46 protein-coding genes (1 of these 46 cut by a window edge) are annotated in these 57,671 nt (G+C 55.0%); 37 read left to right on the top strand and 9 right to left on the bottom strand.

Going from position 1 to position 57,671, the window contains the following annotated elements:
* The 17 genes from F1381_RS09065 to F1381_RS09145 all read left to right on the top strand — a co-directional run.
* Positions 1-135: the 3' portion of a CCA tRNA nucleotidyltransferase gene (locus tag F1381_RS09065; RefSeq protein WP_187355261.1), read on the top strand. The gene continues 1,266 nt to the left of window position 1, outside the view; 135 of the gene's 1,401 nt are visible here — the last part of the coding sequence; the start codon falls outside the window, past its left edge; it ends in the stop codon at positions 133-135.
* The gene (locus F1381_RS09070) at positions 122-919 is read left to right on the top strand and encodes a biotin--[acetyl-CoA-carboxylase] ligase (RefSeq protein WP_246187962.1); all 798 of its coding nucleotides are present in this window, start codon (positions 122-124) and stop codon (positions 917-919) included. The genes F1381_RS09065 and F1381_RS09070 overlap by 14 nt, the downstream gene beginning before the upstream one ends.
* A 323-nt stretch (positions 920-1,242) precedes the next feature.
* Positions 1,243-2,109, top strand: a complete 867-nt coding sequence (panB, locus tag F1381_RS09075) for a 3-methyl-2-oxobutanoate hydroxymethyltransferase (RefSeq protein WP_151734503.1) — start codon at positions 1,243-1,245, stop codon at positions 2,107-2,109.
* Between the two features lies 1 nt (position 2,110).
* Positions 2,111-3,001: a pantoate--beta-alanine ligase gene (panC, locus tag F1381_RS09080; RefSeq protein ID WP_151734504.1), complete on the top strand. Its 891-nt coding sequence runs from the start codon at positions 2,111-2,113 to the stop codon at positions 2,999-3,001.
* Entirely contained in the window at positions 2,994-3,377 is a 384-nt protein-coding gene (gene panD / locus F1381_RS09085; protein WP_151734505.1) for an aspartate 1-decarboxylase, read from the top strand. Before panC ends, panD begins: the two co-directional genes overlap by 8 nt.
* 136 nt (positions 3,378-3,513) lie before the next feature.
* Entirely contained in the window at positions 3,514-4,140 is a 627-nt protein-coding gene (locus F1381_RS09090; RefSeq protein ID WP_187355262.1) for a hypothetical protein, read from the top strand.
* A 113-nt stretch (positions 4,141-4,253) separates the two neighbouring features.
* On the top strand, positions 4,254-7,115 hold the full coding sequence (dinG, locus tag F1381_RS09095; protein ID WP_151734507.1) for an ATP-dependent DNA helicase DinG: 2,862 nt from the start codon (positions 4,254-4,256) through the stop codon (positions 7,113-7,115).
* Between the two features lie 115 nt (positions 7,116-7,230).
* Positions 7,231-7,893 carry a redox-sensing transcriptional repressor Rex gene (locus F1381_RS09100; RefSeq protein ID WP_151734508.1) on the top strand — a complete coding sequence of 221 codons (663 nt, stop codon included), beginning with the start codon at positions 7,231-7,233 and terminating at the stop codon, positions 7,891-7,893.
* The gene (locus F1381_RS09105) at positions 7,871-9,169 is read left to right on the top strand and encodes an amidohydrolase (protein WP_151734509.1); all 1,299 of its coding nucleotides are present in this window, start codon (positions 7,871-7,873) and stop codon (positions 9,167-9,169) included. The genes F1381_RS09100 and F1381_RS09105 overlap by 23 nt, the downstream gene beginning before the upstream one ends.
* A 90-nt stretch (positions 9,170-9,259) precedes the next feature.
* Positions 9,260-9,778 carry a cell wall elongation regulator TseB-like domain-containing protein gene (locus tag F1381_RS09110; RefSeq protein ID WP_151734510.1) on the top strand — a complete coding sequence of 173 codons (519 nt, stop codon included), beginning with the start codon at positions 9,260-9,262 and terminating at the stop codon, positions 9,776-9,778.
* 213 nt (positions 9,779-9,991) lie between these two features.
* On the top strand, positions 9,992-10,771 hold the full coding sequence (locus F1381_RS09115) for an aminoglycoside adenylyltransferase domain-containing protein (protein WP_151734511.1): 780 nt from the start codon (positions 9,992-9,994) through the stop codon (positions 10,769-10,771).
* A 261-nt stretch (positions 10,772-11,032) separates the two neighbouring features.
* Complete coding sequence (locus F1381_RS09120; protein ID WP_151734512.1) at positions 11,033-11,575, top strand: hypothetical protein; 543 nt, start codon at positions 11,033-11,035, stop codon at positions 11,573-11,575.
* The gene (locus tag F1381_RS09125; protein ID WP_151734513.1) at positions 11,568-13,070 is read left to right on the top strand and encodes an AAA family ATPase; all 1,503 of its coding nucleotides are present in this window, start codon (positions 11,568-11,570) and stop codon (positions 13,068-13,070) included. Before F1381_RS09120 ends, F1381_RS09125 begins: the two co-directional genes overlap by 8 nt.
* A gap of 132 nt (positions 13,071-13,202) precedes the next feature.
* On the top strand, positions 13,203-14,075 hold the full coding sequence (locus F1381_RS09130) for a 3-hydroxyacyl-CoA dehydrogenase family protein (RefSeq protein ID WP_151734514.1): 873 nt from the start codon (positions 13,203-13,205) through the stop codon (positions 14,073-14,075).
* Positions 14,072-15,280 carry an acetate/propionate family kinase gene (locus tag F1381_RS09135; protein ID WP_151734515.1) on the top strand — a complete coding sequence of 403 codons (1,209 nt, stop codon included), beginning with the start codon at positions 14,072-14,074 and terminating at the stop codon, positions 15,278-15,280. Before F1381_RS09130 ends, F1381_RS09135 begins: the two co-directional genes overlap by 4 nt.
* Before the next feature lie 23 nt (positions 15,281-15,303).
* A complete protein-coding gene (asnS, locus tag F1381_RS09140) occupies positions 15,304-16,599 on the top strand; it encodes an asparagine--tRNA ligase (protein WP_151734516.1) in 1,296 nt (431 codons plus the stop codon).
* A 21-nt stretch (positions 16,600-16,620) separates the two neighbouring features.
* Positions 16,621-17,364 (top strand): DnaD domain-containing protein, encoded by a 744-nt coding sequence (locus F1381_RS09145; RefSeq protein ID WP_151734517.1) that lies wholly within the window; start codon positions 16,621-16,623, stop codon positions 17,362-17,364.
* Positions 17,365-17,522: 158 nt separating this feature from the next.
* Here F1381_RS09145 and proC read toward each other — a convergent pair whose 3' ends face one another.
* From proC to F1381_RS09175, 6 genes are all read right to left on the bottom strand, one after another.
* On the bottom strand, positions 17,523-18,374 hold the full coding sequence (proC, locus tag F1381_RS09150) for a pyrroline-5-carboxylate reductase (protein ID WP_151734647.1): 852 nt from the start codon (positions 18,372-18,374) through the stop codon (positions 17,523-17,525).
* Positions 18,375-18,400: 26 nt separating this feature from the next.
* Entirely contained in the window at positions 18,401-19,648 is a 1,248-nt protein-coding gene (locus F1381_RS09155) for a glutamate-5-semialdehyde dehydrogenase (protein WP_151734518.1), read from the bottom strand.
* A gap of 33 nt (positions 19,649-19,681) precedes the next feature.
* Positions 19,682-20,788 (bottom strand): glutamate 5-kinase, encoded by a 1,107-nt coding sequence (gene proB / locus F1381_RS09160; RefSeq protein ID WP_187355263.1) that lies wholly within the window; start codon positions 20,786-20,788, stop codon positions 19,682-19,684.
* Between the two features lie 414 nt (positions 20,789-21,202).
* Positions 21,203-22,189, bottom strand: coding sequence for a bile acid:sodium symporter family protein (locus F1381_RS09165; RefSeq protein ID WP_151734519.1), 987 nt, complete (start codon positions 22,187-22,189; stop codon positions 21,203-21,205).
* A 46-nt stretch (positions 22,190-22,235) separates the two neighbouring features.
* Positions 22,236-23,213, bottom strand: a complete 978-nt coding sequence (locus tag F1381_RS09170; protein WP_187355264.1) for a 2-hydroxyacid dehydrogenase — start codon at positions 23,211-23,213, stop codon at positions 22,236-22,238.
* A 288-nt stretch (positions 23,214-23,501) separates the two neighbouring features.
* On the bottom strand, positions 23,502-24,986 hold the full coding sequence (locus tag F1381_RS09175) for a sigma-54 interaction domain-containing protein (protein WP_246187963.1): 1,485 nt from the start codon (positions 24,984-24,986) through the stop codon (positions 23,502-23,504).
* A 674-nt stretch (positions 24,987-25,660) separates the two neighbouring features.
* Between F1381_RS09175 and F1381_RS09180 the strand changes: the two genes are divergently transcribed.
* The 4 genes from F1381_RS09180 (at position 25,661) to F1381_RS09195 (ending at position 30,152) form a co-directional block, all read left to right on the top strand.
* Entirely contained in the window at positions 25,661-26,977 is a 1,317-nt protein-coding gene (locus F1381_RS09180; protein ID WP_151734521.1) for an MFS transporter, read from the top strand.
* Between the two features lie 73 nt (positions 26,978-27,050).
* The gene (pruA, locus tag F1381_RS09185) at positions 27,051-28,622 is read left to right on the top strand and encodes an L-glutamate gamma-semialdehyde dehydrogenase (protein WP_151734522.1); all 1,572 of its coding nucleotides are present in this window, start codon (positions 27,051-27,053) and stop codon (positions 28,620-28,622) included.
* Between the two features lie 2 nt (positions 28,623-28,624).
* Positions 28,625-29,875 (top strand): Glu/Leu/Phe/Val family dehydrogenase, encoded by a 1,251-nt coding sequence (locus F1381_RS09190; RefSeq protein ID WP_151734523.1) that lies wholly within the window; start codon positions 28,625-28,627, stop codon positions 29,873-29,875.
* Between the two features lie 76 nt (positions 29,876-29,951).
* A complete protein-coding gene (locus F1381_RS09195) occupies positions 29,952-30,152 on the top strand; it encodes a hypothetical protein (RefSeq protein WP_151734524.1) in 201 nt (66 codons plus the stop codon).
* A gap of 129 nt (positions 30,153-30,281) precedes the next feature.
* Here F1381_RS09195 and F1381_RS09200 read toward each other — a convergent pair whose 3' ends face one another.
* The 3 genes from F1381_RS09200 to F1381_RS29260 all read right to left on the bottom strand — a co-directional run bounded on the left by F1381_RS09200 (position 30,282) and on the right by F1381_RS29260 (position 32,436).
* Complete coding sequence (locus F1381_RS09200; protein ID WP_151734525.1) at positions 30,282-31,187, bottom strand: LysR family transcriptional regulator; 906 nt, start codon at positions 31,185-31,187, stop codon at positions 30,282-30,284.
* Positions 31,188-31,876: 689 nt separating this feature from the next.
* Positions 31,877-32,068: a hypothetical protein gene (locus F1381_RS09205; RefSeq protein WP_151734526.1), complete on the bottom strand. Its 192-nt coding sequence runs from the start codon at positions 32,066-32,068 to the stop codon at positions 31,877-31,879.
* 71 nt (positions 32,069-32,139) lie between these two features.
* On the bottom strand, positions 32,140-32,436 hold the full coding sequence (locus F1381_RS29260; protein ID WP_187355265.1) for a DUF5316 family protein: 297 nt from the start codon (positions 32,434-32,436) through the stop codon (positions 32,140-32,142).
* A gap of 221 nt (positions 32,437-32,657) precedes the next feature.
* Here F1381_RS29260 and leuC point away from each other — a divergent pair, with 221 nt between their 5' ends.
* The 16 genes from leuC to F1381_RS09285 all read left to right on the top strand — a co-directional run bounded on the left by leuC (position 32,658) and on the right by F1381_RS09285 (position 57,286).
* A complete protein-coding gene (gene leuC, locus F1381_RS09210; RefSeq protein ID WP_151734527.1) occupies positions 32,658-34,082 on the top strand; it encodes a 3-isopropylmalate dehydratase large subunit in 1,425 nt (474 codons plus the stop codon).
* Between the two features lie 30 nt (positions 34,083-34,112).
* Positions 34,113-34,715, top strand: a complete 603-nt coding sequence (gene leuD, locus F1381_RS09215) for a 3-isopropylmalate dehydratase small subunit (protein WP_151734528.1) — start codon at positions 34,113-34,115, stop codon at positions 34,713-34,715.
* A 174-nt stretch (positions 34,716-34,889) separates the two neighbouring features.
* The gene (locus F1381_RS09220) at positions 34,890-36,431 is read left to right on the top strand and encodes an N-acetylmuramoyl-L-alanine amidase family protein (protein ID WP_151734529.1); all 1,542 of its coding nucleotides are present in this window, start codon (positions 34,890-34,892) and stop codon (positions 36,429-36,431) included.
* 159 nt (positions 36,432-36,590) lie between these two features.
* Positions 36,591-38,033, top strand: a complete 1,443-nt coding sequence (locus F1381_RS09225) for an N-acetylmuramoyl-L-alanine amidase family protein (protein WP_151734530.1) — start codon at positions 36,591-36,593, stop codon at positions 38,031-38,033.
* Between the two features lie 113 nt (positions 38,034-38,146).
* A complete protein-coding gene (locus F1381_RS09230; RefSeq protein ID WP_151734531.1) occupies positions 38,147-38,803 on the top strand; it encodes a GerMN domain-containing protein in 657 nt (218 codons plus the stop codon).
* A gap of 73 nt (positions 38,804-38,876) precedes the next feature.
* Entirely contained in the window at positions 38,877-41,621 is a 2,745-nt protein-coding gene (locus tag F1381_RS09235; protein WP_151734532.1) for an S-layer homology domain-containing protein, read from the top strand.
* A 132-nt stretch (positions 41,622-41,753) separates the two neighbouring features.
* A complete protein-coding gene (gene nth / locus F1381_RS09240) occupies positions 41,754-42,461 on the top strand; it encodes an endonuclease III (protein ID WP_151734533.1) in 708 nt (235 codons plus the stop codon).
* Positions 42,462-42,463: 2 nt separating this feature from the next.
* Positions 42,464-42,730, top strand: coding sequence for an NAD/NADP transhydrogenase alpha subunit (locus F1381_RS09245; RefSeq protein ID WP_151734534.1), 267 nt, complete (start codon positions 42,464-42,466; stop codon positions 42,728-42,730).
* Between the two features lie 772 nt (positions 42,731-43,502).
* Positions 43,503-47,165, top strand: coding sequence for a dynamin family protein (locus F1381_RS09250; RefSeq protein ID WP_151734535.1), 3,663 nt, complete (start codon positions 43,503-43,505; stop codon positions 47,163-47,165).
* A gap of 202 nt (positions 47,166-47,367) precedes the next feature.
* On the top strand, positions 47,368-48,552 hold the full coding sequence (gene purT, locus F1381_RS09255; protein ID WP_151734649.1) for a formate-dependent phosphoribosylglycinamide formyltransferase: 1,185 nt from the start codon (positions 47,368-47,370) through the stop codon (positions 48,550-48,552).
* Positions 48,549-49,013 carry a GNAT family N-acetyltransferase gene (locus F1381_RS09260; RefSeq protein ID WP_151734536.1) on the top strand — a complete coding sequence of 155 codons (465 nt, stop codon included), beginning with the start codon at positions 48,549-48,551 and terminating at the stop codon, positions 49,011-49,013. Before purT ends, F1381_RS09260 begins: the two co-directional genes overlap by 4 nt.
* A gap of 419 nt (positions 49,014-49,432) precedes the next feature.
* The gene (locus F1381_RS09265; protein WP_151734537.1) at positions 49,433-51,082 is read left to right on the top strand and encodes a response regulator; all 1,650 of its coding nucleotides are present in this window, start codon (positions 49,433-49,435) and stop codon (positions 51,080-51,082) included.
* Positions 51,083-51,085: 3 nt separating this feature from the next.
* The gene (locus tag F1381_RS09270; protein WP_151734538.1) at positions 51,086-52,906 is read left to right on the top strand and encodes a sensor histidine kinase; all 1,821 of its coding nucleotides are present in this window, start codon (positions 51,086-51,088) and stop codon (positions 52,904-52,906) included.
* Between the two features lie 2 nt (positions 52,907-52,908).
* The gene (locus tag F1381_RS09275; protein ID WP_151734539.1) at positions 52,909-53,940 is read left to right on the top strand and encodes a substrate-binding domain-containing protein; all 1,032 of its coding nucleotides are present in this window, start codon (positions 52,909-52,911) and stop codon (positions 53,938-53,940) included.
* Between the two features lie 165 nt (positions 53,941-54,105).
* Positions 54,106-55,167: a galactose ABC transporter substrate-binding protein gene (locus F1381_RS09280; protein WP_151734540.1), complete on the top strand. Its 1,062-nt coding sequence runs from the start codon at positions 54,106-54,108 to the stop codon at positions 55,165-55,167.
* A 157-nt stretch (positions 55,168-55,324) separates the two neighbouring features.
* Positions 55,325-57,286, top strand: a complete 1,962-nt coding sequence (locus F1381_RS09285; RefSeq protein ID WP_151734541.1) for a WG repeat-containing protein — start codon at positions 55,325-55,327, stop codon at positions 57,284-57,286.
* The last annotated feature ends 385 nt before the right edge of the window (positions 57,287-57,671 follow it).

Consider the following 57,671-nt stretch of genomic DNA (forward strand, 5'->3'; position numbering starts at 1 on the left):
GACAAGCGGCCGGGCCCGTGGCTGGGCACGCTGCTGCAGCGCCTGCTGCTGGAAGTGGCGGCGGGTGCGCTTGACAATGACCCGCAGGTATTGCTGCAGGAAGCACAAAGGATGGTTAAACATGATGAGCAATAAACTGACATCGAATCGGGAACCGCAGGGGGAAGGTAAAACGTCCCGGTGGTCTGTCCTTCTGCACCGGCTGGACACCGTGGTTTCTACGCAGGAGGAAGCCAAGAGACTCGCAGAGTCCGGTGCCTCCGAAGGCACCGCCGTGATGGCAGAGGAGCAGACCGGCGGCCGGGGCCGCATGGGCCGCAAATGGCACTCGCCTCCGGGCAAAGGCATCTGGATGAGCGTGGTGCTGCGGCCGGAGCTGCCGCTGGCGGCGACCCCCCAGCTGACCCTGCTGGCCGGTGTGGCGGTGTGCACCGCTATCCGCCGGGTGACCGGAGTAGAGGCCGGAATTAAATGGCCCAACGATCTGCTGGCCGGAGGCCGCAAAATTTGCGGAATTTTGGTTGAATCCTCCCTCCGGGAAGGCGGGCTGCATTACGCGATAGCTGGAATCGGGATATCGGCCAATCTGGCGGTGGAGGATTACCCGGAGGAGCTGCGCGGCGTAGCCACCTCGCTCCAGATTGAAAGCGGCGAGCCCGTGGACCGCATTGAACTGGCGGAAGCGGTGCTGGCTGAACTGGAGGCCTGGTACAGTGTTTATCTGCGGGAGGGGTTCGCCCCGGTGCGCGAAGCTTGGGAATCTCTCTCGGTGACGCTCGGACGGCGCATTATCTTCGGCACACCCGAGAACCGCGGGGAGGGGCAGGCTGTCGGTCTCGATGAGAATGGCGCCTTGCTGCTGCAAAATGAGCGGGGGGAAATCATCAGCGTACTGTCTGGAGAAATTGAGATTATATAATCCTTCATCCAATTATTACTCACTGAACAGGTGACAGGGCCTCCATGCCTTGTCACATTTTTGTGGTGTAATTAAGCGGTGAATTTGTTATACTAGGGCAGAAGACGGTATCGGGTTAACGAACTGTACTTCGCCAGCTTCACCATCATCACTGGATTGACGGTATGTTGGATTCTGCTCTGAGCCGTAAGGACCGAGACAGAAGGGACGATCGCGAGTGACTCTTTTTTGCCCTTCGGACCTTTTTAGCGGACATGCTAAAAGGTTTTTTTGTTTGCGCGTTTTTGCGCAAAATCTAACACGAAAAGGGGAACGGGAGCGAAATGGGAAACAAACAGCCACTCAACATTGTAAAAATGAAAAAAATGAAAGGTGACGGTGTACCGCTCAGCATGCTTACCGCATACGATTATCCTTCGGCCATGCTGGCCGAGGAAGCGGGCATCGATATGATTCTCGTCGGCGATTCGCTCGGCAATGTGGTACTGGGCTATGATACTACGCTGCCGGTGACCATCGACGATATGGTGTATCACACCCGCTCGGTGGTCCGCGGAGCGCCCAATACGTTCGTGGTGGCAGATATGCCGTTTATGACTTATCACGGAAGTGTAGATGAGACGCTGCGCGGTGTGCGCCGCCTGATGCAGGAAGGCCGGGCCCAAGCTGTCAAAATGGAAGGCGGACAGGAAATCTGTACGGCCGTCAAGGCAGTGGTTAATGCCGGGGTGCCGGTTCTCGGCCATATCGGCCTGACCCCCCAGTCGGTGAATATGATCGGCGGCTACCGGATCCAGGGAAAAGATGCCAAGGATGCCCAGCGCCTGCTGGAACAGGCCAAGGCGCTGGAAGAAGCCGGCGCTTTTGCGATCGTGCTGGAGCTGGTCACCGAGGAGGTGGCCGCCGAGATTTCCCGGGCGCTCTCCATCCCGACCATCGGAATCGGGGCCGGACGGCACTGCGACGGCCAGGTGCTGGTGTTCCACGATGTGCTGCGCTATGACGCGGACTACCGCGAGAAGCGGTTCGTCAAATCCTATGCAGATGTGGGCAGCCTGATCCGCGAGGGCATCGGCAGCTATGTCCGGGAAGTGAAGGAACGCAGCTTCCCTGCGGAGGAGCATGTGTTCAAGGCAGACGAGAGTGTACTCGGCGCGCTGTACGGCGGAGCCGGAAAAGGAGTGGAGTAAGATGAGAGTCGTCAGAACGATTGAACAATTGCGCGAAGCGCTGGAATATATGCGCGGAGGGGGTCACACCCCGATCGGCTTTGTCCCGACGATGGGCTATCTGCATGAGGGTCATGCGAGCCTGCTGCGCCGCGCTGTGGAGCAGTCCGGCACAGTGGTGATGAGTATTTTTGTCAATCCGCTGCAGTTCGGGCCCAGCGAGGATTTCGCGGCCTATCCGCGGGATGAGGCCCGTGACCTGGCTCTGGCGGAGCGCGAGGGCGCAGATATCGTGTTTATCCCTTCGGTGGAAGAAATGTATCCGCAGGCCATCCGCACCACCGTCTCCGTCTCGGCGCTGACCGACCGGCTGTGCGGGGCTTCCCGTCCCGGCCATTTCGACGGGGTGGCGACGGTTGTCAGCAAGCTGTTCCATATCGTACAGCCCGACTACGCCTTCTTCGGACTTAAGGATGCCCAGCAGGTGGCGGTGCTGCGCCAGATGGTATCCGATCTGAATATGAATGTGAAGATCGTCGCCTGTCCGATTGTCCGCGAGAAGGACGGACTTGCGCTCAGCTCGCGCAATGTGTATTTAAGCGAGGAAGAACGCCGTCAGGCACTGGTACTGTCCCGTTCCCTGCGTGAAGTGCGCACGGCGCTGGAGGAAGGCAGGGTGCGGACCGTAGATGAAGCCAAAGCGCTGCTGGCCTCGGTGATTGGCTCCTCTCAGCTTGCCGAAATCGATTACGCGGAAATTCTGACATTCCCGGCGCTGGAGCCGCTGGAAGGAAGCTCCCGCTTGCTGGATGCAGCCGGAGAGATTATAATCGCTCTTGCCGTGAAATTCGGCAGAACACGGTTGATTGATAATAATGTATTTACCGCCAAGGAGGTGCACGTCCTTGTTTAGACATATGATGAAGTCCAAAATCCACCGTGCCACGGTGACGGAAGCCAACCTGAACTATGTCGGCAGCATTACCATCGACGAGGACCTGATGGAAGCCGCGGATCTGCTGGAGAATGAGAAAGTCCAGATCGTTGACAACAACAACGGTTCCCGTCTGGAGACTTATGTGATTCCCGGACCGCGCGGAAGCGGAGTGATCTGCCTGAACGGTGCAGCAGCCCGTCTGGTACAGCCGGGTGACACCGTAATTATCATTTCTTATGCAATGCTCTCCAACGAAGAGCTCGCCGGCCATAAGCCGACCGTCGTATTTGTGGACGAAGCCAACAAGCCGGTCAAGCTGGCGGACCATGAAATCCATGCAACGATTGCCTGAACGTTGCCGCTCCAGGCAAGCAATCAATGGCAGGCATGAAGAGCCCCCCGCCTGCGAACAATGAAATCAGGCAAGCGATGCTGATTTCATTTTCAGTGGGGAGGGAGTTCCCGTGTTTCAACATTTATTTGCTGAAATGAACAAAATGCTGCACGAAATTGCCGCCGAATTTCCGGCCTCGCAGGGTACCCGCCGCACCGATCTGTTATGCAAGTACAATATGCTGCACAGACTAAGCGATGAGATTATGGACGAATGGCTTTCCTTCGCCGAACGCTTAAGCGAATTCCGTGAAAGTGCGGATTTTACGGCACTTCCGGGGCAGGAGCCGGAGCCGCTTGAGCCGAAGGAAGCACCGGAGCTGGCGATGGACAGTTTTGTCAGAGGCCAGGGGTATTACAAGCTGTTTATGTACTGCAAGTGCATCGAGCAGTTCACGGAAGTGGTCTCGCAGTATCCGGACAGCCTGGCAGGCCGACTGTATCTGGGGATGGCCTATCTGCAGGAAGGGGACCGGGAGGCCGCGTGGCTTCATTTGGAGCATATGCTCGGGCTTGCCCGTGAGCGCAAGCTCAAGGCGATGATTCTGAATGCGCTGGGCTGTATCCGGGCATCGCAACAGCGGTTCGGCGAAGCACAGGAGCTGTTCACTCTCTCGCTCATGCATGATCCAACCCTGAAGGAGGCGAATGCCAATCTTGAGGTTTGCGCCGGAGGCGGGAGCGAATTCCAGTTCAGTAATCAGCTTGTCTCGCTGCTGTAATCATAACTTGTCTTTCAAGCGATGCATGCTCCGCCCGGGGGTGTGCATCGCCTTTTTTCGTAACTTCTGTTATGCTGATAAAGAGTCTCAAGTGAAAGGGATTAGAATTCATAATGAAATTTGCCGTGCTTGATTTTGAAACGACAGGAACCCAATCTGTGGGTGAGATTATACAGGTCGGTCTTGCCATCATTGAGGAAGACCGGTCCATCTCCAGGGTGTATGGCTCCTTGGTCAAGCCCGGAGCGCCGATTCCGCCTTTTATCACAGGCCTTACCGGCATAACCGACGAGATGGTGCAGGATGCGCCTGATCTGGACGAGATGATGATGGAGCTTGTTCCGCTGCTGGACGATGTAGTTCTGGTCGGACACAATGTGGCCTTTGATTTCCATTTTTTGCAGAATGCTCTGGACCGTTGCGGTTATTTACCGTTTCAGGGCCGGATTCTGGATACCATTGATTTTCTGAAAATATGCTTCCCGTCGCTGAGTACCTACCAGCTTGGTGCGGTCAGCTCCCATTTCGGCCTGCAGCATGAACGCCCGCATCAGGCGGACAGCGATGCCCTGGCGACAGCGCTCGTTCTGCTGGAATGTCTGGAAGAGCTGTACAGCCTGCCGCTTATTACTGTTCAGCGCCTGGCCGAGCTGTTCTCCGGAGAGGACAGCGATCTGGCCTGGTTCTTCGACGGCCTGCAGCGCGAGCGGGAGCAGGAGCCGTTCCAGCCGGAAGGCGACCTTACATTTCACCGCCAGCTGGCGCTGGCCGTATCCGATTGGACCGAAGTTCTCCCTCCGCGGGAAGAAGGGGACAGCAATCCTTTGGAGAATATATCCTTTACGGATTATATAGCGGAAGTTACTGCAAGGCTCAAAGAAACATTGCCGCAATATGAAACCCGTGAAGCCCAGGAGATGATGATCGGTGAGGTGATGACGGCGCTTTCGGAGGACAAGCATCTGCTGATCGAGGCCGGCACCGGCACCGGCAAATCGCTGGGCTATCTGCTGCCTGCGATCTACCAGAGCGTAAAGACCGGGCAGAAGGTCATGGTCAGCACCCATACCATCAACCTTCAGGATCAGCTGCGGGAGCGCGACGTCCCTCTCTTGACCAGCGTCGTGCCGTTCCCGTTCAAGGCCGCGGTCTTTAAGGGAAGAGGACACTATTTGTGTCTGCGCAAGTTTGAACATAAAATAAATCATAAGGAATTTATTTCACCACGGGAAGAAGCGCTGACAGCCGCCCAGATGCTGGTCTGGCTGACGCAGACCACCTCGGGCGACGATGAAGAGCTCAATCTCGGCGGACGCGGCGGCGATTTCTGGGAAACCGTGGCCAGTGACACCGATTCCTGTCTGGGCCGCGCCTGCCCGTGGTTCCGCAAATGCTATTATCACCGGGCTAAGCATGAAGCCGGTATTGCCGATGTAGTCATTACGAACCATTCGAAGCTGTTCGCGGATGTGAAGGCCGGGCACCAGCTGCTGCCCGCCTACGAGCATCTGGTGATTGATGAAGCCCATCACCTGGAGGATGTGGCCGGCAAGCATCTCGGGATGCAGATGAAGTATTTCACCTTTGCCCATACGCTTACCCGCTTGTACAAGGACAGCAGGAACGGCCAGCTTCCGGCGCTGCGGCAGGTGCTGCAGAGCTCGGGGAGCGAGCAGGCGGCGGAATGGAGCGCGGTGATCGACCGGATCTATCCCGACCTGTTGACCGTTAAGGAATTGTGGGACGGCCTCAGCGACAAGCTGTACGGCTTGCTGCCCGAACGCAGCGACGCCGCCGCAGGAGAGGCCGGGCAGCTGGTGAGCCGGATTTCACCTTCGCGTAAGCCCAAGGAATGGGATGAACTGGCCGAACTGGAGCGCAAGCTGAACCTTACCATGAGCGAGATTATCCGCAGAGGCGATAAGATGCTCAGCGAGATGCGCGACACGGAGAGTGAATCGTCCTCCGATTCGCTTGTAACCGATATCGGCGGCCTGTTCAAGGACCTGGCTTCGATCCGCGAGCAGATCCATTTCTTTATGGGACTGGATGATGAGAATATTGTGTACTGGATGGAGGGGAGCGGCAATTTCCGCGGCAAATCGCTGCAGATGTATGCCGTTCCCGTCGATGTCAGCGCACAGCTGAAGGATCTGTTCTTTGACAAGAAGCGGAGTGTTGTCTTGACCTCAGCCACTTTGTCGGTCGACAAATCGTTTCAGTTCATGATCGACAACCTCGGGCTCGGCGAGGCGCAGGAGCAGGGAAGACTGATGACCGCGATGCTGCCCTCGCCGTTTAAATACCGTGAGCAGGCGCTGCTGGTCATCCCGCGCGACTTTCCGAGTGTGAAGGGAAGCATCGGCGATGCCCGCTTTGTCGAGAAGCTGGTTCACTCGCTGGCCGAAGCCGCCGCTGTCACCAAGGGGCGGATGCTGGTGCTGTTTACTTCCTACCGGATGCTGCGCCAGGTGTATGATCCGCTGAAGGAAGCGTTAAGCGCGCAGGATATCAATGTATTGGCCCAGGGTGTGGAGGGCGGCAGCCGCAATAAGCTGATCCGCCGTTTCCAGGAGAGCAGCGCTTCGGTGCTGCTCGGGACGAGCAGCTTCTGGGAGGGTGTCGACATCCCGGGCGATGCGCTGACCTGCCTGGCCATTGTGCGTCTGCCGTTTCAGCCGCCGAACCATCCGCTTGCGGAGGCTAAGGCGGAGCTGCTGCAGGCACAGAAGAAGAACCCGTTCATGAAGCTGTCGGTGCCGCAGGCGGTCATCCGCTTCAAGCAGGGCTTCGGCCGCCTGGTGCGCACAGCGCAGGACCGGGGGATCGTCATCGTTTATGATACTCGCGTGATTGAATCCTATTACGGTAAATATTTCTTGTACTCGCTGCCGGGCCCCAAGATGGAGCATATGCTGACGGACCAGATGGTTCCGCGCATTGCCGAGTGGCTGGACGAGGGCAGCGTTTCGTAGTATCTAATTGTTACTTTCCTGCATTTCCGGTATAAGGAGCATTGTGCTTGTCTAAGGCGGATGCTCCCTCCCCGGAATCCGTATAGTTTGTACCATATGATCAGGAGGAGAATACATGAAATCGGAAAAAATATCTGAAGCCGTCGTACGCAGGCTTCCTGTGTACCTGCGCTTCCTGAATGATCTTCAGAAACGTGAAATTCTGACCGTTTCTTCTCAGGAACTGGGACAGAAGCTCGATCTGAATCCCGCGCAAATCCGCAAGGATCTGGCCTATTTCGGCGATTTCGGCAGAAAGGGCATCGGCTATGACGTCTCTTATCTGATTGAGAAGATCCGCCACATCCTGAAGCTGGACCAGCAGATTAACGTAGCGCTGGTCGGCGCCGGTAACCTCGGGCACGCCTTGTCCAATTATAATGCCTATTTAAAAGATACGATGAAAATTACGGCAGTGTTTGATTCCTATCCGCCAAAGATCGGCCAGAAGATCAACACATTGACCGTACAGCCTATGGACGAACTGGAGCAGACCGTTCGCGAGCAGGGGATCCGCATCGGCATTATCACCGTACCGGATCATGAGGCCCAGAATGTGGCCGATATTCTGGTATCCTCCGGTATTGAAGCCATTCTGAATTTCGCGCCCGTCATCTTGAAGACGCCGGCGGATGTGCGTGTGCACGGCGCCGATTTCACCACTGACCTGCAAAGTCTGGCCTATTATCTGCGTGACGGAAAGGAAGAAAGAGCGAATGAACAGCAGCACCTTGATTGAGAACGGACGTTTTCTGATTCCGGGCGGAGTTAAGCCCGTCCTGGAAGGCTATATGCTGATCGAGAATGATCTGATCACATACATAGGGGAAGAGAGACCCGCGGCCGCCGAAGGCACGGTTACCGTGGACGGCAGCAGACTGCTCTTTATGCCCGGACTGGTGAATACGCACGGCCACGCGGCGATGTCGCTGCTGCGCGGATACGGCGACGATATGGTGCTGCAATCGTGGTTGCAGGAAAAGATGTGGCCGATGGAAGCCAAATTCACCGGCGATGATGTGTATTGGGGTACTGCGCTGTCGGTGCTTGAAATGCTGAAGGGCGGTACGACGACCTTCCTGGATATGTATGACCATATGGACCGCGTGGCCGAAGTGTCGGAACGCTCCGGGATCCGCGCTGTGCTGATGCGCGGGGTCATCGGACTCTGTCCGGAGGATGTGCAGAACGCCAAGCTGGCGGAGGCCGTCCAGTTCGCCCGCGACTGGCACGGCAAGGCAGACGGCAGAATTACGGCTATGATCTCGCCGCATGCGCCTTATACCTGCCCGCCGGCTTTTTTCGAGAAGTTTGTCCAGGCCGCCCATGACCTTGATCTGCCGATGCATACCCATATGTCAGAAACACGCCATGAGGTGGAGCAGAATGCCGCCGATTACGGATTGCGTCCAGTAGCCCATCTGGAGAAGCTGGGCATGTTCACCCGCCCTTCCCTGGTGGCACATGGCGTGCATCTGAATGACGAGGAGATCGACATTCTGGCCCGTCATCAGGTCGGCGTCTCGCATAATCCTGGCAGCAATCTAAAGCTGGCCAGCGGTGTGGCCCGCGTGCCTGAACTGCTGAAAGCCGGTGTCAAGGTCTCGCTCGGCACCGACGGGGCGGCGAGCAACAACAACCTGGATATGTTCGAGGAGATGCGCCTGGCCGCGCTCATTCATAAAGGGGTGAGCGGCGATCCGACAGCGGTTCCGGCACCGGAAGCTCTGCTTATGGCGACGCAGTACGGCGCCGAATCGGTGTTCCTGGACCGGGTCGGCCGTCTGGCCGCCGGCATGAAGGCCGATTTTATAGCCATCGATATTGACCGGCCGCATTTGCTGCCGCATACAGACCTGCTGTCTCATGCCGTATACTCGGCAGGCGCTGCAGACGTCCGGCATGTATGGGTTGACGGCAAGCAGGTGGTCAAGAACGGAATCTGCCTCACGCTGGACGAAGAAGAAATCCGCCGCAAGGCTCAGGAGACCTTCGAAAGCTTGCTGAAGCGCTGATTGACGGCTGCAAGGGCTTAAAGCAGAACGCGATTTTTTTCGGGTGCGGCGGCGGTGCGGGTTAAATTGTTCAAGGAGAGGGAACTGCACTTGAGAAAAAGAAAGAAATGGATCCTGCTGGGGATTGCGGCTTTGTTGCTGGTCCTGTTCGGGCTCAGCCGGTTCTATATCTATATCATGCAAGACCAGTGGAAGGAGCGCAGCGCGGCCGAGGAGGTTGCCGAGACGGTGGCGGGGCTGACCGAGATCAGCAAATCGCAGAAGTCAGTCTGGGATGAGAATTCCATTTACTGGGTGATGACGGGAAAAAATGAGTCCGGGACTGAGAGAATGGTCTGGGTCCGCTTTACGACCGAGGGCCAGCCTGCCGGAGGCGACAATGACATCTATGCCACCGATGTATCCAGCGGAACTTCAGAGAAGCAGGTCCGCGCTATCATTGAAGCAGGGCTCCCCGGAGCTGAGATCAAGCGGCTGCTGCCCGGCGTGTATAACGGTGAATATGCCTGGCAGCTCTTTTACAAATTGGACGGCAGGTATTATTACCGCTTTTACCGCTTTTCCGACGGTACAGAGATCGGCGAAGGATACGACTTGCCGAACCGGTGAACCGGTTATACAAACAGGCGGACCCTCCGGGTCCGCCTGTTTTATATACGGGATAGTTTGACTATACATATTTTTGACCCCCAGGCCCCTGTTAGTTTGTGATATGCTCATGAAGTGCAGGTGTACATGCGATATATATAAAGAGTATATACCGAAGATATACATAGTTTGCTGCCTGGTGTACTACTGAGATTAATGAATGGAGGAGGATTTATGGATACACAGCCAATATTGGATGACGCGGTTAAGCTGTTTCAAGAGGAATTAGCCGGCAATCTGGCAGGTGTTTATTTGCACGGCTCGCTGGCTATGAACAGCTTTCACCCGGAGCAAAGCGATATCGATTTACTTATTGTCGTCAACCGCCCGCCCGGTCCGGAGCTTCTGAAGACCCTCGCCCGGCGGATAGTAGATCTGCATGAGAGTATACCGATGCCGCGCGGGATTGAACTCAGCATCGTGCTTGCCCGATATTTACAGGAGTTTGAACATCCGACGCCCTTTGAATTCCATTTCTCCGAAGCCCATCTATTACGATATAAAGAGGATGAGAATTACCTGTGCGGCGGATTCGCGGACGCTGACCTGGCCGCACATTTTACGGTCGTCTACCTCCGGGGAATCGCCCTGTACGGCCCGCAGCCCCGGGAGGCTATTGCACCGGTAGATAAGCGGCACTTTATCCAGTCTATTTTATGGGACATCGAGAATGCCGACAAGGAGATCGTAAAGCAGCCGGTGTACTACACGCTGAACTTATGCCGGGCACTTGCTTACCTGAGCGAAGAGAAAGTCCTCTCGAAGCGTGAGGGCGGAGAGTGGGGGCTGCAAGCATTGCCGGAGAAGCATAGCGGGATTATACAGCATGCTCTAAATGCATACACCGGGAAGCCTGTCAGCGGGACAGTGAACGATGGGCAGTTCACAAGCTTTGCCCAAGATTTGCTTAGCGATATCCATAAGAAAGCGCAGCACCATATGCCCGTTAGTTGAACCCAAAAAAGCTTCACAGCGCTGTGTCCGCTGTGAAGCTTTTTGCATTCATGCTATGAAAGACAGAAATGTAAGCCAGAAATTAGAGTTAAAAATTTTAAATATTTTCACACTTTTATACCAAAACGTATATACACTTATGATATACTACTATTTGTACTCAGACATGCTTAACAGCATGACGGTTAAGACTTATACTCACCGGCATGCTTTATCATTTATTATATAAATTTGTTTTCAACCTTGAGAGGAGGACGTTTCTTGAAGCTGCGTCTTATGCCTGTACTGCTGACGTCTGTTATTACTGCTGTGCTGCTCTTCGGCGGATGGTATGCTTACCGCCAATACGCTGTGCAGGAGCCGCTGAAGAAGATTGTTTCGGATTATAAGGGTGTCAATGAATCACATATATCTATTAACCGCAATGAGGTCACTTTGAAACTCGAATTGGCCCCGGGCACGAAATTACGTGAACTGGTGCAATATGTTTCCAAGGAAGGCAAATCAGCGATCGGGAGCCGGACATTGAAGCTGGACGTCGAGCAGAACCCGAACGAGCTGCTGGACGGATATTGGGATCAGGCGATGTTCTCCGTGGCTGAAGCGATGGAGAGCGGCAAATATACGCTGATTCCGGCAAAGCTGGACAGTCTTAAAACACAAAATGTCCAATACAAGGATGTAACTGCAACGACGGAGATCGACGACAACAATGTCTATGTCAGCCTTACCAGCGGCACGGACAGCAAGTTTATTATTCTGCCGCGGGTTCCGGCATCGATGGGAGTGTGGAACAATGCCTAAATGGTGGAAGGAAGCGCTGCTCGGATTCGTTCCGGTGCTGCTGATTTTTATGGCTTTTGTCGGGTTAAACATTTTGCCCATTGTGATTGCTGCCGGTATGGTTGCCGCCCTGCTGCTAATCACCCACATGCGGGGAGGCCTCGCGGTTGGTGCAGCGGCGGACAAGAAACGCAAGAAGAACGGCCCGGCCAAGCTGACCTTCGAAGAGATCGGCGGCCAGGATAACGCCAAGCAGGAGCTGCGTGAGGCACTGGACTTCCTGATCCGGCATGAGGAGATCAAGAAATTCGGGATCCGCCCGCTTAAAGGCATTCTGCTGACAGGTCCTCCCGGAACCGGGAAGACGCTGATGGCCAAGGCTGCGGCCCATTATACCAATTCCGTATTTGTCGCCGCATCGGGCAGTGAATTCGTAGAGATGTATGTCGGCGTCGGCGCAGGCCGCATCCGTGATTTGTTCAAGGATGCCAGAACCCGTGCACAGAAGGAAAACAAGCAGAGTGCCATTATTTTTATCGATGAAATTGATGTTATCGGCGGCAAGAGAGAAGGCGGCCAGCAGCGTGAATACGATCAGACGCTCAATCAGCTGCTGACGGAGATGGACGGCATCTACAACAACGATACTCCGCGTATTCTGCTGATCGCCGCCACCAACCGCAAGGAAATGCTCGACTCGGCACTGCTGCGTCCCGGCCGCTTCGACCGCCACATTCAGGTCGATATGCCGGACAAGAAGGGCCGCAAGTCGATTCTGGATCTGCATGCCAAGAATAAGCCGCTGCATCCTGAGGTTAACCTCGACAAGATCGCGGAGGAAGCCTACGGATTCTCCGGCGCCCAGCTCGAAAGCGTGATGAACGAGGCGGCGATCTACATGATGCGCGATAACCTGTCCCAGGTAGAGCAGCGTCATTTGTCGATGGCTATCGACAAGGTGATGATGGGCGAGAAGACGGACCGCGAGACTAACCAGGAAGAGAAGAAGCGGGTGGCCATTCACGAGCTGGGCCATGCGATTATGGCCGAGCTGCTGCGTCCGGGCAGTGTCAGCCAAGTGACGCTTACACCGCGCGGACAGGCTTTAGGCTATGTGCGGCATAATCCGCAGGCTGAACAGTATCTGTACACCAAGGATTATCTGGAGCAGCAGATCATGATCGCCCTCGGCGGCGCGGCTTCGGAAGAGATCTTCTACGGCGGGCGCAGCACCGGCTCGCGCGGCGACTTTGATCAGGCGCTGAATATCGTAGAGACCATGATGAAGTCCGGACTGACTTCGCTGGGCATCGCGAATCTGCAGATGGTCACCACGGAAGAGCTGATGAAAGAGAACAGCAAAATCCTTGACGAGCTGATGCTCCGGACACGCGATTTGCTCGACAATCAGCGGCATGTATTTGATTACTGCATTGACATTTTAATGAAGGAAGAAGTTCTCTCCGGGGAGCAATTTCGTTGTCAATTTCGTGACAGTGTAAAATTACCGGCATAAATATTTATGCCGGTTATTTTTTTTTACTTTTGAGACATGCTAAGATATTATTATATGTCGGGCTTATTAATTTTTTTCGACAGAAAAGGTACAATACTAAGGTATAGATACCGAAAGGATGGAGACTTTGTTATGAAGTTTAAGAAGATTGGTGTCATCGGCGGTGGCACAATGGGTCAGGGCATTTCCGAAATGCTGGCAGCCAAGGGCCTGGATGTATTGCTGGTGGAGAAAACCGCAGAAAGACTGGACTATTCTTATGAAATGATCGAGACCAGTCTCGATAAGCAGCTTGAGAAATGGGCCATTACCCAGGCCGAGAAGAAGCTCATCCTCAGCCGCATCCAGAAAGTGACTCATTTCGCTGAGCTCAGCTCCTGCGATATGGTTATCGAAACCATCACCGAAGATTTGGAAGAAAAGCAAAAGGTATTCAATCAGCTTGATCAGGTGTGTCCGAACCATATTATTCTGGCCAGCAACACGTCGACGCTCAGCTTGACGGAGCTTGCTAGCTCGACTCTGTATCCGGAACGCGTAATCGGCATGCATTTCATACATCCTGTAGGTAAAGTCGATCTCGTGGAAATCGTGCGCGGTCTGAAGACCTCGGATGAGACCTTCGAGAACACCAAAGCCTTTGTTGACGAAATCGTTGAGAAGAAAGGCGTAATGATTTATGAATCCCCGGGATTTGTAACTTCACGCCTTATTTGTCTGTTCATTAACGAAGCTATGCATCTGCTGCAGGAGGGCGTTGCCTCCCCTGAAGATATCGACGATGCTATGCGTATCGGCTACCAGTTCCAGAATGGACCTCTGGAGATGGCGGACCGCTTCGGCCTTGATTCCGTTCTGGCCGCCCTGGAGAATATGTTCCGCGAATATGGCGAGCTGAAATATCGTCCGTCGACCATCTTGAAGAAGATGGTACGTGCAGGACAGCTCGGCACGAAATCTGGCGAAGGCTTCTTCAAGTATGACAAGGATGGTGACCGGATATGAATGTACTCGTAATCAACTCGGGAAGCTCTTCCCTCAAATACCAGCTTTACAATATGACCGATGAATCCGTATTGGCCAAAGGCCTGGTGGAACGTATCGGCATGGATTCTTCGATCCTGACCCACAAGCCTACAGGCAAGCAGGAAGTGACCGAAGTCAGCGAAATTCTGGAGCACAATACAGCAATCCGCAAAGTGCTGGCCTGTCTGACCGACAGCGAGCACGGCGTAATCAGCTCCATCGAAGAAATTAATGCCGTCGGCCACCGTGTCGTACACGGCGGTGAATTCTTTAGTGAATCCGTACTGGTGGAAGGCGATGTAAAACACAAAATCCGCCAATTGTTCGACCTGGCTCCGCTCCATAATCCGGCGGGCGTAATGGGCATCACGGCAACGGAACTGAATATGCCGGGTGTGCCGCAGGTTGCCGTATTCGATACAGCCTTCCATCAGACAATGCCTGAGAAGGCTTATATGTATGCTATTCCGCGCGTGCTGTACAACAAATATAAGGTCCGCCGTTACGGCGCACACGGTACTTCCCATGATTTCGTAAGCAAATCCGCTGCCGAATATCTGGGCCGTCCGCTCGAAGACTTGAAGATTATTACCTGCCACATCGGCAACGGCGCCAGCGTAACGGCTGTTGACGGCGGCATTTCTGTGGACACTTCCATGGGGATGACTCCGCTGGAAGGCCTGATGATGGGTACGCGCAGCGGTGACATTGACCCGGCTGTCGTTCCATATGTGATGAACAAGGAAGAGCTGTCTGTGGGCGAGGTTAACTCCATGCTCAACAAGCACAGTGGACTCCTGGCCATCTCTGGCGTAAGCAGTGATATGCGTGATATTATTGATGGTGCGGAAAAAGGCGAGCCTAACTCCACGCTTGCTTTTGAAATGTATGAATACCGCCTGCGCAAATATATCGGTTCTTATGCGGCTGCCATGAACGGCGTCGATGTTATTGTATTTACCGCCGGTGTCGGCGAGAACGCATCGCTGCTGCGCGAGAAAGTGCTGAACCAGCTGACCTTCCTGGGCATCGAGCTCGATGCCGAAGCCAACAAGGTCCGCTCCGGCGATCCGCGCAGCATCTCTACAGCCGATTCGAAGGTACAGGTGCTTGTCGTACCGACGAACGAAGAACTTGTGATTGCACGCGATACGTATCGCATTGTGCAGGGAGTTAACGGCTAAATCAGAGGAGAGATTAAGTAAGCATGGCTAACAAGACTGTAATCAAACGTGTGAACGAGCATGTCGGGGAAACGGTTGTCATTGGTTCTTGGGTGAACAACAAGCGTTCCAGCGGCAAAATCCAGTTCCTGCAGCTCCGGGACGGCACCGGTTATATCCAGGGTGTCGTTGTGAAATCCGAGGTGCCGGAAGAAGTCTGGGATGCGGCAAAAAGCCTTACACAAGAGAGCTCGCTTTATGTAACCGGGATTATCCGTGAGGAGCCCCGCAGCCAGTCCGGCTACGAAATGACGGTTACCGGAATCGAGATTATCCATCTTACCGAGAACTACCCGATTACCCCGAAGGAGCACGGCATCGATTACTTGATGGATCACCGTCATCTTTGGCTGCGTTCCAATAAGCAGCGGGCGGTTCTGGTCATCCGCGCGGAGATTATCCGTGCCATCCAGCAGTTCTTCAACGAGAACGGCTTTACCAAGGTTGACCCGCCAATTCTGACGCCGACCTCGGCGGAAGGCACAACCAACCTGTTCCATACCAAGTATTTCGACGAAGATGCCTATCTGACGCAAAGCGGCCAGCTGTATATGGAAGCTGCGGCGATGGCGTTGGGCCGGGTGTATTCCTTTGGTCCGACCTTCCGGGCGGAGAAATCGAAGACCCGCCGCCACTTGATCGAATTCTGGATGATCGAGCCGGAGATGGCCTTCACTGACCACGAGGAAAGCCTTCGTGTGCAGGAGGAATTTATCAGCTTTATCGTGCAATCCGTCGTGCAGAACTGCCGTACGGAGCTGGAGACGATCGGCCGCGATATTTCCAAGCTGGAGAATATCAAAGCGCCGTTCCCGCGTATTACCTACGACGAAGCGGTTAAGTTCCTGAACGACAACGGTCATGAATTCGCCTGGGGCGACGATTTCGGTGCACCGCATGAAACGGCGATCGCCGAAGCGCATGACAAGCCGGTATTTATCACCCATTATCCGGCATCCTTCAAAGCCTTCTACATGAAGCCGGACCCGAACCGTCCGGAGGTCGTGCTGTGTGCGGATATGATCGCACCGGAAGGCTACGGGGAGATTATCGGCGGTTCCCAGCGCATTGATGATCCTGAACTGCTGCAACAGCGGTTTGAGGAGCATAATTTGTCGATGGACGCTTATAAATGGTACATGGATCTGCGCACCTACGGTACCGTGCCGCATTCCGGCTTCGGCCTGGGTCTCGAACGTACGGTGGCCTGGATTTGCGGTCTGGACCATGTGCGCGAGACGATTCCGTTCCCTCGTACGCTGTACCGTCTCTACCCGTAACGGCTCTTGAGGGGGATTAATATGGACGGCAAAGGATGGACAACCTGGGGCGAAGGCGTGTCTTTCGGCCTGGAGAACGGAATGGCCGTCATTCCCTATGCGTTATTGAAGCATTACCGCAAGCTGGGACTTGCCGGCAGTGAAGTCATGCTGCTGATCCATCTGCTGGCCTTCCGGCAGGTGGAGGCCGTCGACTTTCCTTCGCTGGAGGAGCTGCAGGCCGTTACCGGCCGCAGCGCCGCTGCGATATCCGGGGAACTGCAGAAGCTCATGAAGGATGGCTTTATCAGTATTGACGAAGACATTGACGATCAACTGGGTATCCACTATGAGCGCTACAACTTCTCCGGCTTGTATGGCAAGCTGGGCGCTTTATTGGCGGAGCTTGAAGCGGGGGCAGAACCGGGCGGACGGAGAGACCGTTATCCCGGCGTTAAGCCGGCGGGACAAGCCCGCAGCGGCGGCTATTCCGCAGCTGTTCCGGCAGGTGCCGAGCAGGAAGAAAGCCGCAGCCTGTTCGGCATCTTCGAGAAGGAATTCGGCCGTCCGCTCTCGCCGATGGAGTGCGAGACCATCTCCGGCTGGGTGGATCAGGACCGCTATCCGGAGGATCTGATTCTGCTGGCCCTGAAGGAGTCGGTGTTCGCGGGCAAGGTGCATTTCCGCTACATCGACCGGATTCTGCTGGAATGGTCGCGTAACCGGGTGAAGACGGCGGAGGACGCCAAACTCTACACCCAGCGCTTCCGTAGCGGCGGAAGGTAATGAATATGACGGGCTCCCAGCTTCCATGAAGCCGGGAGCCTGTTTTATTAATAAATCCATACAGAATCATATACACAACCCAAAAAGGCACTATCACCGCCGATGCTTAGCGCATCAGCACTGTGATAATGCCTTTTGAATTTTTGAATTACGAATCCTTACTGCAGTGCCTTTCTGACATCTTCACCCATCTCGCGGGAGCGCTCCGCTGCGCGGTGTACAGCGGCTTTAACATGCTCTGTAAATCCGCCGTCGGACAGCACCTTAATCGCCGCTTGGGTAGAGCCGTTCGGTGAGGTGATATCCTTGCGCAGCTTGGCCGGGTCCTCTTTCGTTTCCCGCATCATCATCACTGCGCCGAGTACGGTTTGCTCCGTCAATAAGCGGGATTGCTCTGAAGACAATCCGCCCTCCACGCCGGCAGCAATCATGGCTTCCATCATATAGTAAATATAGGCTGGACCTGAGCCGGAGACACCGGTCAGGATTTCCTGCTGCTCTTCACCGATTACGGTTACCGCACCTACTGATTCAAAGAAGGCAACTGCTGTGCGCTGCTGTTCTTCATTTACCTCCGGCGAGAACGAGATTCCGGTCATGCCCTGACCGATGGAGGATGAGGTGTTCGGCATCGTCCGGGCTACCGGCAGCTTGCGGCCCAGCAGCTGTTGAATGGTGCTGATGGACAAACCGGCAATGAAGGAGACAATCAATTGATCGTCGTTAACCAGCGGCCGTATCCGGCTGATCGCTTCACCGGCGTCCTTGGGCTTCATGGCCAGGCAGATAATTGAAGCCCGGCGCAGCATGTCATCTTTGTCTTCCTGGACTGAAGCGGTCCGTACTCCGTAACGGTCTGTAAGATAGGCCAGATGCTCCTCATTGCTGCGGTTAAACATGCCGATTTGCTGCGGTGCTGCCACCTGCCGGTAGATCAGCCCGCGTACGATGGCCTCCGCCATCGAGCCTGCTCCATAGAATGTAATGTTCTCTTCGCTGTTTAAAGGCATGAAGCTCAAATGTAGTTACCTCCCTGTTAAGGCCGAATCTGGCCATTTCCTTGAATTGTATATTTCGTGGATGTCAATGCCGGTAATCCCATCGGCCCGCGGGCATGCAGCTTTTGGGTGCTGATGCCGATTTCTGCCCCAAAGCCAAACTCGTACCCGTCGGTAAAGCGGGTCGATACATTATGATAGATGGCAGCGGCATCCACTTCCTGCAGAAATCTTGCCGCGTGATGCTCATCCGCCGTGACGATACATTCAGAGTGTTTGGTTCCGAAGCGCGCAATATGCACCAATGCTTCGTCTACATCGTCTACAACCTTAATGTTAAGAATGTAGTCATTGTATTCGGTAGCATAATCCTGATCGGTTGCTTCCTTCGCCCAGGGTACAAGCTTCCGGGTCCGGAGGCAGCCTCTGAGCTCCACATGTTCCTGCCGGAAAGCCTCGGCGACCTGAAGCAAATGGCTCTCTGCGAATTGCTTGTGCACGAGCAGCGTCTCCATCGCATTGCAGACGGAGGGGCGCTGGACCTTGGCATTCAGTGCGATGTCAAGCGCCATCTGAAGCTGGGCGGATTCATCAAGGTATGTGTGACAGATACCGGCCCCGGTCTCTATAACGGGAACGGTTGCGTTCTTTACGACATGCTGGATGAGCGAGCTGCCGCCGCGCGGTATGACGACATCCAACAGCCCGTTCGCCGTCAGCATATCATCCACGGAACGGCGGTCGGTGTCTTCAATCAGCTGCAGGGCATCTGCCGGAACGTCAGTAGCGGCAAGGGAGCTATGAATGATTTCCACAATTTTGCGGTTGGAGCTGATGGCGGAAGAACCGCCGCGCAGCACGACTGCATTGCCGGTCTTAATGCAGAGCCCGAAGGCGTCAACCGTGACATTCGGGCGGGCTTCATAGATGATGCCGATAACGCCCAGCGGAACCCGTTTCTTGATGATGAGCATGCCGTTGGGCCGCTCCAGCGTTTCGAGGATTTCCCCGACGGGATCGGGCAGTGCAGCGATCTGCCGCAAGCCTTCGGCAATCCCGGTAATCCGCTGTTCGTTGAGCGCCAAGCGGTCGAGCAACGATTCTGAGGTGCCGTTGCTCCGTCCACGCTCTAAATCCTCTTCATTCGCCGACATAATGGCCGGAGCATTTGCCACCAGGGCATCCGCTGCGGCCAGCAGGGCAGCATCTTTCTGGGCAGTGCTGAGGCGGTTCAACACCGCCGCAGCTTTTCCGGAAAGCTCCGATTTCAATGTAACTTCGCTCATGGAATACTCAACCTCCATTTAAAGTGGGATGATCTACGCCTTCAGAGAGATCCATTCATCGCGGTGAATGACCTCCGGCGGATGCGGGATACCGATTTTGCGGGCTGCTTCCGTAGTGGGCAGCCCGTAGATCTCGCTGAGCTGCTCCTGATCGTAATTGACAATTCCCCGTCCAAGCACTTCGCCGCCGGGGTTCAACACCTCGACGACATCTCCGCTGCGAAATTGCCCCTGAAGGCTCCGGACGCCTACAGGCAGGAGGCTCCTGCCGCCATGCAGCAATGCTTTTTCCGCGCCGGAGTCTACGGTCAGCGAGCCGAGCGGGGTGGAGAGGAACCCGAGCCACTGCTTCTTGCGCGAGAGCGCAGACAGCTTCGTATTGAAGTAGGTGCCCCGCCCCTTGCCGGAGACGGCTTCAAGCATTTCGCCGGAGCGTTGGGATTTGCCGATGAAGACCGCGATGCCGCCGCGGACAGCAATTTTGGCGGCATCGAGCTTGGAGCGCATTCCGCCTGTACCTACAGCCGTGCCGGCGCCTCCGGCGAGCGCATAGATCTGATCCGTAATTTCGTCCACCACAGCAAAGCGCTCGGCATCGGCATGATACCGGGGGTCCTTCGTATACAGGCCATCGGTATCTGTCAGAATGAGCAGCCGGTCGGCTTTGATCAGATTGGCGACCAGTGCAGATAAGGTATCGTTATCGCCGAATTTCAGCTCATCCACCGACACGGTGTCGTTCTCGTTGATAATCGGCACAGCACCCTGCTTCAACAGTTCTTCAACAGCCATGCTGGCATTGCCCATCCGTTTCCGGTTATGAAAATCCGCCCGGGTCAACAGGACCTGCGCCGCGGCAATACCGAAGCTGCTGAATGATTCCCGGTAGGCTTGCATGAGCAGCGCCTGTCCAACGGCTGCAGCGGCCTGCTTCTCATGCAGCAGCTTTGGGCGTTCGGCATAGCCGATCTCGCGAAATCCGGCGGCTACGGCGCCGGAGGTCACGAGCAGGACCTCATAGCCGCTCGCGCGCAGATTCGACAGCTCGGTGGCGAAATAGTGCACAGCCTCCCGGTCCAGTCCGCCGACCGGCGAGGTCAACGAGCTGCTGCCGATTTTGACGACAATTCGCCGTTCCACAACGATTCCCCCTTTACTGAGTATAAAATAAAAAAACCTTCATCCTTTAACTAAAAAAGGACGAAAGTTTCACTTCCGCGGTACCACCTTCATTGACGGCTCAGGGCCATCCCACTTCATGCCCGGTAACAGGGGCGCTGTCCGGCTTGAACGCCGGCCGTTCGGGGATAGGTTTCGGAAAGGGCAGGCGGTAAATTCTCGCAGCCGGTGGAATTTACTCTCTGACACGCCGCTTCGCCTTCGTACTGGTCCCGTCATTACGTTGTTTATGTAAGCTCTTGCTTTAATTAATGTATAGAATAACACGCAAGTTCCTGCATTGCAAAGCAAAAAACAAGTTCTGGACGCAGGCAGCACAAATAACGGGGCAAATGGCCCCGTTTTTAGATTTGCTGTTATATTTGATAGCTGAATTTATACCGCATGGGTGAGTGTGGGCTGTTCCTCCTGCTGCGGTTTCGGCCCGAAGCGGCTTAACAGTTGGGCGTAGATCGATGCCAGAATCTGCTGAAACAAGGAGCACATGATGACCGGAACGGCCACGGCCGCCGGGAAATAGGTAATGGCCAGCACCGTTCCGGCGTTGATATTGCGCATGCCGCAGTTGAAGGTAAGCGCCGTGGCGATGCTGTGATCCCATTTGAACAGCCTGGCACACTGCCAGCCGATGAAGTACCCGCATGCCGCCAGCAGCAGCATGGTCAGCAGGATGACCGCCAGCTTTACGCTGAAATCAATAAGATAAGGGGCGATAACCGAGCTGTTGATCGAGATGACCAGGATCAGCCCAAGCTTGCTGAAGGGGGCAAGGATGGGGGAGAGAGTCAGCTTGACCTTGCCTTTGGTGCGGTGGTTGAGCAGCAGTCCCGCGATGGACGGCAGCGCCACCATCAAGACCAGGCTCTGCATCATGCCCCAGATATCAAGCCGGATCTCGGCACCGACCAGAACCTTAAGCGTCAGCGGAACGACAAAAGGGGCCAGTAAGGTATCGATCAGAATAAGCGACAGTGTTAAGGCGATATTCCCCTTATAGATGGACACCCACATAAAGCTGACGATACCGGTAGGAATGGCAAAAGCAAGCAGGATGCCGGTTATGACCAGGGGATCGCCCTGAAACACCAGATTTCCGGTGACAAAGCCAAGCAGCGGCATCAGCATATGGAGGATAATGAGACTGGCCACAAGCGGATAGGGACGCCGCAGCACCCATTTTAAATCATTGAAATTGGAACTGAGGCTGCCGGCAAAGGTCATAAATGCGAAGACCCACGGGACGACACCGGTAAACGGCTTCAGCCAGACGGAGAAAACAATGCCGAGTATCAGGCTTGCCGGCGCGGTAACCGGCACCAGCCGTTCGAGGAAATGGTTAAATTGAAGCCACTGCTGACGCATTCGATCACTCCACTTAGACTAATATTACTTTCCTGCCGAAGCTGTTTCAGACGGTTGCAAGTGTATTGCATGCGAACAGCGGATGTTGACCCTGCTGGACCCGCTCAATATTCTCGTATGCACTTTGGTACACGTAATTAAGGGTATCTACGGTGCCTCCGCCGATATGGGGGGTGGCAATGACTTGTTCCAGCGTTAACAGCGGATGCTGCGGATTCACCGGCTCCTGCTCAAATACGTCAAGCGCAGCGCCTTTTATCGTACCTTGCACTAGCGCATTGTAAAGGTCGCCCTCGTCGATAATGCCGCCGCGCGCCACGTTGATGAGTACCGCATTCGGCTTCATCAGGGACAACGTCCGGGAATTGATCAGCGCCTTGGTGTCCGAAGTAAGCGGAATATGTAAACTGACGATATCCGAAACCTTCAGCAGCTCTTCAAGCGGCAAATAACGTGCACCGATGGCTGCTTCGCGTTCGGGCGTTAATGGATTAAAGCTGTAGTAAACAATCTCAGTACCCATCGCTTTGGAACGGACAGCAGTTTCCCAGCCTACATGCCCCATGCCAATCACGCCGTGTGTTTTGCCGCGCATTTCGTAGGAGTCCGGGCGGAGCTTCCAGGTCAGCCATTCCCCCTTCTTCGTATGCGTATTGGCATAAGGAAGCTTACGGTACAGCGCCAGGATTAGCAGCAGCGTAAGCTCAGCCACACAGACCGCGTTGCAGCCTGGAATATTGGAGACAGGAATTCCACGCCGGGATGCGGCGGTCACATCGATATTGTCCAGACCCACCCCGCATTTCTGGATAAGTCTGGTTCGCTTGGCCCCCTCAATAATCCTCTTGTCGATTTCGTAGACCGTGGCCATCAGATACGAGGCTTCTTCCAGCGCTTGCTGCCGCGAACGTTCGTCGAGATTGCTCCAGAACAGCAAGTCATAATTCTCCGGCTTATGCAGCTGCAGCATGTCCTCCATCTCTTGTGTCATCTTGTCAAAATAAATGATCGTCTCTCTTTCCATCTCCATATCCCCCATTCCAACATGTTCAAATCCAGTGTAAAAGTGTTCAAAAAATAAATATGTGTTTAAAAATATCACTCGCTGATTTCCCAGTCAATAGTATATGTCATGAAACATTACACGAAATATGATATAAGTTTTTTCGTTTTTCACCCTTCTTGATAATAATATTTTATCATCTCAATAAATAAAGTTTTTGAAAATGCCGGGAAACCGCATGAAACCGGGGTTCAGGCAAAAAAAAGAGCCAGACCGTGTGCTTCACGGTCCGGCTTAATGTCTTTGGAATTAAAGGGGCTTGCCGCCTTTTATTTTGTTGTAAAGGGTGCCCCGTGACATGCCGAGCAATTTGGCGGCCGCGCTTTTATTGCCGAGTGTCGTAACCAAAGCCTCTTCAATGAGCCGCAATTCTTCGCTCTCGGTGAGAGGTGTTTTAGGCGCTTTGGTTTTTGCGGGGGCGGGCTCGGCGCTTTCTTTGCTTTCAAGCTGGGACTGCAGGTCCTGCAGGTGCTTTGGAAGCTGGGCGAGTGTAATCAGATCATCATCGCAAAGAATCGTGCACCGTTCTAAGACGGTTCTCAGCTCGCGGATATTGCCGGGCCAGTTGTATTTGACAAACGCCAGCATCACTTCGGGCGCCAGGCTGGGAATCGGCTTCTGATACTCCAGGGCGAATTCCTTCAGGAAGAGATGGATCATCGCGTGGAAATCCTCTTTGCGTTCCCGTAGCGGTGGCAATGTAATCAGTACAACGCTTAAGGTGTAGTAGAGATCGGCACGGAACAGGCCGCCGGCCACAAGCTCTTGCAGATTTTTGGTGGTGGCGGCGACGATCCGGGTATTGACGGGAATACGCGTACTGCCGCCGGGACGGACAATCGACTGATGTCTTAAGTAATCATATAGTTTAGATTGCAGCTCAAGCGGCAGCAGGTCGATATCATCCAGGAATAGCGTGCCGCCGTGCGCCGCCTCCAGCTTGCCGGGGACTTCAAGATCGTTGCCTGAATAGGCGCCTCCCTGGTAGCCGAACAGCTCCGTTTCCAGCATGCCGGCAGGGACGGTGCCGCAGTTCATGACTATAAACGGCTGTTCCCGCCGGAGTCCGGCCTGATGAATAATCTGGGCCCAGTATTCTTTACCGGTTCCGGGCTCGCCCGAGATAACAAGCGAGGCGGCAGCGGCGCCGGCCGCTTTTTTGGCGAACAGGATCGCCTCGTTGATTTCTTTGCCTTTGCCGGAAAGTCTGGCGAAGGGGTTCGTATCCCGTGAGGATGATTCCTGACGGTCGGCTTGAACAGTCGTTAACTCATCGTTCAGACGGACCCAGTGCGTAATATCGGATTCGCTGGCGATTCCCCCGATGATACTGCCATTGTCGCCGAAGATCGGAGAGGCGTTGATCAGGACGTGGGTGTCCGGCCGCGGCCTGTGGTATGTATTCCGGATTATGCGGCCCTCGTCCAGCAGGGACATGACCACGAGATCCTCAGGATTGAAGTGCTCTCCGATCCGCCTTCCAAGGATGTCTTTCTTGCTGATGCCGTACATCTGCTCGGCGACAGAATTCCAGCAGATGACGGAGCCGGTATGATCAACGACAGTAACGGCATCATTGACCGTTTCGGATAACGTGCTGAAGTATGCGTTGCTTCGTTTCAGCAGCCGCGCAGAATATTCCAGCAGCGCGCCCAGCAGGCTGTAGCCGATAAGCCGGCCTTCTCCGTCACAGAAGACTACGGGCCGTTCTGTGAATCCTAATCCATCCATCATGTCTGAAATAGGGCTGTCTACATTCAGAACAGGTGATGCCAAGTGGGGTCTGGGCTTGAGGTAGGGTCCAATCGCGCCGGATTGGCCGTCCAGTAATTCTTTGTCCCGATAAGTGAACAAGTAGGGAGAACCGGAGGCTTGAACACAGACAGCCTGTTCCTCGGTGATTTGTGCAAGCATTTGTTCAATATCCGTGCCTTCTTGAATGACCGCAAAGTGGCGGTTGATAGGAAATGGTTCGTAGTTGAACATAGAATACCTCACATAATATTATCATTATTTAAACAGTGTCACCGCCAGTGCTTCCAGCTGGAGAGTCATATGAAACAGCGTGTGCAATGGGGAAGAATAGGCTTTGGGCAATTTTTTTACTTCTAATATATATCTCTAATTAATGTAACATGAATGATCCCCGTTATCAATTTACACAACTCTAATTAAACGGTGTTCAATAAAATCAATGTGAACATTTATTTGTACACAAATAAAAAAATAGTGTACAAATTGAACATTAGTCCTGTATAATGCAATCAATGTTAAGAACATTTACACAATTCACAAGGAAGGAGCATAGTTTTTAAATTCTTTTGTCAGTATAGTTAACGGCTGCTGTGACTATACAGTGTGATTAAAAAGGCTAAATTAGAAAAAAAGATTTGAAAGGGTGGTTCGAGATGGCTCAACTGGAAATCGAACTGGCCAACCCTCAGGTACTTATCAGCAAGAAGACATCCAGAAAAGCCCTGGTCGCCAGTTTAATTGGAAGCTCTATTGAATGGTTTGATTATTTCCTTTACGGCACTGCCGCTTCGCTGGTCTTCAACCATTTATTCTTCCCCAATTATGATCCTGTAGTGGGATTGCTCCTGTCTTACATTTCCTTCGCCTTGCCGTTCTTCATCCGTCCGCTGGGCGGAGTGATCTTCAGTCATGTCGGCGACCGGATCGGCCGCAAAAAAACGCTTGTGCTTACCTTATCTCTAATGGGAGGCGCCACCGTACTGATCGGCTGCCTGCCGGATTACAACATGATCGGAGTCTGGGCTCCCATCCTGCTGATCACCCTGCGCTGTGTGCAGGGGCTTGGCATCGGCGGCGAATGGGGCGGGGCGCTGCTGCTGGCCGTTGAGTACTCCGGCAAACATAACCGCGGTTTTTTTGGCAGCATACCGCAAATGGGCGTAACGATCGGAATGCTTCTTGGCACATTCTCCATCTCACTCCTGAGTATGCTGCCTGACAGCCAATTTATGTCCTGGGGCTGGCGTATCCCGTTCCTGCTCAGTGCGCTGCTGGTGGCGCTTGGCCTGTGGATCCGCGGCGGACTGGATGAGACCCCTTCCTTCCAGGCGGCCAAGGAGAGCGGAAATATTGCCAAAGTTCCAATTCTCGATACGCTCCGCTATCACTGGAAATCGGTACTGATCGCCGTTGGCGCCAAGGTTGTAGAGACCGGCCCCTTTTACATCTTCGGAACCTTCATCACTGCTTACTCCACCACCTATTTAGGTTATGAACGGACAACAGCCTTGAACGCTGTAACCATTGCCACGCTCGTCGCTACTGTCATGATTCCGCTGATGGGCAAGCTGTCGGACAAAGTAGGCCGAAAACCGCTCTACATCGGCGGCACTGTAGCTATTATGCTGTTCGCCTTCCCTTACTTTTATCTGCTGAATGAAAAGAGCCCGTTTGCCATCATTATTGCGACCGTACTCGGTCTCGGTATTTTTTGGCCGCCGGTTACCGCAGTTCTGGGGACGATGTTCTCGGAGATATTTAAAACGAACGTCCGGTACACCGGAGTAACATTGGGTTACCAGCTCGGCGCGGCCCTTGCCGGAGGTACTGCACCGTTAATTGCGACAGCGCTGCTCAGCGAATATAATAACTCCTTTGTGCCTGTAGCCATTTATGTGATGATTACCGCTGTCATCTCGCTGTTCGCCATCCTGCTTGTCCGCGAATCCAAAGGGCAGCATCTCGAATAACAACGAATCGTACACATTGTACAGGGAACAACCCGGGTCGATTATTGTACAAAATTGGGAGGAGCAAATAACAATGAACACACTGACTGAGGTAAGCCAATTTACCAACGAGCCTTTTACAAATTTCGCACTGCCTGAGCATAAGCTGGCTATGGAATCGGCGCTGGCCAAAGTAAAAGCTGAGCTCGGAGGCGAATATCCGCTGCACATTGGAGCACATAAAATCATTACGGATGCAAAAATCATTTCGATAAATCCCGGAGACCTCGACCATGTCATTGGTTTTGTGAGCAAGGCTGACAAAGAGCTGGCGGAGCAGGCGATGAATACCGCGCAGGAAACTTTTGAAACCTGGAAGAAGGTAGCTCCCGCAGCAAGAGCGGATTACTTATTCCGGGCAGCCGCTTTAATGCGTCAGCGCAAACATGAGTTCTCGGCGGTAATGGTGCTGGAAGCGGGCAAGAATTGGGCGGAAGCCGATGCGGATACCGCCGAAGCGATTGACTTTATGGAATATTATGCCCGTGAGATGCTGCGGCTTGCCGCAATTAATGAGACCCAGCCATTGACAAAAGTTGCCGGCGAAGACAACAAGCTGACCTATATACCGCTTGGTGTAGGTGTTGTCATTCCGCCATGGAACTTTCCGCTGGCCATTACTGTCGGAATGACCACCGCCGCTGTAGTCTCCGGCAATACCGTGCTGCTGAAGCCGGCTTCGGCGACACCGGTGATCGCCCACCGCTTCGTTGCTCTGATGGAGGAGGTCGGTCTGCCGGCGGGAGTCATCAACTATGTGCCGGGCAGCGGAGAAGAGGTCGGTGATTATTTGACCACTCATCCGAAGACGAGATTCATCAGCTTTACCGGCTCCAAGGAAGTGGGCCTCCGGATCAACAGGCTGGCGGCCGAAACCCAGCCCGGACAAATCTGGATTAAACGCGTGGTCGCTGAAATGGGCGGGAAAGACGGAATCGTCGTCGACGAGACGGCTGATCTCGAGGCTGCAGCCGCAGCGATCGTCGCTTCCGCCTTCGGCTTCCAGGGTCAGAAATGCTCTGCGGGCTCCCGGGCTTTTATCGTGGAGTCGGTCTATGATGAAGTAGTCTCCAGAGTGGCAGAGCTTACAAAAGGCTTGCAAACCGGGCTTCCGGAAGCCAACTTCTCTGCCGGGCCGGTCATTGACCACAATTCCTTTAAACGGATCCTGAATTATATAGAGACAGGAAAAGGTGAGGGCCGGCTGGTTGCGGGAGGCGGCGAGGCTGAAGGAAACGGATATTATATCGAACCGACGGTGTTCGCGGATGTGGACGGCAAAGCGGTAATTATGCAGGAGGAGATTTTTGGGCCGGTACTGGCGATCGGTAAAGCGAAAGACTGGAAAGAAGCAATAGCGAAGTACAATGATACGGAGTTCGGTCTGACGGGTGCATTCTTCTCCGGCAGCGAGGAGCGCATTGCCGAGGCGCTTCATACCATGCATTGCGGCAACCTGTACATTAACCGCAAATGCACAGGGGCGCTGGTCGGTGCGCATCCGTTCGGAGGCTTCAATATGTCGGGAACGGACTCCAAAGCCGGCGGACATGATTATTTGCTCCTGTTCACCCAGGCTAAAGCGACTTCCATTAAGCTCGGATAACTATGATAACGGAAGAGAACATCGATGTACTCACCAGAACACAGCATATTGTCCGGCAGGCGCTGGATCACCTGGGCTGCGATGCCTCCATGTATGAGCTGCTGAAGGAGCCGATGCGCCTGCTGACGGTCCGGATCCCCATCAAGATGGATGACGGTTCCGTGCGGGTCTTCAAGGGGTTCCGCTCCCAGCACAACGATGCGGTCGGACCGACCAAAGGCGGTGTCCGCTTCCATCCCCAGGTGAGCGAGGAAGAGGTCAAAGCGCTGTCGATGTGGATGAGCATCAAATGCGGCATTGCCGGCCTGCCCTACGGCGGGGGCAAAGGCGGCATACAGTGTGATCCGCGCCTGATGTCCACCCGGGAACTGGAACTGCTGAGCAGAGGATACGTGCGGGCCATCAGCCAGCTCGTCGGCCCGGCCAAAGATATTCCTGCGCCGGATGTGTTCACCAATTCGCAGATCATGGCCTGGATGATGGACGAATACAGCCAGATCCGTGAGTTCGACTCGCCCGGGTTCATTACAGGCAAGCCGCTGGTGCTGGGAGGGTCGCAGGGAAGAGAATCATCTACTGCCCTTGGAGTGACCATAGTACTGAAGGAAGCGGCCAAGGTCCGGGGCATTGCGGTGGCAGGCAGCCGGATCATCATTCAAGGCTTCGGCAACGCCGGCAGCTTCCTGGCGAAATTTCTCCATGATGCCGGCGCGAAGGTGGTCGGAATCTCGGATTCCTTCGGCGCTTTATACCATTCCGAAGGACTGGATATCCCTTATCTGCTGGCGCACAAGGACGCATACGGCACGGTAACGAACCTGTTCCCCGACCGTCTGACCAATGAGCAGCTCCTGATACAGGATTGCGATATTCTGGTACCGGCCGCCATAGAGAATCAAATCACGGAGAGTAATGCCGGCCGGATCAGGGCCAAAATTGTAGTGGAAGCGGCAAACGGGCCGACGACGCAACTGGCTACACAGATACTGGACAATAGGGGCGTCATGATCGTCCCCGATGTGCTGGCCAGCGCAGGCGGCGTTGTCGTTTCTTATTTTGAATGGGTACAGAACAATCAGGGCTACTATTGGCCGGAGACGGAAGTTCAGGAGAAACTGGAGAAAATACTGGTTGCCGCTTTCTGCAAGGTGCTCCATACTGCCCGGAACCAGAATGTGGACATGCGGCTGGCTGCTTACATTGTCGGTCTGCAGCGGATCGTCGAAGCGGTCAAGTGGCGGGGCTGGGTGTAGACGGGAAGTCTCTAAGATGTTTATCCGCCCTGTGAACGGGTAAAGTATTTATACCTTGTTGACAGGAGGTGGAAGCATGAACAAGAAGGCCGAAGATATCCAGGCAGAGGAAACATTCAATGCTGTGGAGGCGGCGGAGTTTCAGAGCCAAACCACCCGCGAATTCCTCGCGGAGGAAACGCCGGATAGCCGGACGCCGGGGCCTGTGGATGAGCATACCGCCCGTGTGCCCGACCAGCAGAACCGCATGATTTCCCAGCACAATTTGCGTAAATAGGCAGTGTTGAGTCGTGAAGCCGATTTGTAAATAGAAGCTTGTCCACTGAAAAAATGCCCTTATGGCTCTTTGTAATGAGCGATAGGGGCATTTTTTGCTATGCAAAAAAGTTTCTCTCCCGGATTGTTCCTATTGCAGTCCGGCAACCACCGATTTAAACGTTTCGATAAAAGCCTCTGCCGCCTTGGACATATACCGTCCCTTCCGGTATGCGATGACCAGTGTCCGGCTGGGTACAGGCTCGGCAAGCGGCAGGTAGACAGGCACGAATTCGCTGCGAGGCGCGCGGGCGATAAAATGCGGAACCAGCGTGACGCCCATGCCGGCGGCGACCAGAGACTGAACGGTCTCCATATTGTTGCTCTCAAACACAATACGCGGCTCAAATCCCGCCGCCTGGCAGAGCTCCATCGTCATGGTGCGGAAGCCTTGCCCTTCTTTAAGAACAATAAACGGCTCGTCCTTCAGTTCCTCAAGTTGCGTGCGTTCGCCGGAGGCCTGTCTTGCAGAGAGCGGATGCTCGGCAGGTACAGCCAGGTCAATCCGCTCTTCGCCCAGTACCTCATAGGTCAACACGGGAACCTCCAGCGGCAGCGACAGCAGGCTGAGATCCGTCTGGCCGACCGCTGTCAGCTTCTCCAAATTCATGGATGTGTCTTCCAGCAGCGTAATCTCTATATCGGCATATTTACGCTTGAAGACCGGGAGCACATGGGGGAGAAGATGCGCGCCTGTGATCGGCATGCTCCCCACCACCACGCTGCCGGTGCGCAGCTGCGAGATGTCGGACATCTCCTGGCGCAGCAGCTCCACAGCGCTCAGGATCGCCCCGGCCTTCTCGACGAATACCTGGCCGGCATAGGTCAGCTCCACGGAACTGGTGTTACGCTGGAACAGCACCACCCCCAGCTCTTTTTCCAGCTTCGAGAGCTGCTGGCTGAGCGATGGCTGGGCGATATGCAATTTATCGGCAGCCCGTGAGAAGTTGCGCTCTGCAGCAATTTGCAGTGCGTATTGCAGTTGTCTGAATTCCATCAGGGCACTCCTTGTTAATTAACGTTACTTATAAGTATAGCCTATAAGCTGGAGCTTTGGCATAAGGAACCGCATATACATAGAAAATTGGCAAGCGCGGGTGTGGGCATCCGGGAAGGCCTGGCCCAAAGTGTGTATCTTAGAAGTGCACCCTTTGGTCATGCGTCCTCAGGAAGCGATCCCGGAAGTAACCCCGGAAGTCTATTTCTTCTCTCAGAGCACTTCTGCCGCGCGTACGGACCGTAGAGACGTTATTTTCCCGAAATACCCCGGTTTCCAGGAATAACGGACACAGATGACGCTAATGTAGCTGTAACAGCCACCGCAGCCTATTCAGGCTCCGCAGCAAAAATAAGGTCCGCTGAGTCCGTACAAGTGATGGAGAAAAGCGAGAATTTTAAACGGTTATCCGAAGTTTTCATTGATAGCAACATTGTGATTCGGGTAATTTTTCTTTTCCGCATTCACAACCCTAAGGGCGAGCTGTCGGGAGACTTTGCCCCATGGGTAACGGTTTCGCTGTCGACGGTAGAGGGAGAGTGAACTCTGACGGACAGCAGCCTGTTGCTGATAGCATCAACAAAACCGCCTGATCCCAGGCGGTTTTGTTTTGCTGACCTCTAATATGATTTTATAGCCTAATCAAGTGTATATCCTCTTTTCTGATCCAGAAGCTTCTGCAGCAAATTCTAGAACTTCTCCGGTTTCTGAACTTTAATAGAAGCAACCTCGCCGCATTTCTTGCAAAACGTAAAAAGCAGCGGTGATCCGAAAGACAATGCTTTACGGACAGGCATCAGGTTGGCATAGCCGTTATTCATTTCACCTTGGGCAAAGGAAGTGCCACCGCATGAGCGGCAGGCCGCGTTTTCTTTACTCATATTGATCACCTCGTAAGGCATTACGGCTGGTTTGAGCGGATGGTTTCGGGACCATCTCACTTTGAACAAACCTAAGTGCCAATTAAATACAAAAGTGTGCACAAGGCTAAGCTAGGCAGCCCCAATTTCAGACAGGCTTCTGTCATTTTAAAGCGCTCATTTCGTTCTTTGTAATTTTCTCTGCTGTAATTGGCCCTCATTCTGTCACCACTGTTTAAGGACCCTGAAAAAACCATAGCCAGTATAAGTAACCCGCCGCCCAAAAAACCGGAGATAGTCATCGCGAGTCCCTGGTCAAATAAGGAAATGAAGGAAATAACGGATGCGATTATAACTCCATAGAATAAAAAACTTCGGAGAACTGTCATGAAAGTGCACCCTTTCCATTAAAGTGATGCCACATAGAAACTGTATGATAATATTTGGATGCAGTCAATATAAATGGAAAACCGTCCTTATAGGCCAAACCTATCAGTTCTATAGATATCATATCTTGGAATTATAAACGCGCCGATGTTATATTTAGAGCATTCAAGGGAGACTCCACTCTCTCTTCCCATGAACGATTCCATTTTATGAGGTGAAACCTATGAGCAGCAAGACTATGTTTGAAAAGATTTGGGACAATCACGTTATCCATCAGGAGGAAGGAAAACCGAGCATTCTGTACATCGACCTGCACCTGGTGCATGAGGTCACTTCGCCGCAGGCGTTTGAAGGGCTCCGGCTCAGCGGCCGTAAGGTGCGCCGTCCGGAATTGACTTTTGCCACGATGGATCACAACGTTCCGACCAAAGACCGTTACAACATCACCGACCCGATCTCCAAGCAGCAGATTGATACGCTGTCGCAGAACTGTCAGGACTTTGGCGTCCGGTTGTTCGATCTGAACGATATCGATCAAGGCGTTGTCCACGTTATGGGACCGGAAATCGGCTTAACCCATCCGGGGAAAACGATTGTCTGCGGCGACAGCCACACCTCTACACACGGCGCCTTCGGCGCACTGGCTTTCGGCATTGGCACGAGCGAGGTGGAGCATGTGCTGGCAACCCAGTGCCTGCAGCAGTCCAAAGCCAAGACGATGGAAGTCCGCTTCGTCGGCAAACGCAATCCCGGCGTAACCGCCAAGGACATGATTCTGGGTGTAATCGCCAAATACGGCACTGATTTCGCTACAGGCTATGTTATTGAATACACAGGTGAAGCGATCCGCGAACTCTCCATGGAAGAGCGCATGACTGTCTGCAACATGTCCATCGAAGGCGGAGCCAGAGCAGGGCTGATCGCACCGGACGAAACCACCTTTAACTACCTGCGCGGCCGCCAGTATGTGCCGCAGGGTGCGGCTTATGACGAATTCGTTGAATCCTGGAAGCAGCTGGTGAGCGACGAAGGCGCACAATACGACACCGTGGTCGAATTCGATGTAGAAACACTGATCCCGCAGGTCACCTGGGGAACAAGTCCGGGCATGGGTACCGATATCAGCTCAAGCGTGCCGAACCCGGCTGATTTCACCACTGAAAATGAACGCAAAGCCGCCGAAAAGGCGCTGGAATATATGGACCTCAAGCCGGGCACGCCAATGTCCGAAATTGATATCGATTATGTTTTCATCGGCTCCTGCACGAACGGCCGGATTGAAGATCTGCGCGCAGCCGCTCAAGTAGCTAAGGGCCATAAAGTCTCCGATAAAGTAACGGCGATCGTCGTACCGGGTTCCGGTCGCGTGAAGCTGCAGGCGGAGAAGGAAGGCCTCGACCGGATCTTTACCGAAGCCGGGTTTGAATGGCGCGAAGCGGGCTGCAGCATGTGCCTGGCGATGAATCCCGATGTGCTTCAGCCGGGACAACGCTGCGCATCGACCTCGAACCGCAACTTTGAAGGCCGTCAGGGACGCGGCGGACGTACACATCTCGTCTCTCCGGCGATGGCTGCAGCCGCTGCCATTAAAGGCCGCTTTACCGATGTGCGCGACTGGAACTATAAGACGGAAGCCGTCAACGCCTAGAACCCTGAGAGAAATCGGAGGAATTGAACCATGGAAGCTTTTAAGAAATTAACGGGAATTGTTGCCCCGGTGGACCGGGTTAATGTGGATACGGATGCCATCATCCCCAAGCAGTTTTTGAAACGCATCGAGCGGACCGGCTTTGGCCAGTTTCTGTTCTACGAATGGCGTTTTGATGAAGAGGGCCGGGATAACCCTGCATTTGAAATGAACAAACCGCGCTATCAGGGCGCTTCGGTGCTGATCTCGCGGGCCAACTTCGGCTGCGGCTCCTCACGCGAGCATGCGCCGTGGGCGATTATGGATTACGGCTTCCGGGTTGTGATCGCTCCTTCCTTTGCCGATATCTTCTATAATAACTGCTTTAAGAACGGTATTCTGCCGCTCAAGCTGTCAGAAGAGCAGGTCGAAGATCTGTTCCAGCGCACGGCGGCGCATGAAGGGTACCAGCTGAATGTGGATTTGGAGAACAATACCCTCAGCGATGATTATGGCCTGGAGATCAAATTCCAGCTCGATGAACACCGCCGCCAGTTCCTGCTGCTCGGTCTTGACGATATCGGTCTTACGCTGCAGCATGCCGATGAAATTGCCGCTTATGAGGAGCGCCACGCCGCCAAGCTGTTTGCCTAGTAACCTGCTCTGCAGTGTATACTAAATTTACACAAAACTTCTATTTCCGGTGTCGGAAATAGAAGTTTTTTTGCTATAATCGAGATATTCATTGCCGGAGCAGGCAACTTTTGGAGATTTCTGTCGTCTATATGTTAACTATGATTCTATCAAGCATCGAAGGAGAGGAAAGGGATGAAGAGAGCCGGACAACGGGTGTTATTCCTGTTGCTGCTGCCGCTGTTGCTACTGTCATTCGCCGGCCACGAAGCCGCCGCTGCGGGAAGCGGCACAGGGAAGATCATTATGGACAGCGAGGAATTGGCGCTGCCGAAAGGAATCCGTCTTGAGAATGTGAATGGAAGCGTTATGATTCCGATCCGCGTGGTCGTCGAGAACCTCGGATTCGAGGTGCTGTGGGAGCAGCAGTCGCGTACGGTCACCGTGCAGCAGGACGGGAAGAAGGTTCAGCTTGCGGTCGGCAGCAAAAAAGCGGAAGCCGACGGCGTGGCGCTGGATCTGAACGCCGCTCCGAAACAGACGGGGGGGACGGTACTGGTTCCGATCCGCTTTGTGAGCGAGCAATTCGGCCTCAAAGTGGGCTGGGACAATACGGATAAGACGGTCTACATAAGCGGCGGTCCTAATACGATGCCATCCGCAGCTCCGGAGCCTACTTATAGCCCTTCCCCGGCTTCAACGCCTGTCCCGGCGGCTTCTCCAACTGCAGCTTCGCCAGACCCGGCGGCTACACCCGTGCCTACGGCGCAGAGCACACCTCTGCCGTCCGCCGGAAGCCCGCAGGTATTGGGCGCGGTATTCAGCGAGAATCGGCTTATGATCGCCACCTCCGGCGGCGCTGCGCCGAGCATACAGAAGCTGACGGGGCCGGACCGGATCGTTGTCGATTTCCAGGGCGCCAATTTCGCAGCGGACTTCGCAGGCACTCTTCCGGTGCTGGCCGTAACCGGCACTCCGCAAGGCAAGCTGGATGTGACGGGTTATCCGCTGGTTACGGAAGTCAGATACGCAATGTTCAGCGTTAATCCTCCAACAGCCCGGTTTGTTATTCAGACGGTTGGCACCCAGGCTTATCAAGTGAGTACGGATGCTGCTACCGGGCTGGTAACCATCGACCTCAATGCGGTTCCGGGAAGCGGCGCAGTGATTCCGGGTACAGACGGGTTAAAGCCGGTTGTAGTGCTGGACGCAGGGCATGGAGGTACGGATCCGGGGGCAGGCAGTATTACGAACAAGAGAGAAAAGGATTTTAACCTGGCCGTTGTGAAGAAGTTGGGGGATCTGCTAACCCAAGAGGGACTCATCGAGGTCATCTATACGCGATCGGCAGATACAACAATCGGTCTTAAAGACCGCGTGAAGGTTGCCAAGGACGCAGGAGCCGACCTCTTCATCTCGGTTCACGGAAATTCGCTGGACGAGGATTATCCTAACCGGGAGAAGATCAACGGCAGCGAAACGTACTACACCCGCAGTGCGAGCATTCCGCTGGCCGAGGTGCTGCACAAGCATCTCCTGGCGGCAACGGGCTTTAAGGACAATGGCATCCGCAGCAAGAGTCTGCATGTGACCCGGGAAACAACGATGCCGGCGGTGCTGCTGGAGGTTGGATATCTGACCAACCCAGGAAACGAAGCGGCGATGTTCAGTGATGTTCTGCAGGATAATCTGGCCCGGGAGCTGGCGGCCGGAATAAAGGAATACTTGGGTCTGTAAGGGAATATCCCCGCAAAGCCAAGCCAAATTCGGGGGTTTCATGGAATATATTCGCAACTTTTAAGCGAACTAGGCGTCTAAACAATGTCGAGGATTGTCAGTGGCTGAATCATCAGGAACGCCTTTCTCGGGCGGAATACTAGATTTTTGAGGTGAAGAATGAAGAAATTTGCTTTTATGCTGTTGCTGCTGCTCTTTGTACTTGTATTGCCGGAACGCGGACAAGCCGCCGCTGCCGGAACGAGTAAGATTATTCTCGACGGCAAGGACATTACCGCCGGCCAGAGCGTTCCGGTGGAGAATGTGAACGGTACGGTAATGGTGCCGCTGCGTATGATTTCCGAGAACCTGGGCTACAACGTGGACTGGAATCAGACGACCAAGACGGTAACCGTCGAACAGCAGGGCAAGAGCCTGAAGCTGATCGTGAATCAAACCTCGGCCTCGGTCGACGACAAAACCGTTATGCTGACTGTAGCCCCGCTCTTGCGGTCAGACACCACCCTGGTGCCGCTGCGCTTTATTGCCCAGGAGTTCGGCTTGTCCGTCGACTGGGACAACACACAGAAGATTGTAACCCTTATTACCCCGGAAACTCCGGACAGTAACACGGGCGGAGGCGGCAGTGCTGGCGGCGGAACAAGCGTGGTTAACCCGCCGGCTGTTGATACCAGCGGATTGACGATGGTCAATGGCGTCAGTTTCAGTGAGAATCGGCTGATTATCGCCATGGAAGGCTCCGCTGAGCCGAAGGTCTCCAAGATAAGCGGCCCCGACCGGATTGTGGTCGATTTGACCAATGCCACGTTCTCCGATATCTTCGGCAGCGGGCAGGAGCTTGATCCGAACCTGAACGGCAAGCTGACCGTCACGGATTATCCCGATGTATCGGGAGTGCGCTATTCATTGTTCAGCTCTGATCCGTATACGGTACGGTTTGTCATTGATTTGAACCATGCCAAGAATTACAACGTCGAAGTTACGGGAGACAGTACCTCCAAGCTGGTTATTGTTGACCTCAACGCACAGAGTACGGGAGATACTGCGACACTGCCGGGGAACAGCGGACGCAAGCTCGTTGTACTGGACGCCGGACACGGAGCGAAGGATTCCGGTGCCGTCGGCGTTACAGGCAAATACGAGAAGAACTTCAACCTTGCCATCGTCCTCAAGACGGCCGAGCTCTTGAAGAAGGAGAACAATATCGACGTAGTGTTGACCCGCAGCGATGATACGTTCCTTGAACTGAAGGAGCGGGCAGGAATGGCCAACAGCCTCAAAGCCGATCTCTTCATTTCGGTACATGCGAACAGCAGCTCTTCATCTGCGGCCAGCGGGACGGAAACCTATTACCAGCGGGAAGCAAGCAAGGCTTTAGCCAACATCATGCATAAATATCTTGTGCAGGCGTCGGGACTCAGCGACCGCGGCGTAAGATACGGAAACTTTCATGTGATCCGCGAAACGACCATGCCGGCCGTATTGCTGGAGGTAGGGTATCTCAGTAATAAACGCGATGAGGCGGCCCTGTTCACAGAGTCACTGCAGAATAAGGTTGCAGCAGGCATCGTCAGCGGGATCAAGGAATATTTGGGGTTATAACAGCAGCCATGCGGCAGAACGGGGCCGCAAAGTCAACTTTCGATCCGGCAGGACCGGATAAGCAGGCTTTGCGGCTCTGCCCTGCCCATATTCATCTAGAGGGGGTAATGTTCATGAATAAGAAAATAGCATTTGCAGGCATTGCTGCGCTTCTTCTGCTGGTGATGGCCGGCTGCGGCGAGAAGCCAACTGCAGCGCCGGCCGATAACTCGGGAATCGCCGAGCCGGCTGTCGTAAACGGTGCTGCAGGCGGCAACACCGTAGAAACCCCAGGTGCGGACGCCGGAGGCGAAAGTGTTCCGGCAACGGCTCAGCCTACCGCCGAAGCGACTGCACCGGCGGCGACGGAAACGCCTGTACCGGAGAAGCAAAGCCAGAGTATCAGCGTGTATTATACCGATCCGCAGCAGCTGGATCTGGTTACCTCGGAAGCAACCGTAGCCTTCGCCGATGATGCGGAGAAATATACAGAAGCCTTCAAGGCGCTGCAAAGCAGCGGACAGGAGGATCTGGTTGCATTATGGTCCAAGATTGAACTGAAGTCGCTGGACTTCAAGGATGGCCGGCTTACTTTGGATATTCATAAGCCGCAGGAAGCCCAACTCGGTGCCGGCGGCGAATCAATGGCGATCAGCGCGCTGACCCGGACAATGTTCCAATTCTCCGAAGTGCAGAGTGTGGAATTGCTGGTTGATGGGGAACAGGTGGAAAGCCTGATGGGCCATGTGGATCTGGAGCATCCGATGACCAGAGAGAACAGCGGTGTTTAAGCGGCCCACACCTTCTGGTGCACCAACGATAACGAATGACCAACATTATGAATCTCAGAGAGGGGTAATCCGCTTGTCCGGTCAAAAGAAACTGAAACCCACACTAAAATCCTATACCTCCAAAGCAGCTTCCGCCGTACTGGCGGGCGCTATGGTTCTCGGCGGAGCGGGAGCAGCCTTTGCAGAGACAGCTGCTGTAACCCAGACAACGGCAGCCGCACAGACCACTGCAGCGGCAACCGGAGTCTTCAGCGACGTCAAATCCGGCTTCTGGGCCGAGAAGCACATCTATAAGCTGGCTGCCCAGGGTATCGTTGTCGGCAATAACGGTTTATTCCGGCCCGGCGATTCCGTAACCCAGCAGGAAGCCGTGCTCATGGCCCTGCGGTTTATGAAGCTTACCGGCAATGCCGATCTCAATACCAATGTGGTGCTGCCGGGCAATTTTGAAGTATCGAACTATTATAAGCCATATGTTGTGCTGGCATTCCAGCAGGGGTTATTGGATAAGACGACCGAGATGGCCGAGAGTAACCTGAAGACGGCCTGGGGCACACGGAAAGCTTCCCGTGAATGGGTCGCCGAGCTCCTCGTGCGCAGTTTGGGCAAGTCTGCTGATGCAGCTGCGGCGGCTTCACTGCCTACCGGCTTCGCCGATGATTCGAAGGTATCGTCCAGCAAACGCGGGTATATTAATACTGCGGTGAATCTCGGTTTGGCCAATGGCCTTGACGGTAACCGCTTCGACCCTCAGGGGGCGGTGACACGCGCCCAGCTGGCAACCTTCTTTAGCCGGGCGGAAGCCCAGAATACCGTACAGTATGACAATTCGGTCAGCGGAACAATTAGCTCGCTCAAGGACAACAAGCTGACGGTTTACCATAATGGTGCTTCTTCTACGTTTAATCTGGGGACCGGTACCGCTTATTTTACCAGTGCGTCGGAAACCAGAATCGGCTTGAGCGACATTCAGCCTTATACTAAAGTAACTGTTATTGGCGCTACATATAATGCGGCCTATGTTGAGGTTACGGATCCCACGGTGCAGCTGGAGACGCTTGAAGGCACTTTTGCCAAGAGCACCCAAGGCACTATCTGGCTGGATACGCCTGCAGGCTATGACCAGTATGCTTATGATGCCGAAACGGTGTTTCTCGATGTGAACGGGGCGGTTATTGCGCCGTCCGCAATTGCGGCGGACAGCAAAGTTTCGCTGCAGCGTGAGACCTACAGCGGAACGCGCAAGCTGGTGAAGGTTCAGGTGACCTCCGGGATTGTCAATAAGACAGCATCCGGAACCATCCAGAGCGTTGATGTGACCGGTAAGAGCATTGTGTTCAAGACGGCAGCGGGAACGACCGAAACCTTCAAATGGGAGGACGGGGCTGCAATTTTCAAAACACAATCGTCGGTTCTGCAGCCTTCTGATCTCAAGACAGGCGCCGCTGTCAACTATACGATTAAGAACAATATGATTCTTTCGGTGGAAGTCACTTCCGGAACGGAGCGCGTGGTTGAGGGAATGCTCAATGAAATTACCAGCTCCAGTCTGGTCTACAAAAAAGCGGACGGCACCCGCGAGGCAAAGCTGCTCGCAGGTGTTCCGGCCGTTGTCATTCCCGATATGACCGGGCCGACGATCAGCGACCTGATGGCCGATGCAAAGAGCGGAGACGCGGTGCGGATTACTCTGAACAGCAGCGATCAGGTGACCCGGATTGAAGTTGTTGCCCGGAAGATGGAGCAATATACCGGGGCTTCGGTGTTGTCGTATAATACCAAGACCCAAATGCTGACCTTTATGGACAGCGCCGGCAAGGCGCATCTGGTGGAGCTTGACAAGGACACCAAGCTTATTTATGACAATGTTACAGCGCCTACTCTGGCCGGTATCGCCTCCCGCTTGACGGAAGGCCGTAAAATTAATGTAACGTTGCTGGATGAACATGCCCTGCAAGTCGAAATATCGACCCAATTCACGGGCACGTTGACTTCAGTCAGCGCTTCGACCAACACCTTTGTAATGAAGCTGGCAGGAAACCAGTCGGTAACGCTCTCGCTTCCGCAAGGCGTGGATTTATTCGGCAAGAAATCGGCAACTATCAATGATGTTCCCGTCGGCACTCAGGTTACGGCAGTCCTTGGCGAGAACCAGGCGATCGTCACGATGCTCCGGGCCGTTTCGTCGGCACAGCTGCAGATTACTTCTGTAAACGCAGCGGGCAACCAGCTTACCGTGACCGGAGCGGCGGGCACTTCTGTATTAAACACGCTGACTGTAAAATTGCTGAATGAAGCCGGCCAGACCATTACACTGGCTGACCTCAAGGCCGGCGATTTTATCAATGTGCAATTCCTCGGCACCAACCCGACTTCCATTCAGGCCATCAAGCTGACAACCGGAGCGGTGACTGCGGTTGACGCAGCCGCTGGAACACTGACGGTTAAGGACTACTCAGGCGTGGCCCAGACCTTGAATGTCGGCACGAACGTAAAGATTGTCCGCGACGGTGCAACGACCACAGCGCTCGGCAATCTGACGACCGCAGACCGGGTGGAGGTCCGCAAGGATGTGGACGGCTCTACAATGATTCGTGTCCTTGCACAGCAAGTCAAGGTCTATTGGAAGATGGATGGCTCGCTGCTGCTGCTTACCAAACGTGCCAGCGCGAGCGATACGAATTACCAGTTCACGCTTTCGCCAAATGTATATATTCATCAAGGTGACACGACATTATCCGTGCAATCTTTGAAAGAAAATGATAATATTATAATGTATCTAAACAACAACATTGTGGTTGAAATTGTGAAACAATAACGGCACTGGTGGACTTCCGTGTGAAACACCGTCTTGACGCAGTCGCTGACTTGCGTCAAGACGTTTTTTTTGAACTGGAAGAAATGTTGACGTTATTCCGCCAGTGAACCTGCTTGCGTGGAGGGGAACGCTATGAAGGTCGCAGAGGTTCGCCACATCCTGGATACCATCGGCGGCATGTTTCCTGAAGCCCATTGCGAATTGAATCACAGCAACGCTTTTGAATTGACCATTGCGGTGTTGTTGTCAGCGCAGTGTACGGATGCAACAGTAAACAAGGTCACCGAGAACCTGTTCCGGAAATACAAAACTCCGCTTGATTATATCTCCGTCCCGCTTGAAGAGCTGGAAGGGGATATCCGGCGTATCGGACTTTACCGCAACAAGGCCAAGCATATCCAGAATCTGTGTAAGATCCTGATTGAACAGTATGGAGGAGAGGTGCCGCAGGCTCACGATCAGCTGGTGACCTTGCCGGGAGTCGGACGAAAGACCGCAAATGTCGTCGTTTCGAACGCTTTTGGCGTTCCGGCGATCGCTGTGGATACGCATGTGGAGCGTGTAGCCAAGCGGCTCGGATTGGCCGGGTGGAACGATTCCGTGCTGGAAGTGGAGAAGAAGCTGATGAAGGCCGTTCCGCGCGAGGAATGGACGCTGACGCATCATCGGCTGATATTTTTCGGACGGTATCATTGCAAAGCGCAAAATCCGGGGTGTCAGGTCTGCCCGCTGCTGGATGTATGCCGGGAAGGCAAGAAACGTATGAAAACATCGGCAATTAGAAAGACTAAGGTTGGTGCAACAAGCAAATTGTCAGAGACGAAGAAGAGGATGGGATAGAGATGAAATGCATTTCTGTGTATACCGATAATTTTGAGGCATTTTCCGATATTTTTGACCGTGTAGTGGAAAGCCCGCTGCAGGAGAACGAAGAGCAGGAAGTGGAAGGCATCACCATCAGCCACTCCGGCGATGTGCCTGAGCACTATCTGGAGCGGATGTCCCAGAAGCCTGAGGTTGTAGTCATGAAGGACAAGTCCCGCGGCTTGACCATTCTGCAGCACGGCAAAGTATTTGAAATTCTGCTGCCAGTACTGGAAACGGCTTAAGCAGCCGCTTGCAAGTACTGCGGACGATAAATGTTCTATCATTAGAGTCGGCCCCCCGGGGCCGGCTCTTTTGCCGTTTGCGGGTTGTTCAGCGAAAGAAGGCTTAAGGAGAAACGGACAGAAGCTTACGGATTTGTAAGGGATTATAGCGTATTTTGTAAAAGCAAAACATTGATTTGTCCACAGCCGGTGCTACAATGGAAATAGCTTATTTTTAGCTTAAGATATTATATTTTAATGTAATTAAAGAAAAAGTCATCATCCGCCTTGCGGGAGATTTATAGAAGCCTGTTACTGTGTAATTACAGGTTCTTTGACATATCCGGCGGCTGGACACTTACATTTGAAACCGCTTGCTGTACGGAGAACCCGGTCTGATGACATAGTGCTGGCACCATAATCATAATTGTGAGTGTGAACAGAACAGCCGGCGTTTTCGATTAGAAATGGTAATACTCAAACAAGTTTACTCAAAAGTTTAGCTTGTATTAGGTTGATTTTGACACACTAAATTGGCTGATTTTGCGGATTTGAACCTTCTAATTCGATTATTGCCTCATAATTTGGGCGGTATTGACGTGCTCAGTGATTTTTCGTTCCTATTAGGTGGCGGCTATCCAACCAGATTTGCGGCAAGCTCGATATAGGTGAATCTAGGTAGTGATTTTCCAACTGTTTAAAGTGAACAATTGAACCCAAAAATGAAAGATCAGCTTATATAAATGTGTTTTGTATACAAATTAATTCAGGCACGGCTGTGGAGGGATGACGGATGGTTGCGGAGCAGGTGAAAAAAGAGCTTATTGAAGAAGGAATGTCTTTAAAAGCGCTGGAGCTTCTGCTGGAAGACTGGGGAGCAAATGCGGAGCGGCGGATGGTCGCCGATCTTCAGGGGAAGCTGGTATCACAGGAACTGACACTGGCCTTCTGCGGACATTTCTCGGCGGGCAAATCCTCGATGATCAACCGGCTGTGCGGTACGGGTGTATTGCCCTCCGGTCCCGTGCCGACAAGTGCAAACGTTGTCGCTATCCGCAGCGGCCAGCCGCGCGTTCTGCTGTATCCGCGGGGAGAGGATGCTGCCACGGCTCCAAGAGAGGCCGGAGCGGATTCTCTCCAGGAATATTGCCGCAGCGGCGAGGCCTACGAGAAGATTGAAATCTGGACGGACGCTCCGCTGCTGGGACAGAGCGGCGTACTGCTGGATACGCCCGGCGTAGATTCCACCGACGACGGACACCGGGCGGCGACGCACTCGGCGCTGCATCTGGCGGATGTGGTGTTCTATGTGATGGACTACAACCATGTGCAGTCAGAGAATAATCTGGCTTTTGCCAAAGCCTTAAGCGATTGGGGCAAGCCGCTGTACCTGATTGTCAATCAGGTCGATAAGCACCGGGAACGGGAAATTCCGCTGGCAGACTACCGGCGGCAGCTGGAAACGGCCTTTACTCAGTGGGGCATCCGCGCTGCGGGCCTGTTGTTTACTTCACTGAAAGTTCCCGGCCATCCGCTGAACCAGTGGCATGAGCTGACCGCTCTGATCGGCAAGCTGCTGGAGCAGCGCGCTATGCTGCTCCAGCTCAGTGCAGCGGCTTCGGCCCGGCATGCCGGAGAAGAAGCGCTGAAAGCATACCGCGAGAGCAGGGATGAGGAGCGTCAGGAACTGCTCGGCGTGCTGGAAGGTATTGACGCCGGCACGGTGCGGGTGCAGCTTGCGGAGCTGGCCACGGAAGAGCAGGCGCTGGCTGCGCTGCCGGAAGAAGCGCAGCTGAAGCTGCGGAGTGTGCTGGATAAGCTGCTCGCAGACAGCAATCTGATGCCCGCCGACGTGCGCGAAGCGGCGGCAGCGTATTTGTTGAGTGCAGCTCCCGGCTTCCGCGCGGGGATTTTCTCCGGTGCGGCGAAGCGGGAGAAGGAGCGCGGGAAGCGGCTGGACGCCTGGCATCAGCTGCTGAGCCGCGAGATCAATGCCCGGCTGGGCCGGCACCTGCTGCAGGCTCTGCGGGAGTGGGCCGAAGGCCTGGAGCTGTGGACGGACGAGGCGGAGTCGGCACTTGTGCAGGCCTACCCGGCCATCCGCCCGGAGTGGCTGGCGGCTTATGTGCAGCCGGGCACCGGCTTCACCGGCGAGGCGCTGCTGAATTTCTGCCGGGGCTTGGCGGCGGAAATCAAGGCGGACTACCGCCGGGCTGCGCTCGCGCTCGGCGACCAGCTGCTGGCGCAGCTGCCGCCGCTGCTCGCGGAGCGGCGCGCCGCCCTCGCGCGCCGCGGGGCGGCCCTGCAGCGCCAGGCGCAGGCGTCCGCCGCGCTGGCCGCCCTGGACCGCGCGGCGGACGCCCGCGCGGACGCGCTCGCGGCGCTGCTGCCGCCGCGCACCGCCCTCACCCCCGGCCTGCTGCCGGGGGTGCCCGAGGCCGCGCCCGCGCCCGGCGCGGCGCCGCAGCCCGCCCAGCCGCTAGAGCGCGCGGCTGGATATTCCGCCGCCCCGGGCTGGGCGGCGGAACCGGCGGCGCCGGCGGGCGGGCGCCGCCGGCTGGCTGCGGCCGCGGCGGTGCTGCACGCCGCAGCGGAGAAGCTGCGCGCCGAGCCGGCCCTGGGCTCGGCGGCGCGCGGCCTGGCGGCCCGGGCGCAGGCGCTGGCTGCCGGCCGGTTCACGCTGGCGCTGTTCGGGGCGTTCAGCGCTGGCAAATCCTCCTTCGCCAACGCCCTGCTCGGCGAAGAGGTGCTGCCCGTGTCGCCGCATCCCGCCACGGCCGCGGTAAACCGCATCCTCGCGCCGGATGGGATCACCGGCCACGGCCAGGCGGTCGTGACCATGAAGACGGCGGAGGAGATATGGGAGGATATCCTCCATTCCTTCCAGGTGCTGCAGCTGCCGGTGCCGCAGCGGGCCACCTGGACCGAATCGGCGGCGGGCCTGACAGCCGCCGGACTGCATCCGGCCGCGCTGCCGCATGCCGGCTTCCTGCGGGCTGCGGCCAGTGGCTGGAAAGCGGCGGAAGATCTGCTTGGCAGCGTGCGGACTGTAGACCTGGCGGAATACCGTGGTCTTGTGGCCGAAGAGACGCGCGCCTGCTTCGTGCGGGGCATCGACCTGTATTACGATTGCCCGCTGACAGCCGCAGGCATCGTGCTGGTCGATACGCCCGGAGCGGATTCGCTGCATGCCCGCCATACCGGTGTCACTTTTAACTACATGAAGAATGCCGATGCCATCCTCTTCCTGACCTACTATAACCACGCCTTCTCCAAAGCGGACCGCAGCCTGCTTGCGCAGCTCGGCCGGATTAAGGACAGCTTCGCGCTGGATAAAATGTTCTTCATCATCAACGCCTCCGATCTGGCGGGCGATGAAGCCGAGCTGGACGAGGTCCGCCGGCATGTGGCGGATAACCTGCGTGCGGCGGGCCTGGCATCGCCGCGCATCTTCGCCCTCTCCAGCCTGCTGGCGCTGGAGGGCAAGCTGGCCGGCGACCGGAAGCGCTATGAAGCTTCGCGGTTCCAGGCCTTTGAGCAGGCGCTGGCCGGCTTTGCCGGCGAGGAGCTACCCCGGCTGGCGCTCCATTCCGCCGGGGAAGCCTTGGCCTCCGTGCGGCAGCGCGCTGAGGAATGGCGGCAGATTGCCACGGCTGAGGCGGGCCGGCGGGAGGAGAATTTACGGGAATGGCAGCAGCGCAAACAGCGCGCCGAATCCCGGCTAAGCGCGCTTGCGCAGGAAGAGCGGCCGGTCCGCAATCTGCGCCGGGAAGGCGAGGAGCTGATTTATCATGTCAGACAGCGCCTGACCTTCGGCTTCGGCCGCTTCTTCCAGGAGTCGTTCCATCCTTCCCTGCTGCGTGAAGATAACGGCAAGCTGAGAGAAATCTTCACCGCCTGCGGCAGGGAATTGGAGCGTACGCTGCAGCGGGAGCTGGAGCAGGAGCTGTGGGCGACCACGCTGCGGCTGGAGCAGACCGGCCGCAGGCTGGTTCAGACGGCAGCGCTTGCGGCCGCAGCCGATTTGTCCATACCGGAGCAGGAGGCGCTGCTGCTTATTGGCGATGGAGCGGACTGGGCTGCCCCGGCAGCTCTGGAGTGCCGGCTGCGCCCGTTCGACTGGAGCCAGCTCTTCGGCCGCTTCAAGTCGCCGCGGCATTTCTTTGAGGGGCCGGGCAGAAACGAGGTGCGGGCGGCGGCAGAGCCGTGGCTGAAGGAAGCGGTGGCCGGTGCGGCTGCTGTGGCAGAAGAGACGCTGCTCGCCTTCTACGCCGCAGCGGCTGCAGCGGCGCTGGGTCAGGCTGCACAGTCGCTGCTGGGCAGTCTGCAGGAACAGGAGACGGCGCTTACGGAGCTGCTGAAGGGAGGTGATGCCGCCGGCCGCTGGGAATGGATGGTACAGCAATTGGCTGATCAGGAAGGCGCTTTCAACGACATTCTTAACAGAAAGATGTGAAGTTTGTAGTAAAATGTCGAAGAACACTTGCAAATTCGACGGTAATGGCAGAAAATAAAAGTGCCTGAAAATTTACAAAACAACATCGTTGTTTTACAGAAATATGCGTCAACAAGCGTTTTTCCGTATCTTGGCGGCAGTATCCGCCACCCTGGTAATACCGGCAGTTAAACTCAATCAGAAAAAGAGGTTGGAAACGACAATGTGGGGAGCTCCCTTTTCAGCCCAAAGCCGCAAGCTGCTGCTGCTGGGCAGCGGTGAACTGGGCAAGGAAGTCATTATTGAAGCTCAGCGCCTTGGCGTAGAGACCGTAGCCGTTGACCGTTATGACGATGCTCCGGCCATGGGCGTCGCCCACCGGTCCCATGTCATTGACATGCTGGACGCGGAGGCACTGAAGGCGCTCATCCGGGCAGAGAAACCGGATGTTATTGTTCCCGAAATCGAGGCGATTGCCACCCCGGCTCTTCTGGAGCTGGAAGCGGAAGGGTTCACGGTAGTGCCGACGGCCCGGGCCGCCCGGCTGACGATGGACCGTGAGGGCATCCGCCGGCTGGCGGCAGAGGAGCTCGGCCTGCCTACTGCTGCCTACCGCTTTGCCGACAGTCTGGACGAGCTGCGCCGCGCGGTGGAGGAGTTGGGCACACCTTGTGTGATTAAGCCGATTATGAGTTCCTCCGGCAAAGGCCAGAGCGTCTGCAGGACGCCCGGGGATGCCGAAGCCTGCTGGAACACGGCACTGGAAGGCGCGCGTGCCAAAGGCACCCGCGTCATTGTGGAAGCCTTTGTGCGGTTCGAAAGCGAGATTACGCTGCTTACGGTACGGACGGTGAGCGGCACCGTATTTTGTCCGCCGATCGGACATATCCAGAAGGATGGCGATTACGTGGAATCGTGGCAGCCTCATCCGATGGATGTGAAGCAGCTCGAAGAAGCCCGGGAGATGGCCCGGAAGGTAACCGATCAGCTTGGCGGGCTGGGCATCTTTGGCGTAGAGCTGTTTCTGACCTCGGGTGGCGTACTGTTCAGCGAAGTGTCACCGCGGCCGCATGATACCGGCATGGTTACGATGGTGACTCAGGATTTATCGGAATTTGCTTTGCATGTCAGAGCCATTCTTGGCTTTCCGCTGGACTCGGTGCAGCTGTTGACACCGGGTGCATCGGCCACCCTGAAGTCGGAGACGGCGGCAGCGGATTATGCCGTGACCGGAATCGGCGAAGCGTTGTCGCTTCCGCGGACTCAGGTCAGAGTATTCGGCAAGCCCGAGGCCCGTGCCGGACGGCGGATGGCCGTGGCGCTCAGCGCCGCGGAGGAAGTGGAAATCGCGCGGACAACCGCCAAGCAGGCGGCGTCTATGCTAAAAGTGGAGGTAAAATCGAGATGAACAGTAGTACTCAGGAGCAGGTACTGCAAATTCGCAAATGCGGTAAGAACGATCTGGAATGCGTGACCACCCTTTTGCGGGAATTCGGCTATCCGACAACGCTTAGCGTGATGAAAGAGAGAATGGAAGTCATGGAACAGGATTCATTCCGGCGCACGATGGTCGCTGAACTTGACGATGAAGTTGTGGGTATGATTGAACTTCGGCAGGTGCACTCCTATTACAAGCAAGCGGATTGTATTATGGAGATTACCGCGCTGATCGTAGGCGAGAAGCATAGAGGAAGCGGACTGGGACGGAGACTGGTATCTGCCGCGGAGGATTTCGCCCGCGAGCGGGGCTGCAGCCAGGTGTTCCTGCGCAGCGGAAACCGGGCGGAACGCGCTCCGGCGCATGCGTTTTACCGCCGTGTCGGCTTTGAAATGTCCAGCGGCTACCGTTTCAGCAAGCAATTGCAATAATCGGATACGTAACCAATCATCCCATCCCGGCGGTTTGCGGGATGGTTTTTTTTTATTTCCGGGCAAGAGCATTCCGTGTGCCCCGCAAACAACCTGACCGGAATCCACGCATCAACCTCGCTACGCGGGTATTTTGCATCTACACTATATATCCAGGCTATATACCTATACTTTATACCCACACTATGTACTCTACACCTGCTCTATGTACATACCTTATGCATCTGCCTATATACCCACACTATGTACCCACACTATGTACCCATATGTATCCCTATATGTAAGCCCGGTAGCTGCAGCTTGAACTTCAGCCTCACCCTCTGGCTGGGCACAATACTTAAATTTAAACATAGATCGGGGGAGTTGAATCAGCTAGAATGGTTCTATAGTATCTATATGGCTGTCAAAGAGGGATGATTATGTATAAATTGATACTCGCCGAAGATGAGGAAGATGTCCGGGAAGGCATTGTCTCCCAGATCGATTGGGTCGCCTGCGGCTTTGAAGTCGTGGAGCAGGCCGAGAACGGGCGCGAGGCGGCGGAAGCCGTTGACCGGCTGCTGCCGGATGTGGTGGTAACCGACATTCAGATGCCGTTTATGAACGGTCTGGAGCTGGCCGAATATGTACGGAGCCGCTATCCAAGCACCAAAATAATTATCCTGACCGGCTATGATGAGTTTGAATACGCCCAAAAGGCCATCAAGCTGCAAATTGACGAATATATTTTGAAACCGTTCTCATCGCAAGAGCTGATCGAGGTGCTGCTTAAGGTTAAGCGTACTATGGAAGAGGAGATCGCCGAGAAGGAGAATGTCTTCGTCTTAAGTGAGCATTACCGCAAAAGTCTGCCGGTGCTGCGGGAGCAGTTCTTGTCCTCACTGGTGTCGAGGCAGCTCCCGGCGGCGGAAATTGCGGCCAAGAGCGCCGAATACGGCCTGAGTCTCTCCGGCAGGCTGTATCAGGCCTCCGCGATCCGGGTCGATTATGTGCGGACAGACGGGGAGACCGGGCGCACGGAAGGGCGGACCCTGTCGCTGCGCGATACCGGAGACCGGGGCCTTCAGCTGTTCGCCGTACTGAATATCGCCGAGGAGCTGTGCCGGAAGCATGGCTTCGGCAAGGTGTTTATTCACCGCGATGAGGTGGCGCTGCTATCAGTCAGTGCTGCGGACGACGAGTCGGCCGTCAGCGGGCAGACACTCAGGCTGCTGGAGGAAATCCGCCACAATGTCGAGCGTTTCCTGAAGCTGACGGTCACCGCCGGCGCAGGCACGGTCTGCACCGCTCCGGAGTTTCTGGCGGGTTCCTTCAGCGATGCGCTGCAGGCGCTGGATTACCGGCTGATTCTCGGCAACAACCGGGTGATCTGGATTGAGGATGTGGAATCGCGTACCCATCAGCTGCCGGCCTACGACGAGCTTAGCCGGCAGGCGCTGATCCGCACGATCAAGCTCGGTACGGTCCAGGAGCTGACGGAAGTGATCGGGGGGCTGTTCGGCGGGCTGGATGCGGAGCAGTTGTCCACGCAGGATTATGAAATTTTTCTGACGGAGATCATCACCTCGGTACTGCGGGTAGCCAAAGAAACGAACAGTGATACCGCCGCTTTCCTGGGTCCGGGCATTTCTGCGCTGGCTGAAATCCACAAATTCAACAACATGGGCGAAGCCAGGCAGTGGATTGTGGACGTGTGCAGCAGGCTGATGGAATTTATCGCGTCAGACCGGCAGTCTGGATATACGCTGCTCGTCGAACAAGCCCTGGAATACATCCGCAGCCATTATCAGGAGCCGGATATGTCGATCGGCAAGGTATGCCAGCATCTGCATATCAGCACCGGGTATTTCAGCAGTATTTTTAAGAAAGAAATGAAGCTGACCTTTGTCGCTTATCTGCTGCAGGTCCGTCTGGAGGCGGCCAAAGAGCTGCTGCGCTCCACGGAGCTGAAGGCTTTCGAGATCGCCGAACGAATTGGCTTCGCCGACCCCAATTACTTCAGCTTCTGCTTCCGCAAGAAATATGGCTTATCGCCGAAAGAATATAAGAACAGCGCGCGGGGAGGCTGAGCCATGGCGGAACGGAACATCCGTTTCAATCCGCTGCGGCTGCGGCGCACCCAGAAAGGCAGGCGGCGGAGATCGAACAAGCTGCGCAGCATCCAGCTGATCATTACGGTCTCATTTACAGCGGTAACCGTGCTGGTTGCAGTTATTGTAAGCTTCATGCTGTACAACAAATTCGCCCGGACAGCCGAAGCGAACGCGGATATCAACATGCAGCAGATTATTGAGCAGGTGAACTATAATCTGGAGCTGTATGTAACGGGGATGAGTAAAATATTTGCCACAGCAGAAGCGCAGATTACGGAGAGTTCCTCCATAGACTCACCGCTGCTGTCGGAGCGGATGGACACTTTGATGAGCAGCCGTGAGGATCTGGTGTCCGTCTCCGTATTCACGCCGGAAGGGGATTATGTGGTCGGCACTCCGGGGCTGATCCTGCAGCAGAATACCCAGCTGGAGACCCAGAGCTGGTTCACCTCCGCCAAGAAATCGCCCGACATTTCCTATTCGGCGCCTCATGTGCAGAATCTGTTCAAGGGTAATTATCCCTGGGTAGTCTCCATCAGCAAAATGATTGTTTACAGGAAAGATGGACGTACCCGTGAGGGTATCCTGCTGCTCGACTTCAATTTCCGCACCATCGATGAGCTGAGCCGGCAGGTCAAGCTGGGCAAAAGAGGATACGCTTACATTCTCGATTCGCTGGGCAATATCGTCTACCATCCGCAGCAGCAGCTTATTTATGCCGGCCTGAAATACGAAAACGTCGAGCCTGTGCTGGAGTATGCCTACCGCAGCTATATGGATGACTCGACAGGTGAGAAACGGCTGATTACCGTACGTACGCTGGCCGAGACCGGCTGGAAAATCGTCGGTGTTGCCTACCACGACGAGATTGTGACGACGAAACGCGATTTGAATCAATTCCTGTTCTGGTTTCTGGCTGTGGTCATTTCGCTGGTCGTCGCCGTATCGGTGCTGCTCTCCTGGCTGATTGCCAGTCCCATCCGCAGGCTGGAACGGACGGTCAAGCTGGTGGGTGAGGGGGACCTGCATACCCCGATTGAAGTCAGCGGCGCCTATGAGGTCGAGCAGCTGTCGCTGCGCTTCAATAAGATGCTGCAGCGCATCCGCCAGCTGATGGATCAGATTATTTATGAGCAGGAAACCAAACGTAAGGGTGAGCTTGAAGTGCTGCAGTCGCAGATCAACCCGCATTTTCTCTATAACACGCTGAACTCCGTCATCCGGCTGGCCGAGCGGGGCAAGACCAACGATGTCATTACGATGATCCAGTCGCTCTCCAAGTTCTTCCGGATCAGCCTCAGCCGCGGCAAAAATTTCATCACCGTCCAGGAAGAGCTGGACCATATCCGCCATTACCTGGTCATTCAGGGCTTCCGGTTCCGGAATAAATTCCGCTACGAGATCAAGGCGGCGGATGAGGTGCTGCAATATCAGACGATCAAGCTGATTCTGCAACCGATTGTGGAAAATGCGCTGTACCACGGCATCGAAATGTCCCCGGATGAAGGCTTCATCTCCATCACCGCCGAGCTGCAGCACGGCAATATGGTCATCCGCGTAACAGACAACGGATTAGGAATGTCTCCCGAGACGCTGGGCTCCCTGCTTAAGGGCGGAGTGCGGACGGGCGGCGGCTCTGGCGTCGGCGTGCGCAATGTGAACGAACGCATCGGCCTGTTCTACGGCCGTGAATACGGGCTGAGCTTCGAGAGCGAGCTGGAGGAAGGCACAAGCGTCACCATCGTATTTCCCGCCATCCCCGCAGAGATTTCCGCCGAGCCGGGAGAGGAGGACGCCTGATCATGAAGAATGGAAGTATGAGGCTGAAGGCGCTGCTGGGTGTTTCGCTCACTGTACTGCTGCTAATGGGTGCAACCTCCTGCAGCAGCGGGCCGGACGGTTATATCGGCACAGAACGGGCGCGCAATATTCATATGATTGTCAAAATGAACCAGGGCGACTACTGGAACACCGTCAGACTGGGCGCCGAGGCTGCTGCGCAGGAGTTCAATGTGAATCTGACCTTTAAGGCGCCGGAGGCGGAGAGCGAAATCGACAGGCAGATTGCCATGGTGGAGGATTCCATTAAACAGAAAGCGGATGTGATCATTCTCGCGGCCAGCAGCTATATGGGACTCGCCCAGGTCGTCGATCAGGCGGCGTATTCCAGAATCCCCGTGATATCCGTGGATGCGGAAGTCGGTTCAGCCCGGGTCAGCTCTTACGTTGGCTCCAATGGCTATGAAGCCGGCCAGAAATCGGCGCAGCGGCTGATCGAACTGCTGGACGGCCACGGCGAAATCGGCATCCTGAATTTCACGAAGTCCTCGATCGGCAGCTCATTGTCAGGAGGAGCGATCGATTACGGTGCCCGCGATGCGGAGGAGCGCGAAGAGGGGTTTCTCAATTATGCCGCCCGTTATCCCGATGTGGAAGTGGTGCAGATCTCTTATACTTCCTCCAGCGTAGCCGATGCCGAGCGGCTGACCCGGGAGATGCTGGATAATCATCCGCACCTGCGCGGTATTGCCACCCTGAACGAAACGGCTTCGCAGGGAGCGGGCAAAGTCATTCAGGGTTTGGAGGATCAATCCGTAAAGATGGTGGCCTTCGACAGCTCTCCGACGATGATGGAAATGCTGCAGGACGGAACGGTGCAGGCTACGGTGATTCAGAATCCCTTCAGCAACGGTTATTTGGCGGTGAAATACGCGGTGGAGCTGTCCGAAGGACTTGATGTGCCGGAGCGGGTGGATACCGGAACCAAGCTGATCGATCTGGGCAACATGCTGTGGCCGGAGAATCAAAAGCTGCTGTTTCCCTTTGTCCGCTGACAAGAAAGCGGAGTTCTGGGGCGGGAGTGAGTATTATTATAAAAGAGATGAGAATTTTCATAGGAATCCGCAGGATATTATATGGGAACCATTCCCTGTAAGCAGCATAATAGGGTTGCGGTATGCTTACCGGAAGCAGATTACTCGGTCTCCAGGAGGTCAACTATGAAAAAAACAGCGTTCCTCTGTCTTGCCGGCGCCGTTCTGGCGGCTGCCCTGGCGGGCTGCGGCGGGCAGAATAAGGGTGAAGGGAACAGTGCAGACCGCAGTAACCCGGGCGGTGGCGGCAGACCGCAGCTGGGCGTTGCCATATATAAGTTCTCGGATACCTTTATGATCGGGGTCAAGAGCGCAATTAAAGCTTCAGCCAAAGGCGTCGCCGATTACGAGCTTGTGGACAGCAGGAATTCCCAGCCGGACCAGAATGAGCAGGTGGATGACTTTATCGACAGCGGCGTCGACGCCATGCTTGTCAATCCTGTCGACCGCACCGCTGCCGGCGTCATTATCGACAAGGCCCAGGCGGCAGGGATTCCGGTCGTCTTCCTCAACCGGGAGCCGCTAGAGGGAGATATGAAGAAATGGGATAAGGCCTATTATGTCGGTGCCCAGGCCAAGGAGTCCGGAACGATGTCCGGCCAGCTGCTGGCCGATTACTGGAAGACCCATCCGGAAGCGGACAAGAACGGGGACGGCGTGCTCCAGTACGCCATGCTCAAGGGCGAACCGGGGCATCAGGACGCGGAGCTGCGTACGACCTTTTCCATTCAGGCCATCGAGGATGCGGGCATCAAGGTGGAGAAGCTGGCGGAGGATACCGCCAAATGGGACCGGGCCAAGGGCCAGGAGAAGATGGCCGCCTTCCTGGAGACTTACGGCGACCGGATCGAGGCAGTACTGGCCAACAATGACGATATGGCGCTCGGGGCGATCAAAGCGCTGAAGGCGGCAGGCTATTTTAGCGGAGACAAATATATGCCGGTGGTCGGCGTTGATGCCACGGAGCCGGCGGTCAAGGCGCTGAAGGAAGGCACGATGCTCGGGACGGTACTCAACGATGCTGCCAACCAGGGCAAGGCGGCGGTCATGCTGGCTGCCGTGCTGGCGCGGGGTGAGGTTCCCACCAGGGAGAACGTCGGCTTCGAGATTACGGACGGCCAGTATATCTGGATCTCTTATAAGAAGATTACCAAAGACAATGTGGAGGAGGCCGGGCAGATTCAATGAACGGCGGCGGATGCCCGCCAGGCACATAGAGCCAGAACACAGGCAAGCAGCCGGACAGCCGGAGGCTTGTCTTTTCTTCATTGCTGCTGTCAAAGCACGCTTTCTGCACTCCATTCATACTCTATAGGCAAATGCCTTTGTAAGGGAGTGCGAAGACATGCTTAGAATCAAGCTGAACGAGCTGACAAAAGGGACCGACAACGGCCTGATTCAGACGGAGGTCTGGAGATGGGACGGTATCGGCTGGAACGAATATATCGCCCAGCAGGAAGAGGATTTCATCCGTGCGGACGAGGATTTCTTTGTCACGATCCCGGCGGAGCCCGGGCTCTACCGGGTGGATCTTTCGCCCAAAGCCCCCGAGGAGCTGTATACCCTGGCCGACACGGGAATGGACGGAATGCGCCTGGAGACGCTGCACCCGGCGCCGTTTACCGGCAAGGATGGGATGCTGTGGGGATATATCGACAACGAAGGACGTACAGCGATTGAGCCGCGTTATGATTATGCCGAGGAATTTCAGCAGAACGGGCTGGCCATTGTGCAGCGGGGGAACGGAAGCGGACTGATTGACAGTACGGGCCGGGAGTGGGTTAAGCCGGTATATTCTTTTATTGCTCCGTTTGCCGAAGGGCGGGCCGTGGTTTCAGACAGCAAGGGCTACACCCTGATCGATGAAAAAGGCAAGGAAGTGACAAAGGCCCGCTACGATTACTTGAATTCGCTGCAGGAAGGGCGGGCCTTGTTCTCCAAGGCGGGCCCGCACGGCGCTTCCCGCTACGGCTACCTGGATGCCCAGGGCAAGGAGGTGCTGACCTCGGGCTACCTGGATGCCGGCGATTTCCTGAACGGCACCGCCCTGGTGAAGCTGGCAGACCGTGAATACGCGCTGATTGACCTGCAGGGGCAGGTGCTGCATACGTATTCCTATCCGTATGTCGGCAATCCGGGCGATGGCCTGCTTGCCTTCCAAGAGGAAGAAAATGGAAAATATGGCTACCTGCGCACGGACGGCAGCATAGCCATTGCGCCGCAATACACTTCGGCACTGCCGTTCTCCGGCGGCCGGGCGGTCGTGAATACGGCGGAGAATTACGGGAACGCCTACGGCCTGATTGACGCGCAGGGCAAGTTCATGATCCCGCCGCAATATTACGAGGTCCAGCAGCTTGGCGAGGACCGGGTGGCACTGGGAACGCCGCTGTATGCCGACAAACCCTACATCGGTTCCCGGTATATGATCACGGACAGCGTGACCGGACATATCCTGTCTTCCCATCCTCTGCTTAGCGTCAATAACTATCAGAACGGGCTTGCTTCGGTGTACGATGCCAAAGAGACCTATTTTATCGACCGCAGCGGCAATAAAGCCGCCCAGCCGCCAACCCTGCCGGGAGCGGGCGTGCTGTCCTTCAGCGGCAGCCTGATCCGTGCGGATGTCGACCAGCGTACCGCCTATTATGACCGGCGGGGCAACCGGGTCTGGAAGCAGAGCCATGTTATCCCGCTGCGCCCGCCGTATTCCGTACTGGAGAAGAAATATAAGCCGAACCGGAATTACCTGGTGTATTATCCGGAGATTGAAGGCATTGCTTCCATTGAGACGGCTAAGAAGGTCAATGAAAGGCTGCGCAGCCTTTCGCTCGTCGAAGGAGCGGGTACAGGCGGGACGGACCAGGATTTCAGCTATACCGGGGACTTCAGCGTCTCCTTCTTCCGTAAGAACCTGCTGGTGCTTGAGCTGAGCGGGTATAAATATCCGTTCGGGGCTGCCCATGGCATGCCGACGAGGATATTTCCGCATATCAATCTGAAGAGCGGCCGGTTCTACGAGCTGCGTGACCTGTTCAAGCCGGGCAGCAAATACTCCGAGAAGCTGAGCGAAATTGTCGGCAAGCAGATCGCAACCGATCCGCAGTACGATTATGTTTTCCCGGACGCCTATAAGGGCATCCGCAAGGATCAGCCGTTCTATGTCGATGAGGCGGCGCTGTACTTGTACTTTGAGCCCTATGAAATCGCCCCCTATGCCGCAGGCTTTCCAACCTTCCGCATTCCATTCGCCGAAATCATGGGCCTGATCTCTACGGAAGGCGAGTTCTGGCAGTCGTTTCATTGACTTGAACAAGATTCTATAAGTAAACGAGCAAAGCTGTCATCCCGGTGGATGGCAGCTTTGTTGGTTTACTTAGCGGGGGTAAGACGCGGAACGGAATAAGCCTATACTCAAATAGAGGGATTTCTACCACTAATTTCGCTCTAGCTTCTAAATTCGGAAGATTAGTGGAATTTTCTACCTATACTGTTGTGGAGTATGGATAAGCACAGATTTCGGCAGGCTGGCCGGCTCTATTAAATATGCTGTTTTCACATATTCGTCACACTATCAGAAATTTTGTCGAAGTGTAAAAATTTAGAAGCGCACAATAATAGAATATGTGCTACAATGACTGAGGAAGAAATGACAACTTTGTAATCTTTGCCGCCGGGAGATCGCTGCAAGG

Source organism: Paenibacillus tengchongensis (genome assembly GCF_008973665.1).
Lineage (GTDB): Bacteria > Bacillota > Bacilli > Paenibacillales > Paenibacillaceae > Paenibacillus_AQ > Paenibacillus_AQ tengchongensis.

Bases quoted from the DNA above. Each gene is read 5' to 3' on its own strand.
- F1381_RS09130 (WP_151734514.1), top strand. From the start codon at position 13,203: ATGAAGTTTAAGAAGATTGGTGTCATCGGCGGTGGCACAATGGGTCAG.
- F1381_RS09275 (WP_151734539.1), top strand. From the start codon at position 52,909: ATGAAGAATGGAAGTATGAGGCTGAAGGCGCTGCTGGGTGTTTCGCTC.
- F1381_RS09280 (WP_151734540.1), top strand. From the start codon at position 54,106: ATGAAAAAAACAGCGTTCCTCTGTCTTGCCGGCGCCGTTCTGGCGGCT.
- dinG (WP_151734507.1), top strand. From the start codon at position 4,254: ATGAAATTTGCCGTGCTTGATTTTGAAACGACAGGAACCCAATCTGTG.
- F1381_RS09145 (WP_151734517.1), top strand. From the start codon at position 16,621: ATGGACGGCAAAGGATGGACAACCTGGGGCGAAGGCGTGTCTTTCGGC.
- panC (WP_151734504.1), top strand. From the start codon at position 2,111: ATGAGAGTCGTCAGAACGATTGAACAATTGCGCGAAGCGCTGGAATAT.
- F1381_RS09100 (WP_151734508.1), top strand. From the start codon at position 7,231: ATGAAATCGGAAAAAATATCTGAAGCCGTCGTACGCAGGCTTCCTGTG.
- F1381_RS09250 (WP_151734535.1), top strand. From the start codon at position 43,503: ATGGTTGCGGAGCAGGTGAAAAAAGAGCTTATTGAAGAAGGAATGTCT.
- leuC (WP_151734527.1), top strand. From the start codon at position 32,658: ATGAGCAGCAAGACTATGTTTGAAAAGATTTGGGACAATCACGTTATC.
- F1381_RS09265 (WP_151734537.1), top strand. From the start codon at position 49,433: ATGTATAAATTGATACTCGCCGAAGATGAGGAAGATGTCCGGGAAGGC.
- proC (WP_151734647.1), bottom strand. From the start codon at position 18,374: ATGCCTTTAAACAGCGAAGAGAACATTACATTCTATGGAGCAGGCTCG.
- F1381_RS09175 (WP_246187963.1), bottom strand. From the start codon at position 24,986: ATGATGGATGGATTAGGATTCACAGAACGGCCCGTAGTCTTCTGTGAC.
- F1381_RS09125 (WP_151734513.1), top strand. From the start codon at position 11,568: ATGCCTAAATGGTGGAAGGAAGCGCTGCTCGGATTCGTTCCGGTGCTG.
- F1381_RS09230 (WP_151734531.1), top strand. From the start codon at position 38,147: ATGAATAAGAAAATAGCATTTGCAGGCATTGCTGCGCTTCTTCTGCTG.
- asnS (WP_151734516.1), top strand. From the start codon at position 15,304: ATGGCTAACAAGACTGTAATCAAACGTGTGAACGAGCATGTCGGGGAA.
- F1381_RS09170 (WP_187355264.1), bottom strand. From the start codon at position 23,213: ATGGAAAGAGAGACGATCATTTATTTTGACAAGATGACACAAGAGATG.
- F1381_RS09260 (WP_151734536.1), top strand. From the start codon at position 48,549: ATGAACAGTAGTACTCAGGAGCAGGTACTGCAAATTCGCAAATGCGGT.
- F1381_RS09155 (WP_151734518.1), bottom strand. From the start codon at position 19,648: ATGAGCGAAGTTACATTGAAATCGGAGCTTTCCGGAAAAGCTGCGGCG.
- panB (WP_151734503.1), top strand. From the start codon at position 1,243: ATGGGAAACAAACAGCCACTCAACATTGTAAAAATGAAAAAAATGAAA.
- F1381_RS09225 (WP_151734530.1), top strand. From the start codon at position 36,591: ATGAAGAAATTTGCTTTTATGCTGTTGCTGCTGCTCTTTGTACTTGTA.
- F1381_RS09090 (WP_187355262.1), top strand. From the start codon at position 3,514: ATGAACAAAATGCTGCACGAAATTGCCGCCGAATTTCCGGCCTCGCAG.
- F1381_RS09285 (WP_151734541.1), top strand. From the start codon at position 55,325: ATGCTTAGAATCAAGCTGAACGAGCTGACAAAAGGGACCGACAACGGC.
- F1381_RS09205 (WP_151734526.1), bottom strand. From the start codon at position 32,068: ATGAGTAAAGAAAACGCGGCCTGCCGCTCATGCGGTGGCACTTCCTTT.
- F1381_RS09270 (WP_151734538.1), top strand. From the start codon at position 51,086: ATGGCGGAACGGAACATCCGTTTCAATCCGCTGCGGCTGCGGCGCACC.
- F1381_RS09070 (WP_246187962.1), top strand. From the start codon at position 122: ATGATGAGCAATAAACTGACATCGAATCGGGAACCGCAGGGGGAAGGT.
- F1381_RS09200 (WP_151734525.1), bottom strand. From the start codon at position 31,187: ATGGAATTCAGACAACTGCAATACGCACTGCAAATTGCTGCAGAGCGC.
- leuD (WP_151734528.1), top strand. From the start codon at position 34,113: ATGGAAGCTTTTAAGAAATTAACGGGAATTGTTGCCCCGGTGGACCGG.
- F1381_RS09195 (WP_151734524.1), top strand. From the start codon at position 29,952: ATGAACAAGAAGGCCGAAGATATCCAGGCAGAGGAAACATTCAATGCT.
- F1381_RS09115 (WP_151734511.1), top strand. From the start codon at position 9,992: ATGGATACACAGCCAATATTGGATGACGCGGTTAAGCTGTTTCAAGAG.
- nth (WP_151734533.1), top strand. From the start codon at position 41,754: ATGAAGGTCGCAGAGGTTCGCCACATCCTGGATACCATCGGCGGCATG.
- F1381_RS29260 (WP_187355265.1), bottom strand. From the start codon at position 32,436: ATGACAGTTCTCCGAAGTTTTTTATTCTATGGAGTTATAATCGCATCC.
- F1381_RS09165 (WP_151734519.1), bottom strand. From the start codon at position 22,189: ATGCGTCAGCAGTGGCTTCAATTTAACCATTTCCTCGAACGGCTGGTG.
- F1381_RS09105 (WP_151734509.1), top strand. From the start codon at position 7,871: ATGAACAGCAGCACCTTGATTGAGAACGGACGTTTTCTGATTCCGGGC.
- purT (WP_151734649.1), top strand. From the start codon at position 47,368: ATGTGGGGAGCTCCCTTTTCAGCCCAAAGCCGCAAGCTGCTGCTGCTG.
- F1381_RS09180 (WP_151734521.1), top strand. From the start codon at position 25,661: ATGGCTCAACTGGAAATCGAACTGGCCAACCCTCAGGTACTTATCAGC.
- pruA (WP_151734522.1), top strand. From the start codon at position 27,051: ATGAACACACTGACTGAGGTAAGCCAATTTACCAACGAGCCTTTTACA.
- F1381_RS09190 (WP_151734523.1), top strand. From the start codon at position 28,625: ATGATAACGGAAGAGAACATCGATGTACTCACCAGAACACAGCATATT.
- F1381_RS09135 (WP_151734515.1), top strand. From the start codon at position 14,072: ATGAATGTACTCGTAATCAACTCGGGAAGCTCTTCCCTCAAATACCAG.
- F1381_RS09245 (WP_151734534.1), top strand. From the start codon at position 42,464: ATGAAATGCATTTCTGTGTATACCGATAATTTTGAGGCATTTTCCGAT.
- F1381_RS09220 (WP_151734529.1), top strand. From the start codon at position 34,890: ATGAAGAGAGCCGGACAACGGGTGTTATTCCTGTTGCTGCTGCCGCTG.